The sequence below is a fragment of the Brevundimonas sp. GN22 genome (genome assembly GCF_054824005.1).
The window spans coordinates 1-45777 of record NZ_JSYD01000043.1 but is presented as its reverse complement, the minus strand read 5'-3'; the positions used below and the strand labels follow the sequence as shown (position 1 = coordinate 45777).

At 61.3% G+C, this 45777-nt stretch carries 51 protein-coding genes and 1 pseudogene; 19 read left to right on the top strand and 33 right to left on the bottom strand.

Translation table 11 applies throughout. The features are described from left to right. On the bottom strand, positions 1 to 1540 hold a 1540-nt coding region (locus OB03_RS06900), incomplete at its 3' end, for a M3 family oligoendopeptidase (protein ID WP_461343638.1). A 79-nt stretch (positions 1541 to 1619) separates the two neighbouring features. Here OB03_RS06900 and OB03_RS06895 point away from each other — a divergent pair. Next, complete coding sequence (locus tag OB03_RS06895) at positions 1620 to 3383, top strand: DUF4153 domain-containing protein (protein ID WP_461343637.1); 1764 nt, start codon at positions 1620 to 1622, stop codon at positions 3381 to 3383. Between the two features lie 130 nt (positions 3384 to 3513). Beyond that, a complete protein-coding gene (locus OB03_RS06890; RefSeq protein WP_461343636.1) occupies positions 3514 to 4989 on the top strand; it encodes a sigma-54-dependent transcriptional regulator in 1476 nt (491 codons plus the stop codon). 20 nt (positions 4990 to 5009) lie between these two features. Here OB03_RS06890 and OB03_RS06885 read toward each other — a convergent pair whose 3' ends face one another. Further along, positions 5010 to 5606 carry a DUF805 domain-containing protein gene (locus OB03_RS06885; protein ID WP_461343635.1) on the bottom strand — a complete coding sequence of 199 codons (597 nt, stop codon included), beginning with the start codon at positions 5604 to 5606 and terminating at the stop codon, positions 5010 to 5012. Positions 5607 to 5697: 91 nt separating this feature from the next. Here OB03_RS06885 and OB03_RS06880 point away from each other — a divergent pair, with 91 nt between their 5' ends. Beyond that, positions 5698 to 6342 carry a hypothetical protein gene (locus OB03_RS06880; RefSeq protein ID WP_461343634.1) on the top strand — a complete coding sequence of 215 codons (645 nt, stop codon included), beginning with the start codon at positions 5698 to 5700 and terminating at the stop codon, positions 6340 to 6342. 2 nt (positions 6343 to 6344) lie between these two features. On the opposite strand, the gene OB03_RS06875 is transcribed toward OB03_RS06880, so the two are convergent. The 3 genes from OB03_RS06875 to ykgO all read right to left on the bottom strand — a co-directional run bounded on the left by OB03_RS06875 (position 6345) and on the right by ykgO (position 7332). Then, the gene (locus tag OB03_RS06875) at positions 6345 to 6689 is read right to left on the bottom strand and encodes a hypothetical protein (RefSeq protein WP_242913901.1); all 345 of its coding nucleotides are present in this window, start codon (positions 6687 to 6689) and stop codon (positions 6345 to 6347) included. Between the two features lie 24 nt (positions 6690 to 6713). Continuing rightward, a complete protein-coding gene (gene gapR / locus OB03_RS06870) occupies positions 6714 to 6983 on the bottom strand; it encodes a nucleoid-associated protein GapR (RefSeq protein ID WP_461343633.1) in 270 nt (89 codons plus the stop codon). Positions 6984 to 7206: 223 nt separating this feature from the next. Then, complete coding sequence (gene ykgO, locus OB03_RS06865) at positions 7207 to 7332, bottom strand: type B 50S ribosomal protein L36 (protein WP_003165750.1); 126 nt, start codon at positions 7330 to 7332, stop codon at positions 7207 to 7209. 271 nt (positions 7333 to 7603) lie between these two features. Here ykgO and OB03_RS06860 point away from each other — a divergent pair, with 271 nt between their 5' ends. From OB03_RS06860 to OB03_RS06845, 4 genes are all read left to right on the top strand, one after another. Next, a complete protein-coding gene (locus OB03_RS06860; protein ID WP_461343632.1) occupies positions 7604 to 8896 on the top strand; it encodes a lytic murein transglycosylase in 1293 nt (430 codons plus the stop codon). A 206-nt stretch (positions 8897 to 9102) separates the two neighbouring features. After that, entirely contained in the window at positions 9103 to 9282 is a 180-nt protein-coding gene (locus tag OB03_RS06855) for a hypothetical protein (RefSeq protein WP_461343631.1), read from the top strand. A 74-nt stretch (positions 9283 to 9356) separates the two neighbouring features. Further along, positions 9357 to 9605 (top strand): type 1 glutamine amidotransferase family protein, encoded by a 249-nt coding sequence (locus OB03_RS06850; protein ID WP_461343630.1) that lies wholly within the window; start codon positions 9357 to 9359, stop codon positions 9603 to 9605. A 56-nt stretch (positions 9606 to 9661) separates the two neighbouring features. Continuing rightward, positions 9662 to 9829 carry a hypothetical protein gene (locus OB03_RS06845; protein WP_461343629.1) on the top strand — a complete coding sequence of 56 codons (168 nt, stop codon included), beginning with the start codon at positions 9662 to 9664 and terminating at the stop codon, positions 9827 to 9829. An 81-nt stretch (positions 9830 to 9910) separates the two neighbouring features. Here OB03_RS06845 and OB03_RS06840 read toward each other — a convergent pair whose 3' ends face one another. Together OB03_RS06840 and cysS are read right to left on the bottom strand one after the other, a co-directional pair. After that, entirely contained in the window at positions 9911 to 10120 is a 210-nt protein-coding gene (locus OB03_RS06840) for a cold-shock protein (protein ID WP_242913898.1), read from the bottom strand. Positions 10121 to 10437: 317 nt separating this feature from the next. Further along, a complete protein-coding gene (gene cysS / locus OB03_RS06835) occupies positions 10438 to 11889 on the bottom strand; it encodes a cysteine--tRNA ligase (protein WP_242913897.1) in 1452 nt (483 codons plus the stop codon). Positions 11890 to 12045: 156 nt separating this feature from the next. Here cysS and folE point away from each other — a divergent pair, with 156 nt between their 5' ends. The 5 genes from folE to OB03_RS06810 all read left to right on the top strand — a co-directional run bounded on the left by folE (position 12046) and on the right by OB03_RS06810 (position 15811). Then, complete coding sequence (gene folE / locus OB03_RS06830; RefSeq protein WP_461343628.1) at positions 12046 to 12660, top strand: GTP cyclohydrolase I FolE; 615 nt, start codon at positions 12046 to 12048, stop codon at positions 12658 to 12660. 223 nt (positions 12661 to 12883) lie between these two features. Next, positions 12884 to 13312, top strand: a complete 429-nt coding sequence (locus OB03_RS06825) for a biopolymer transporter ExbD (RefSeq protein ID WP_242913895.1) — start codon at positions 12884 to 12886, stop codon at positions 13310 to 13312. A 142-nt stretch (positions 13313 to 13454) separates the two neighbouring features. After that, entirely contained in the window at positions 13455 to 15287 is a 1833-nt protein-coding gene (locus OB03_RS06820; RefSeq protein ID WP_461343627.1) for a gamma-glutamyltransferase family protein, read from the top strand. 63 nt (positions 15288 to 15350) lie between these two features. Then, positions 15351 to 15557 carry a YodC family protein gene (locus OB03_RS06815; RefSeq protein WP_461343626.1) on the top strand — a complete coding sequence of 69 codons (207 nt, stop codon included), beginning with the start codon at positions 15351 to 15353 and terminating at the stop codon, positions 15555 to 15557. Beyond that, a complete protein-coding gene (locus tag OB03_RS06810; RefSeq protein ID WP_461343625.1) occupies positions 15554 to 15811 on the top strand; it encodes a DUF6953 family protein in 258 nt (85 codons plus the stop codon). The genes OB03_RS06815 and OB03_RS06810 overlap by 4 nt, the downstream gene beginning before the upstream one ends. A 35-nt stretch (positions 15812 to 15846) precedes the next feature. Here the strand turns inward: OB03_RS06810 and dxs are convergent, their stop codons facing one another. The 4 genes from dxs to OB03_RS06790 form a co-directional block, all read right to left on the bottom strand. Next, the gene (gene dxs / locus OB03_RS06805) at positions 15847 to 17730 is read right to left on the bottom strand and encodes a 1-deoxy-D-xylulose-5-phosphate synthase (protein WP_461343624.1); all 1884 of its coding nucleotides are present in this window, start codon (positions 17728 to 17730) and stop codon (positions 15847 to 15849) included. Between the two features lie 105 nt (positions 17731 to 17835). Continuing rightward, positions 17836 to 18681: a polyprenyl synthetase family protein gene (locus OB03_RS06800; protein ID WP_461343639.1), complete on the bottom strand. Its 846-nt coding sequence runs from the start codon at positions 18679 to 18681 to the stop codon at positions 17836 to 17838. Positions 18682 to 18754: 73 nt separating this feature from the next. Then, complete coding sequence (locus tag OB03_RS06795) at positions 18755 to 19009, bottom strand: exodeoxyribonuclease VII small subunit (RefSeq protein WP_461343623.1); 255 nt, start codon at positions 19007 to 19009, stop codon at positions 18755 to 18757. 67 nt (positions 19010 to 19076) lie between these two features. Continuing rightward, the gene (locus OB03_RS06790; protein ID WP_242913889.1) at positions 19077 to 19673 is read right to left on the bottom strand and encodes a histidine phosphatase family protein; all 597 of its coding nucleotides are present in this window, start codon (positions 19671 to 19673) and stop codon (positions 19077 to 19079) included. Between the two features lie 120 nt (positions 19674 to 19793). Between OB03_RS06790 and OB03_RS06785 the strand changes: the two genes are divergently transcribed. Beyond that, the gene (locus OB03_RS06785) at positions 19794 to 20321 is read left to right on the top strand and encodes a GNAT family N-acetyltransferase (RefSeq protein ID WP_242913888.1); all 528 of its coding nucleotides are present in this window, start codon (positions 19794 to 19796) and stop codon (positions 20319 to 20321) included. A gap of 40 nt (positions 20322 to 20361) precedes the next feature. Continuing rightward, positions 20362 to 21540 carry a vWA domain-containing protein gene (locus OB03_RS06780; protein WP_461343622.1) on the top strand — a complete coding sequence of 393 codons (1179 nt, stop codon included), beginning with the start codon at positions 20362 to 20364 and terminating at the stop codon, positions 21538 to 21540. A 51-nt stretch (positions 21541 to 21591) separates the two neighbouring features. On the opposite strand, the gene OB03_RS06775 is transcribed toward OB03_RS06780, so the two are convergent. The 19 genes from OB03_RS06775 to OB03_RS06685 form a co-directional block, all read right to left on the bottom strand. Further along, positions 21592 to 21768 (bottom strand): CsbD family protein, encoded by a 177-nt coding sequence (locus OB03_RS06775; protein WP_242913886.1) that lies wholly within the window; start codon positions 21766 to 21768, stop codon positions 21592 to 21594. Positions 21769 to 21867: 99 nt separating this feature from the next. After that, complete coding sequence (locus tag OB03_RS06770; RefSeq protein WP_461343621.1) at positions 21868 to 22323, bottom strand: NUDIX domain-containing protein; 456 nt, start codon at positions 22321 to 22323, stop codon at positions 21868 to 21870. 10 nt (positions 22324 to 22333) lie between these two features. Further along, complete coding sequence (locus tag OB03_RS06765) at positions 22334 to 23392, bottom strand: sensor histidine kinase (protein WP_242913884.1); 1059 nt, start codon at positions 23390 to 23392, stop codon at positions 22334 to 22336. Next, the gene (locus OB03_RS06760; RefSeq protein WP_461343620.1) at positions 23389 to 23820 is read right to left on the bottom strand and encodes a response regulator; all 432 of its coding nucleotides are present in this window, start codon (positions 23818 to 23820) and stop codon (positions 23389 to 23391) included. Before OB03_RS06760 ends, OB03_RS06765 begins: the two co-directional genes overlap by 4 nt. A gap of 8 nt (positions 23821 to 23828) precedes the next feature. Continuing rightward, a complete protein-coding gene (locus OB03_RS06755) occupies positions 23829 to 25349 on the bottom strand; it encodes a sensor histidine kinase (protein ID WP_242913882.1) in 1521 nt (506 codons plus the stop codon). Positions 25350 to 25399: 50 nt separating this feature from the next. After that, positions 25400 to 27499, bottom strand: a complete 2100-nt coding sequence (gene flhA / locus OB03_RS06750) for a flagellar biosynthesis protein FlhA (protein ID WP_242913881.1) — start codon at positions 27497 to 27499, stop codon at positions 25400 to 25402. Between the two features lie 59 nt (positions 27500 to 27558). Beyond that, a complete protein-coding gene (gene bla, locus OB03_RS06745) occupies positions 27559 to 28431 on the bottom strand; it encodes a class A beta-lactamase (protein ID WP_461343619.1) in 873 nt (290 codons plus the stop codon). Positions 28432 to 28435: 4 nt separating this feature from the next. Next, a complete protein-coding gene (flbD, locus tag OB03_RS06740) occupies positions 28436 to 29845 on the bottom strand; it encodes a sigma-54-dependent transcriptional regulator FlbD (RefSeq protein ID WP_461343618.1) in 1410 nt (469 codons plus the stop codon). A 35-nt stretch (positions 29846 to 29880) separates the two neighbouring features. Then, complete coding sequence (gene fliN / locus OB03_RS06735; protein ID WP_242913879.1) at positions 29881 to 30213, bottom strand: flagellar motor switch protein FliN; 333 nt, start codon at positions 30211 to 30213, stop codon at positions 29881 to 29883. After that, positions 30213 to 30872, bottom strand: coding sequence for a FliH/SctL family protein (locus tag OB03_RS06730; RefSeq protein WP_242913878.1), 660 nt, complete (start codon positions 30870 to 30872; stop codon positions 30213 to 30215). The genes fliN and OB03_RS06730 overlap by 1 nt, the downstream gene beginning before the upstream one ends. Continuing rightward, positions 30872 to 31909: a flagellar motor switch protein FliG gene (fliG, locus tag OB03_RS06725; protein WP_248286912.1), complete on the bottom strand. Its 1038-nt coding sequence runs from the start codon at positions 31907 to 31909 to the stop codon at positions 30872 to 30874. The genes OB03_RS06730 and fliG overlap by 1 nt, the downstream gene beginning before the upstream one ends. After that, positions 31909 to 33555 (bottom strand): flagellar basal-body MS-ring/collar protein FliF, encoded by a 1647-nt coding sequence (gene fliF / locus OB03_RS06720; RefSeq protein ID WP_461343617.1) that lies wholly within the window; start codon positions 33553 to 33555, stop codon positions 31909 to 31911. Before fliF ends, fliG begins: the two co-directional genes overlap by 1 nt. Positions 33556 to 33730: 175 nt before the next feature. Next, on the bottom strand, positions 33731 to 34819 hold the full coding sequence (locus tag OB03_RS06715) for a Glu/Leu/Phe/Val family dehydrogenase (protein ID WP_461343616.1): 1089 nt from the start codon (positions 34817 to 34819) through the stop codon (positions 33731 to 33733). A 105-nt stretch (positions 34820 to 34924) separates the two neighbouring features. Next, a complete protein-coding gene (locus tag OB03_RS06710; RefSeq protein WP_461343615.1) occupies positions 34925 to 35935 on the bottom strand; it encodes an alpha/beta fold hydrolase in 1011 nt (336 codons plus the stop codon). Next, positions 35932 to 36573, bottom strand: a complete 642-nt coding sequence (locus OB03_RS06705; protein ID WP_461343614.1) for a uracil-DNA glycosylase family protein — start codon at positions 36571 to 36573, stop codon at positions 35932 to 35934. The genes OB03_RS06710 and OB03_RS06705 overlap by 4 nt, the downstream gene beginning before the upstream one ends. Then, positions 36557 to 36868, bottom strand: a complete 312-nt coding sequence (locus OB03_RS06700) for a DUF3253 domain-containing protein (protein WP_461343613.1) — start codon at positions 36866 to 36868, stop codon at positions 36557 to 36559. Before OB03_RS06700 ends, OB03_RS06705 begins: the two co-directional genes overlap by 17 nt. A gap of 100 nt (positions 36869 to 36968) precedes the next feature. Then, entirely contained in the window at positions 36969 to 37586 is a 618-nt protein-coding gene (locus OB03_RS06695; RefSeq protein WP_242913872.1) for a glutathione S-transferase family protein, read from the bottom strand. Between the two features lie 33 nt (positions 37587 to 37619). After that, positions 37620 to 38894, bottom strand: coding sequence for a NupC/NupG family nucleoside CNT transporter (locus tag OB03_RS06690; RefSeq protein WP_461343612.1), 1275 nt, complete (start codon positions 38892 to 38894; stop codon positions 37620 to 37622). Positions 38895 to 39086: 192 nt separating this feature from the next. Then, complete coding sequence (locus OB03_RS06685; RefSeq protein ID WP_242913870.1) at positions 39087 to 39965, bottom strand: branched-chain amino acid aminotransferase; 879 nt, start codon at positions 39963 to 39965, stop codon at positions 39087 to 39089. 96 nt (positions 39966 to 40061) lie between these two features. On the opposite strand from OB03_RS06685, the gene OB03_RS06680 reads away from it, so the two are divergent. From OB03_RS06680 to OB03_RS06670, 3 genes are all read left to right on the top strand, one after another. Then, a complete protein-coding gene (locus OB03_RS06680) occupies positions 40062 to 40799 on the top strand; it encodes a response regulator (RefSeq protein WP_242913869.1) in 738 nt (245 codons plus the stop codon). A 19-nt stretch (positions 40800 to 40818) separates the two neighbouring features. Then, the gene (locus OB03_RS06675; protein WP_461343611.1) at positions 40819 to 42171 is read left to right on the top strand and encodes an ATP-binding protein; all 1353 of its coding nucleotides are present in this window, start codon (positions 40819 to 40821) and stop codon (positions 42169 to 42171) included. Positions 42172 to 42253: 82 nt separating this feature from the next. Then, the gene (locus OB03_RS06670) at positions 42254 to 42751 is read left to right on the top strand and encodes a hypothetical protein (protein WP_461343610.1); all 498 of its coding nucleotides are present in this window, start codon (positions 42254 to 42256) and stop codon (positions 42749 to 42751) included. Here OB03_RS06670 and OB03_RS06665 read toward each other — a convergent pair. The 3 genes from OB03_RS06665 to OB03_RS06655 form a co-directional block, all read right to left on the bottom strand. After that, entirely contained in the window at positions 42741 to 43535 is a 795-nt protein-coding gene (locus OB03_RS06665) for a pyrroline-5-carboxylate reductase family protein (RefSeq protein ID WP_461343609.1), read from the bottom strand. The two genes, OB03_RS06670 and OB03_RS06665, sit on opposite strands and share 11 nt — an antisense overlap. Before the next feature lies 1 nt (position 43536). After that, the gene (locus tag OB03_RS06660; protein ID WP_242913865.1) at positions 43537 to 44040 is read right to left on the bottom strand and encodes a type III secretion system chaperone family protein; all 504 of its coding nucleotides are present in this window, start codon (positions 44038 to 44040) and stop codon (positions 43537 to 43539) included. Positions 44041 to 44131: 91 nt separating this feature from the next. Then, positions 44132 to 44374, bottom strand: a complete 243-nt coding sequence (locus tag OB03_RS06655; protein ID WP_242913864.1) for an accessory factor UbiK family protein — start codon at positions 44372 to 44374, stop codon at positions 44132 to 44134. A 257-nt stretch (positions 44375 to 44631) separates the two neighbouring features. On the opposite strand from OB03_RS06655, the gene lgt reads away from it, so the two are divergent. After that, positions 44632 to 45501 (top strand): prolipoprotein diacylglyceryl transferase, encoded by an 870-nt coding sequence (gene lgt / locus OB03_RS06650; RefSeq protein ID WP_461343608.1) that lies wholly within the window; start codon positions 44632 to 44634, stop codon positions 45499 to 45501. A gap of 85 nt (positions 45502 to 45586) precedes the next feature. Further along, positions 45587 to 45777, top strand: a pseudogene (locus OB03_RS06645) (class I SAM-dependent methyltransferase); the annotation flags it as partial.

Genomic DNA, 45777 nt, shown 5'->3' with positions numbered 1-45777 from the left:
AGTGGCTGACATAGGCCCACCAGTTCTCGTAGCCTTCAAGGTCAACCGCCGGACCAAGGCTGGCCGTCAGTTCCTCGGTCCAAATCTGGTTGATGCGTTCGACGGAGACTTCGCCCTTGGCGCGTTCATCGTGGAATCGGGTCTCGAAGCGGTGGAAGGCGATCTGGCGCACCACCGTGTTCAAACCATCCTCGATACGGCCCGCCAGCAGGGCGCGGCGGTCCTCGTCCGTCGCCTCGGCCAGCAGACGGTCGAACGTCAGACCCTCGGCAAAGATCGAAGCCGTCTCGGCCAGCGTCAGCGGCGTGTCGGCCAGCAGGCCACCCTGCCCCGCCGCCAGCGTCTGGTGAACGCCATGGCCCAGTTCGTGCGCCAGCGTCAGCACATCGCGGCGCTCACCCATCCAGTTCAGGAAAACATAGGGGTGGGCGCTCGCCGTCACAGGGTGCGAATAGGCCCCTGACTGCTTGCCCGCACGCGGACGCGCATCGATCCACGGACGATCAAAGAACCAGTTGGCGCGTTCGGCAAAATCACCGCCCAGATCGGCAAAGCTGCTGAGCACCAGTTCCTTGCCGCCCTGCCAGTCATAGGTCTTCGATCCAGCCTGACCGATGGGCGCGTTGCGGTCCCAGTGGTTCAGCTTGTCCTTGCCCATCAGCTTGGCCTTCAGGGCGTAATAGCGGTGAGCGATGCGCGGATAGGCTTCGGCCACGGCCTCGGCCATCGCATCCACCGACTCGCCGTGCACTTCATTGGCCAGATGGCGGCTGTCGGCGGGGCGTTTGAAGCCGCGCTTGCGATCCTCCAGCGCCTTTTCGGCGGCGATGGTGTTCAGCACCATACCCATCGTGCGGGTGATGCCGTTGAACGCCTCGGTCATAGCCTTGCCCGCAGCGGCACGCTTGGCCTCGTCCTTATCGGTCAGGCGGTTCAACCCTTCGGACAGGGTCAGCTTCTCGCCGTCCACATCCGCCCGCAGCGCCGCCAGCGTCTCGTCGAACAGGCGCGACCACTGGGCCTGTAGCGGCCCGCGCTCGGCGATGAAGGTTTCCAGCTCTTCGGACAGTTCATGCGGCTTCATCGCCCGCAGGCGGCGCAGCCACGGTGCCCAGCGGCGGGCAGGTTCATGCGCTTCGAGAGCGGCCTTCACGGCCTCGTCGTCGAGTTGGTTGATTTCCAGCGTCACCCACACGGTCGGCGTGGCGATGGCAGTGATCTTTTCGCGCACATCGGCTTCAAAGCTCTGGGCCTGCGCATTTTCGCGGTCGGTCGAAGCGCCGAGGAAGGCAAATGCGCCCAGCGCCCCGAGGATCTCGCTGGCCTCTTCATAGGTGCGGATCACCTCGTCCAGCGCCAGACCCAACTCGGCACCCGACAGTGCGGTCAACTTGCCTTGATAGGTATTGAGCTGGTCCACCAGTGCACGGGCGCGATCCAGATCGGTCTGGATGCGGGCATCCTCACGCGAGGCATAGAGGTCAGACAGGTCCCATAGGGGGGCGTCGGCGAATTCGGTCGGCTTGACGGGCGCGTTCATAACTATGTTTGTGGGGTCTGGATGCTGCGCTGACAAGGGTTTCAGGGCTTCATCCCTTGTTAGACTGCTGTTCTGTGTCATGCTCCGCGCAAATATCGACCGGGGCACCACCATGGACCACCTGTTTTCACCGAATGCCAGACCGCGACTGGGGCGGCAGCGCGACGACGACGGGACAGGGCGGCTGATCTTCCGGTTGGCGGTAGGCCTGCTTCAGGGCGCATTGCTCTTCGGCCTTTATCGCGCGACCGAGTTTCGGGACATCAACACAGGCCCCCTAGCAGCGTGGGCGCTTGTCGCTTCATTCGCTCCGCCTGTCTGGCTTGCGGCAGTCGGTCAGATGCCCGTTCGGGCGACGGTCATCTGGGGCGTCATCGCTACGGCTATACTGGGCGGTTTGGGATTGGCCAGCGGGTTGATCGATAACGCCTACAGCTTCCCTGTCATGATGGTGTGCCTGCCCGCAGCCTTGTTCTGTGCGCATCACCTGATCGTGCCGGCTGTCCAGTCGGGCCAGATCGTCGCCCCCTATGCGAACTATTACGAGACGGCCTGGAAGGCAGGCATCCAGCTTGTGTTGGCGCTGATGTTCCTCGGCGTCTTCTGGCTCATCCTCTGGCTGGGTGCGGCCCTGTTCAACGCCATTGGCATAGGCGTCGTAGAAGACATTATAGAGAACAAGGCATTCGTATTCTTTGCCTCGTCTCTGGTGTTCGCGCTGGGCGTGGAACTCACCGATGTGCGCGAAGGCCTGACGCAGGGTATCCGCACGGTCGCGCTGACCTTGCTTTCGTGGCTGCTGCCCGTCGCCGTGCTTTTGGCCGGTGCCTTCCTGATCGCCCTGCCTATCGCAGGCTTTTCCAAGCTCAATACCTCGCTCAGCCCCGCAGGGCTGATGCTGGCTTCGTCTGCGGGCCTGATTATCCTGATCAACACTGTCTATCAGGACGGGACCGAACACCTGTCCGGATCTGGCATGCTGCGCATCATTATGCGCGTGGGCTGTGTGTTGCTGCTGCCGATGACCCTGTTCGCGCTATGGGCCGTTGGGGTGCGCATCGGCCAATATGGTCTGACGGTCGAGCGCGTAATCGCCATTACCGGCGCGATGATCGGGCTGATGTACGCCTTGGGGTATGTCGCCGCACAGTTCGTGGGCGCGGGACGCAGTGAAGGCTGGCTGCCGCTATTGGAGCGCACCAATGTGGCTGTGGGAGCGGTAACTGCCGCGACCTTGCTGGCCTATTCGACGCCTTGGCTGAACCCGATGCAGCTATCGATCAACAGCCAGCTTTCGCGCTTGAAGTCGCCGACCCTTGATGCGGACGACATTCCCTATCGCTGGCTTGGCTGGCAGTCCGGCGCGCGAGGCCGTGCGGCGCTCGAGGAACTGGCCAAGTCCGAGGATGCGGAGATCGCCAAACGTGCCAAGGCGGCGCTAGACAATCGCTATACGCAGGTCAACCAGCCCGACCAGCCCTCTCGCATCGTGTTCTATCCCGAGGGCACCAAAGCCCCGGAAGGCTTCCCGCCACCCAATATCTGCACGGCACAAGAGTGCGCGGCGCGCCTTCTGGATGTGGACAGCGATGGCACACCGGAGGTCGTCGTGAACTATAATGGCTCAAGCTTTGGCGTGTACAAACGGGACAGCGAAGCTAACTGGAAGCGCGTTGGCATGTACCAACCCCGCGATGCATGCCGGTCGATCCCCGGAGACGGCGAAAAAATAAAATTGACCGAGCCGAAACTGTTACCGCCCTTTGGCCCCGTTCCGATGGAGCTGGACGGTAAGGTGTTTGATTTCGCGGTAGAACACGATTGCAGCGCAACCTCTCGTTAAGCTTAGCCATTAACTTAGCTAGTGTTTTTGGGAAACCCGTTCTTCATTAGTGCCGTTTAGAGACAGGAACATCAGTGACCGTTCCTCGTCAAAATAAGACGGCACTAAGTGATGTGAGGGGTGTCTACCCATGGCCAAGACCGTTCTGGTTGTCGACGATGATCCGACCCAGCGCCGCCTGATTCAGGCGGTTCTGGAGCGTGAAGGTTATGCCGTCGTCCACGCCGAAAATGGTGGCGAAGCCATCGACCGCCTGACCAAGGGCGGTGGTGCCGATGTGGTGCTGCTTGACCTTGTCATGCCGGGTGGTCCGTCGGGCCTCGAGACGCTGGCCGAACTGCGCACGGCGGGGGTGAACATCCCTGTCATCGTGCTGACGGCCAATGGCGGTATCGAAACCGTCGTCCGCGCCATGCAGGCCGGTGCGCAGGACTTCTTCATCAAGCCCGTCGGTCCCGAGCGCCTTCTGGTTGGCGTGCGCAACGCCCTGCAGATGACGCAGCTCACCGCCGAGATCGGTCGCCTGAAGAAGCGCACCACCGGCCGCACCAGCTTTGACGACATCGTCGGCGACAGCCCGCCGATGCGCATGGTCAAGGCCCTAGGATCCCGCGCCGCCAAGTCGTCCATTCCCGTTCTGATCACCGGGGAAAGCGGCGTCGGTAAGGAAGTCATCGCCCGTGCCCTGCACGGTGCTAGCCCCCGCGCGGGCAAGCCGTTCATCGCGGTCAACTGCGGTGCGCTGCCGGCGAACCTCGTTGAGTCCATCCTGTTCGGCCACGAAAAGGGTGCCTTCACCGGAGCCCATGAAAAGCACGCCGGCAAGTTCGTAGAGGCCAATGGCGGCACGTTGTTCCTCGATGAAATCGGCGAACTGCCGCTGGATATCCAGGTCAAACTGCTGCGCGCCCTACAGGAAGGCGAAGTCGATCCGGTGGGCGGCAAGCGTCCCGTGAAGGTCGACGTGCGTATCGTCTCGGCGACCAACCGCGATCCGGCCCAGCAGGTAAAGGAAGGGGCATTCCGCGAAGACCTTTTCTATCGCCTGAACGTCTTCCCGATCGAGGCCCCTGCCCTTCGCGAGCGCCGCGAGGACATTCCCGCCCTGATCGACCACTTCATCACCCGCTTCAATATCGAAGAGAGCAAGCGCATCGTCGGCTGTTCGCCGGAGACGATGGCCCTGCTGCAGGCCTATGACTGGCCGGGCAACGTGCGCCAGTTGGAGAACACCATCTATCGCGCGCTGGTGTTGGCCGATTCTCCGATGTTGCAGCCGCACGACTTCCCGGCAATCTCGGGCGTTGCGGCTCCGTTGGATGCTCCGGTCGCGGTCATGGAAGGCCCCGACGGCGAAGCCCTCTCAACCTCGACCGAAACGGCTCAAAGCTCATCTCCCGCGCCCGATAGCCCGATCCGCATTACCGACGAGCGCGGCCACGTCCGCACGCTGGAAGAGATCGAGCGCGATCTAATCCAGCATGCCATCGAAGTCTATTCCGGCCATATGTCGGAAATCGCCCGCCGTCTCGGCATTGGTCGCTCGACCCTGTACCGCAAGGTTCGCGAACAGGGCCTTGAGGACCACATTAAGGAAGCGGGCTAACCGCTAACCTCCCCGAACCTTCAAACCGGTTCCGGCCCGTAGCGGTTGGGACCGGTTTTTCCTTTGAGGGCCAGTACGATCACCAGCGCAATCAAGGACAGCTGACCCAGCATTAGAACAAGAAAGTTCAGCATGAAGGTGATCATGAATGACGGGTCGCCGGTTGCGTCGGTCAACATCGAGGCCAACATGCGCATCCAGAACACGATGCCCACGCCATAAAGCGCCAAGGGAATTAGGGCCCAGCGCCCCGACAAGCCCCGGTCATGAAGCCTACGCGTCACCGCCGCAGACAGCAACAGCGCAACGACAACCAGCATGATGGCCAAAGGCACCAGCATCCCGCTGTAATCCATCGGCGGCATCCCCGCCGGATCATGGATGACGACATGGACGTTGGTGGCAGAACGGTAGACGCTCGCTTGGTCAGGGTTCGCTTCTGCAAAGGCTAGCGTCTGGTCGAACTGCTGGAGCATGGCCGGAACAATGGCGACAGTCATTAGAACCATGCTGACCGCCATGATCACCCCTGCATAGGGCCAAAACTCGGATCGACGATCACGACCCTGAAAATCCCGCAGCTTTTTGAAGCCCCTAGCAATACTGTTCATCAACATTCCCCCTTCGCGACATGTGACATTGTTCTGATTTGGAGCAAGCAGCGAAGCATGCTGAAACCTTTGCCATTGTTGAGATGAGGAGGGGTTTTTGAAACAATCAGCCTACACCGTCATGGCCGCCGCGTTGGTGCTCTGCGCCTGTGGCCAGTCACCGCAATCCGCAACCAGCGAGACCGCTGCACAGCCCGCTTTGGCTCTTCCTGCTAGTTGCGAGGGACACCCCCTTCTGCCCGCAATGCCCGACGCCGTAGCCATCGGCGGCAAGCCGGTCACGGCGATCAACTGCGAAGCCTATTCCGTGGAGATGGTGTGGGGCGAAGCCGGTAGCAGCACCTCAATCATCCTCGTCGATTCCCAAGGCCCCCTCGGAGACGTGCCCGCAGGCATGGCGCAGATGGCCGAGATGGGACGCACCCTGCCGCTGCAAGCCGCCAAGACGGCGCTACAGATGACCGCAGGTATCGAGGAGATGGCCAAGGCTGCCCCCGCCGCACTGGCGGAAATGGGCGGTCCCGATTTCCTGTCCTCCGTAAAGGAAGGCAACGGCCTGCGTTACGCTATCGAGGTCGAAGCCAAGGACACTGGCGGCAAGGTCGGCACCCTGATCGGCACGGTCAAAGACCGCTACGCCCTGACGATGAATATTGAGCAGGACAACCTTGTGGGTCTGGCTGCGGGGGAAGCGGCCTATGCGCCGTTCCTGAACGCCATGAGCGTTGGGAAGCTGCCGTAAGACTATTCGTCGTTGATATCGCGCGAGGGGTACGGTTTGCGTGCCCCTCGTTTTCGTTGTGGCGGGCCGTTGTCCTCGCCAATAGCCTTTTTGGCAATCTCTTTAAGCTTACGCCCCTGCATCGCCGACAGAGCCTGACCGGGGCCACCCAGTTCGGGATCGCCAAAGGCTCGGCCGTGTTCTTTCACCCGCTCGCTGACCGAGGTGAGGAACTCGTCCTCCCATTCGGACAGCGAAACGCCCGCCTTCTCAGCAGAGCGGCGGGCGCGTTTCAGAGCGTTCAAGGCCGCCCGCTGGGCAGCCTTGCGCTGTAACTCATAGGGACTGGGTGGCGGCTTTCGTTTCAAGCGCGTCGCCAAGGCCCAAGGGGCTTAAACTTCGCCCAGAGCCGACAGGTACAGGTCGAGGATTGCTTCCTCTTCCTGACGCTTGGCGCGGTCCTGCTTACGGATGCGGATGACCTTGCGCAGGACTTTCACGTCATAGCCCTCGCCCTTGGCCTCGGCGAAGACCTCCTTCATGTCTTCCATGACGGCTTTCTTGTCTTCTTCGAGGCGCTCGATGCGCTCGATGATGGTGCGCAGACGGCCTTGGGCCGCGGCGGTCATGACGTCTGGGTTTTCGAAGGATGCATCGTCCAAGGTGGACCTCCGGCGATCTCGGGAAAGGAAAGATTGGCTGGCGACTAATCACGCCCGCGCCGTCGGCTCAACCCACAGATTCGAAAAACACCGTAGCGGATTCGCTGTGACCTGATTCCACGCACGAAAAAGGCCATGGACCGGAGCCCATGGCCTTGTGGAACTGTGTGTCCACCAACTAGACATCCGCAGCTTCGTAAGAAGCGGCGGCGTCACGCGTTCCTTAGCCTTGCTTGGCTTTGAAGCGCGGATCGGTCTTGTTGATCACGTACAGAACGCCCTTGCGGCGAACGATTTTGCAGTCGCGGTGGCGACCCTTGAGCGACTTCAGCGAGCTACGGACCTTCATGGTCGGACGTCCCGTATGATTGGAGGCCCGTGAGGGCGGAAAAATAACGAAGCCGCGAGCAAACCCGCGGCGGAGCGGTGCCTATAGAGAGCTATGGCCGCGACGTCAACACCGGACGCCTTTTTACAAAGTCCCCGAAGGCGGTGAAATCACCATATCTGCGGGAATTGCGCCGGAAGTTTAACGCGCATTAAGTCTTTTCACGGAAACCCCTTTTCCTTTCGCGCACTTGTGAGTGGTCGAGAATTTTGAGGACGTTACCCTAGTGTTCATGCGTATTACCCTCCGCCTGATGTTGGTGGCATCGGTTGCAGCCTGCACACCTATCGTGCCCGTGACCGCTCCCGCCCCCACTGCCCCCCCGCAGTCCGGAACGCCCGTCGCCCCGCCGGCAGAGCCCACGAACACGACACCAGCGGCCCAAACGGACCTCAGCGGTGCTTATGACGCCGTCAGCTTTGACCAGTGGCGCAATGGCTTTCTTGATCGCCACGGCGGGAACCGTCGCTGGGAGTACGCCCGAGAGTTGGAGGGTCTTACCCCCAATGCCAGCGTGATCCGACTGGATCGCAACCAACCCGAATTCTCGCGTCCGGCCGGCACCTATATCCAGAACGCCACCGCGCCCTCACGAATCGCCATGGCTCGCCAGCGGGTAGACCGCGTGCCGTGGTCTGTGCCGCAACGATTCGGCGTGCCTACCGAGATCCTGCTCGGCATCTGGGCGCAGGAGAGCGCCTTCGGTGCCGTTCAGGGCGACTTTGACGTCATTCGCTCTCTGGCCACCCTTGCCTATGATGGCCGCCGCCGCGCCTGGGCCGAGGAGCAACTGAAATACGCGCTTGATATCGTTGTGGACGGCAAGCGAGACCGCGCCGGCCTGAAGGGCAGCTGGGCCGGAGCCATGGGCCAGACCCAGTTCATGCCGGACAACTATCTGAAGCTGGGCGTCGACCAGAACGAAGACGGAAAGGTCGACATCTGGGGTTCGGACGCAGACGCTCTGGCTTCCGCAGCCAACCTGCTGGCGCAAGCGGGCTGGAAGCGTGGTCAGGGCTGGGCCTATGAAGTCATCCTGCCGTCCAACTTCGACTACACCGAAGCCGAAGGTCCCAAGCATCCGTGGTCGTATTGGCAATCGCGTGGCGTTCGTCTGGCCAACAACCAGCAACTCAACGAAGCCGAAATGGCCGAGGGCGCGACCATCCTGCTGCCACAGGGCGCACGCGGTCCGGTATTTCTGGCCCTGCCCAACCACTATGTCATCCGCCGCTATAACAACTCGGTCAGCTATGCGCTGGCCATCGGCATGATTGCCGACGGCGTGACCGGCAAGCCGGGCCTGACGGCGACTTGGCCCAACGACGGTCCCTTGACCCGCGAACAGCGCGTCGGTGCCCAAACGGCCCTGACCAGGATGGGATACGACACCCAAGGCGTCGACGGTGTAATCGGTGCCAACACCCGCGCTGCCCTGCGCCGCTGGCAGGCTGCTAACGGCCGTGTCGCTGATGGCTATTTGACTGATACGCTGGCCGAAGAACTCATTCGCCGCGCACGCTGATCGGCATAGAGGCCCGCTCCCACCGGAGCGGGTCTTTTGGTTGCTGCGGGCATCGGATGATCGGCCTTGCTCGCCGGACTTGCCGCCTCATTCCTTTTGGTGGGTGGCAACAGCACAGGTCCGCGATGTACAGCTGAGCATTCCTGCGGGTGGTGCTGTGCTGGCCGACACCCTCACCCTGCCCGAAGGTTGCCCCAAGGCCGCTGGTGCACGTGCAGGGCAACGGGCCGCATACCCGCGACCAGAGGATCTCGGGTGCACGCAGCATGGGCCTGCTGGCAGAAGCACTGGCCGCAAAAGGCATTGCGACGGTACAGGTGGACAACTCGGGCGTGGGCCAGTCCACCGGCGAACGCATCCAGCATTTCAAACAGCGCAACGAATAGCTGGATAATGAATTCGCCGCGCGGAAGGTGAACTACCCCATAGACGGACGGCGTTTTTAACTGAGCTTCAGCTTATGAAAATCGCCGTTCTCACCCTCGATGGCTTCAACGAGCTGGATTCCTTTATCGCAGCCGGAATCCTCAACCGCATGCGCGCAAAGGGGTGGGAGGCACTGATTACCACCCCGACCCCGCAGGTCACCTCCATGAACGGGGTCACCATTACCGGTCAGAGGGGTCTGGAGTTTCTGCCCGAGGCCGATGCCGTGCTGGTGGGGAGCGGTATCAAGCGACCAAGCCATGGGTCGTCGAGGCTGGCGTGAATGTAATCGAGGCCCCCTTAGTCGCTCACGGACGCGTGGCAACGGCAGGCGGCTGTATGGCGTCGCAATATCTTGCGGCCTGGATGATCGCATCCATGGCAACGATGAAGGACGCCGAGGAAGCCATCTTCTATGTGGCCCCCGTGGGCGAGAAGCAGATTCATGTGGATTTGGCGATGAACGCCATCTCCCCCTTCATCCTGCCATCCTCACAGGCGGCCTGAAATAAAAAAACCCCGCTGTTGCCAGCGGGGTTTTTCAAATCTGCATTCCAGCAGGCCTAAGGCCTTTCCGGAGAAGCGGGCTTAGGCCGCTTGCAGTTGACCGGCCGAGGTCTTGCCCGAGCGCTGGTCGCGCTCCAGCTCGTACGACACGGCTTGACCTTCATTCAGGCCATTCATGCCTGCACGCTCAACTGCCGAGACGTGAACGAACACGTCGCCGCCGCCTTGGTCAGGAGCGATGAAACCAAAACCTTTAGTCGGGTTGTACCACTTGACGATACCAGTAGCCATTTGAATGACCTCCGTAGAAAGAAATCGTCAGAAAACATTTCTGAGGACTGTCGGGGTCTAGGGGAACGGTAGATCTCAATGCGAACAAAGAAGATAGAGCGTTGCGCAGAGATTTTCGACAAAACCAAGATGCGCCTTTTTGATTTTTATTCAAGTGCCAAATCGAAAATAAATAAGTCGCGACAAGAAATACATTTCGTCATTCCGCCAAAATCCCCAGCATTTCTAGGAAATCAGCCCTCAAAAACTTGAGCACAAAAAAGATAAAGCCCCGCGGTTTTCACCACGGGGCTTCAACTTTTCTTGGGGCAACAAGCTTAGCCCTTCACGCGCCACGTCGCGCCGGTGGGGCCATCCATGACCACGACGTCGAGCTCGTTGAGACGATCCCGAATGCGGTCCGCCTCGGCCCAGTTCTTTTCAGCACGGGCGGCAGCGCGTTGCTCCAGCAGGGCTTCGACCTCAACCTTCAGGGCATCGTCACCACCGGTGAACCACTGCTCGGGCGTCATGGACAACACACCGAGCAGATCAGCACCTTCGCGCAGGCTCCAGCGGGCCATGGCCAAATCATTGATGTCGGCCTCGGCATCGTTCAGCAGGTCGCGTAGGGCATTACCCAGAGCGAACAACTGGGCAATGGCACCGGGCGTGTTCAGGTCGTCGTCCAGCGCATCGAGCAACGGATTCAACTCCTGCTCGGCCAACTCCATTTCCGGCTCTTCGAGCGTGTCGTAGTCGAAGTCGCTCAGCTTGGCGTCGGCATCGCGCAGCACGCCGTACAGACGGTCTAGGTTCTTGCGCGACTGTTCCAGCAGGTTCTGGTTCCAGTCCAGCGGTTGGCGATAGTGGGCACTCAGCAGGGCCCAACGCACAACCTCGCCCGGCATGGCCTTCACAAGGTTGTTCAGCAGCAGGACGTTGCCGATCGACTTGGACATCTTCTCGGCGTCCACCGTCAGGAAGCCGTTGTGCATCCAGTAGCGGGCGTATTCATCGTGCGCGTGGTCGGCATGTGCATGACCGTGGGCGCAGACGCCCTGCGCGATTTCGTTCTCGTGGTGCGGGAAGGCCAGATCGATACCGCCGCCGTGGATGTCGATCGGTAGGCCGAGGTTCTTCTCGATCATAGCCGAGCATTCGATGTGCCAGCCCGGACGTCCCTCGCCCCACGGAGATGCCCAAGACGGCTCGTCCTTCTTGGACGGCTTCCACAGCACGAAGTCGTGCGGGTTCTTCTTATAGGGAGCCACTTCCACGCGGGCACCGGCGATCATGTCATCCAGATTGCGGCCCGACAGAGCGCCATAGGAGGGATAGGACGACACATCAAACAGCACATGTCCCTCGGCAGCATAGGCGCAGCCGCTGTCGATGATGGCCTGAATCTGCTGGATGATCGCATCCATATGGTCGGTCACGTGCGGGGCCATGTCCGGCGGCGATACGTTCAGCAGCGCCATGTCCGACAAATAGGCTGCTTCATAGCGCGAGGTGACTTCGCCGATAGCGACGCCTTCCTTGGCGGCCTTGGCGTTGATCTTGTCGTCCACGTCGGTGACGTTGCGCGCATAGATCACCTTGTCCTCGCCATAGGTCTTGCGCAGCAGACGGACCAGCACGTCGAACACCACCGGCGGGCGCGCATTGCCGATGTGGGCATAGTCGTAAACGGTCGGACCACACACATAGAGTGTCACCCGGTTCGGATCGCGCGGCTCGAACAGGCGCTTTTCACGGCGCAGGGTGTCATAGATATGCAGGGCCATTGTATAAAAGTCTTTGTGCGAGTTTTCTTGCAGGACGTACCAAACGTCCCATATAGCGGCCTGATAAACAGTCCGCGCGTCCTGATAAACCATTAGGGGTGCGGTAGTCGCCTATATTCACGGGACGCAAACGCGTCCCCCTCGGAAACGATCTTCATGACCACGCCCGCCAAGCCCGTTCTCGCCGCCAATGAAGGCGCTATCGTGCGCCCCAGCCGCGAACAGGCGCTGGAGGCCGTGCGCACCCTGATCGCGTGGGCTGGCGACAACCCTGATCGTCCGGGCCTGATCGACACGCCAAAGCGCGTGGTTGATGCCTATAGCGAATGGTTCGACGGTTACGACGCCGACGCCTCCAAGGAACTGTCGCGCACGTTCGAGGACGTGACCGGCTATGACGACATGGTCATCCTCAAGGAGATCGAGGTCGAGAGCCACTGCGAGCACCACCTTGCCCCGTTCCTCGGCAAGGCGTGGGTCGCCTATATTCCGGGCGAAAAGGTTGTCGGCATCTCCAAGCTGGCCCGAGTGGTCGAGATCTTCGCCCGCCGCCTCCAAAATCAGGAAACCCTGACCAACGACATCATCGAGGCGATTGAACAGCACCTGCAGCCCAAGGGCGTGGCGGTCATGGTCGATGCGGCCCACCAGTGCATGACCACCCGTGGCGTGCATCACCGCCACGTCACAACCGTAACGACGCGTTTCACCGGCGTATTCAAACAGGACAACGCTCTGGTCGAGCGATTCCTGAAGCTGGCCAAAGGCTGATTCACGCCTCCATTTCGCAGACCAACGGTTTGCGTATCGCGTTCAAGGGGATGAATTCATTCGCTGTGCGAAGTTTCACCCCCTAATTTCGCAAGCTTATTTCGTCCTGTGACGTTTTGGGCCGAAAGACGGGTTTACAAGCCGTCAATCCGACGCCAAGAACTAATCCAGACTTTCAGTGCAGCCCGCCGTATCGGTTGGGCCATGATGAGGACGAGATCGCATGGGTGCGAAGCTTGGTGGCGGTAAGGGTGGTGCTTCTCAGAACTCTGAGATCAACGTCACTCCGTTCGTAGATATTATGCTGGTTCTGCTGATCATCTTCATGGTCGCGGCACCGATGGCAACCGTTTCGATCAAGCTGGACCTGCCGCCGGCAGTGCCTTCGGCTTCGAACGAAAAGCCGAAAGAACCGGTTTACGTCTCCATCCAGAACGGTGGTGACCTGTACATCGCAGACAAGAAGACGGCTCTGCCGACTCTGGCTGCTGACGTCTGCGCCGCTCAAGGCGCTGTCGCTGACTGCCGCGAAGAACGCGTCTTCGTCCGCGCTCAGGCTGACGTGACCTACAACGAGTTCATGGAAGTGATGAACACCCTGCAGGAAAACGGCATGTTCAAGGTCGGCCTGCTGAACGAAGACATCGAATAGTCTTCGGCTTCATCGCCTACGGATTTAAGGGCTGCATCTTCGGATGCAGCCCTTTTTCTTTGCCTGAACGTCAGCTTGGCCCTTGCGCGACTGCCAAGTTCATCCCCCAATGCAGGCTCAGTATCCTGAGGGGGATCATCCCATGCGTCGTCGCACCTTCCTGACCGCCCTGCCCGCCGGAGCCGCTCTGGCCGGAGCCCTGCCCGCCAATGCAAGCGCCACGCAGGCGACACCGCCCGCACCGCGCAGCCGCCCTGCCCCCACGCCGCCTGACCAGGTGGTCGGCATGGGCGACCGGATCACGGGGGCGAAGTATGTTGGACGCTCGACCGTTTGGGGCCAGCATGGCGCGGCGGCGACCGCGCACCCCATCGCCACCCTTATGGGCATAGAGACGCTGAAACGCGGCGGATCGGCGATCGACGCTGCCATCGCCATTAACGCGGCGCTTGGCTTCCTCGAACCCACCGGCAATGGCATTGGCGGCGATGCCTTCTGCATGCTGTGGGACCCGAAACAGGGCAAGGTCGTGGGCTTTAACGGCTCCGGCCCCTCGCCTCGCCTGCTGGGGCTGGAGACCGTTCGCAGCCGCGCCAAGGATGGCCTCTTGCCCCGTTATGGGGCGGTGACGGTCAATGTGCCCGGTACGGTCGATGCATGGTGGAGCGCCCACCAGAAATACGGAAAGCTGCCGTGGAAGGATGTGCTGCTGCCCGTCGCCGAGCTGTGCGAACAGGGCGTTCCGGTGCCGCAGGTCATCGCCTTCTATCTCGAGCGCAACATGGCTGTGTTCGAGCGCAACCGCGATGTGATCGAAGAACACGACAACCGCCGCAAGGTCTATGCCCCCAATGGCGAGACCGCCAAGACGGGCCAGATATTCGCCAACCCCGATCTAGGCCGCACCCTGCGCCTGATCGCCGAGGGCGGGCGCGACGCCTTCTATAACGGCCCCATTGCCGATGCCATCGAGGGCTATTTCAGCCGCATCGGCGGCTGGATGACCAAGGCAGACCTGAATGCCCACCAGACCGAGTGGGTCGAGCCGATCCGAACCAACTATCGCGGCGTGGATGTCTATGGTCTTGGCCCGAACACTCAGGGGCTGTCGACCAACCAACTCCTCAACATCTGCGAACAGTTTGACCTGAGGGCCATGGGCTTCCAGTCGGCGGCCTCGATCCACCATCAGGCCGAGGCCAAGCGTCTGGCGTTCGAGGACCGTGCCAAATGGTTCGCCGACGCCCGTTTCAGCGAAACGCCCGTCGAATGGCTGAACTCCAAGGCCTATGCCGCCGAGCGCGCCCGCCTGATCAACCCCAACCGCGTGATGGACCGCGTCTTCCCCGGCGATGCGCCGACGCAGGGCGACACCACCTATTTCAGCGTCGCCGACAGCGACGGCATGATGGTCAGCTGGATCCAGTCCAACTATCGCGGCATGGGCTGCGGTCTGGTGGCCGATGACGGCGCAGGCCGCACTCTGGGTTTCATGTTCCAGAACCGTGGCGAGATGTTCGCCACCACCGACGGCCACCCCAACATCTACGCCCCCGGCAAACGCCCCTTCCACACCATCATTCCGGGCTTTGCCTGCAAGGATGGCAAGCCGTGGATGGCCTACGGCGTCATGGGCGGCGGCATGCAGCCGCAGGGACAGGCCCAGATCATCATCAACATGGTCGATTATGGCCTCGACCCGCAGGAAGCGGGCGATGCACCGCGCTGGCAGCACTATGGCACCACCGAGCCGACCGGAGAGCCCGCCGCCGCTGGCTCGGGCAAGCTGCATCTGGAAAGCGGCGTCCCCGCCGCCACCAAGGCCCGCCTGACCGAAATGGGCTGGAGCCTAGGCGAGCCCGACGGCGGCTTCGGCGGCTATCAGAATGTCATGATGCAGCAAAACTCCGACGGGCGCTGGACGTATGGCGCGGCATCAGAGATGCGTAAGGACGGGTTGGCGCTGGCTTATTAAATTTAAAAATAACCTTGATACCCCTAAAAGCGTAGCCATATCTAACTTCAAACGGAGAACCATATGGCTAACAAATTTCAAAAAGGTGACGTTGTCAGACTCAAGTCTGGAGGCCCTGCAATGACGATTGCACACGTACCAGGGGAACCTATGAACTCGTTCAGTGCCAGTAAGTATGAAGAATATACTTGCCAATGGTTCAAGGGCGCTAACGCCGAACGCGGAAAATACGTCGAAGAAGTACTAGAACTTTACGTCACACCCCAATGACCATAGATGAAGCCGCTGAATGGATGCTTCAGCAGTTTAAAAATTGTGGATTTCTTTATCAGGAAACTGCTGCAAGCTACCTCTTACAATATAATAAAGAGCAGCTCGCGTATTACGACGCAAATAGCAATGCTTGCGTCGGAAAGGACGTTCTCAAAGCTTTTAACAAGCTAACGCCGCAGGCAGTATACGAGAGAAGCGATAAATTCTGGCGGATGCGCCTTACTACGGACCAACCCGGTCGACAGCAGTAGATGAACGCCCTGCTTTATCGGCAGGGCCTTTAACATTACCCCAGCGCCTCAATGGCCTTGGCGGCGATGTGCTTCGCGTTGAGGCCAGCCTCGTCGTACATGGCGGCGGGGCTGTTGTGGTCCTGGAAGATGTCCGGCAGGTGCATGGTGCGGATCTTGAGGCCGCGATCCAGAGCGCCCTTTTCGGCCAGCATCTGCAGCACAAAGGCACCGAAGCCGCCCATAGCCCCCTCTTCCACCGTGATCAGCACTTCATGCTCGCGTGCCAGACGCAGGATCAGCTCCTCGTCCAGCGGCTTGGCGAAGCGGGCGTCGGCGACCGTGGTCGAGATACCGGCCTGTTCCAGCGTTTCGGCGGCCTTCAGGCTTTCCTGCAGGCGGGTGCCCAGCGACAGGATGGCGACCTTGGTGCCTTCCTTGACGATGCGGCCCTTACCGATTTCCAGCGGCTTGGCCAGTTCGGGGATTTCCACGCCTACGCCGTCACCGCGCGGATAGCGGAAGGCCGACGGGCGGTCGTCGATTTCCAGCGAGGTAGAGATCATGGCGGCCAGCTCGGCCTCGTCGGCGGCGGCCATCAGCACCATGCCCGGCAGAGCGCCCATGAAGCCGATATCGAACGATCCGGCGTGGGTGGCCCCATCAGCCCCTACCAGACCCGCACGGTCCATGGCAAAGCGCACCGGCAGCGACTGAATGGCCACATCGTGGACGACCTGATCGTAACCGCGCTGCAGGAAGGTCGAATAGATGGCGCAGAACGGCTTCATGCCGTCGGCAGCCATACCGGCTGCGAACGTCACGGCATGCTGTTCGGCAATGCCCACATCGTACACACGATCCGGGAAGGCCTGACCGAACAGGTCAATGCCCGTGCCCGACGGCATGGCGGCGGTGATGCCGACAATGCTCGGATCGGTTGCTGCGTGCTTGATCAACTCGGTGCCGAACACCTTGGTGTAGCTGGGCGCGTTCGAGATGGCCTTGGCCTGCTTGCCGGACTCCACGTCGAACTTGACCACGCCGTGATATTTGTCGGCGCTGTTCTCGGCAGGGGCATAGCCCTTGCCCTTTTGGGTCACGACGTGGACCAGCACCGGCTTGTCGGTGATGGCCAGCGCGTTCTTCAGGATCGGCACCAGATGGTTCATGTCATGACCATCAATCGGACCGATGTAGTAGAAGCCCAGTTCCTCGAAGAAGGTGCCGCCGGCAACCATGCCGCGGGCGTATTCCTCGGCCTTGCGCGCGGTCTCGCGGATGGGGCGCGGCATGTGGTCGACGAACTTCTTACCGAAGTTGCGAACGCGCTGATAGGCGTCGCCCGAAACCTGTTTGGCCAAATAGGCGCTCATGGCGCCGACCGGCGGGGCGATCGACATGTCGTTGTCGTTCAGGATGACCATGAACTGGCCGTCCGTCGCCTCGATGGCGTTGTTCATCGCCTCATAGGCCATGCCCGCCGTGATCGAGCCGTCACCGATGACGGCCACGACCTTGTTGTTCTCGCCCTGCTGATCGCGGGCAGCGGCAAAGCCCAGACCCGCCGAGATCGAGGTAGAGGCGTGGGCGGCACCGAACGGGTCGTATTCGCTCTCCGAGCGCTTGGTGAAGCCCGACAGTCCACCACCCTGACGCAGCGTGCGGATACGGTCGCGACGGCCCGTCAGAATCTTGTGCGGATAGCATTGGTGACCGACATCCCAGATCAGGATGTCCTTGGGCGTATCCAGCAAGTGATGCAGCGCGACCGTCAGTTCGACCACACCTAGGCCCGCGCCCAGATGCCCGCCCGTCACCGAGACAGCATCGATGGTTTCGGCGCGCACCTCGTCCGCCAACTGTTTCAGTTGCGGGATATCAAACCCGCTCATGTCGGACGGGAAGCTTACGGTGTCGAGCAAAGGGGTATTCGGCATAGGGGCTTAATAGCCTTCAAAGGCTGGGACGCGAAGGTCGATAATAGCCATAACCCGCGAAGGGTCATGGCGGTTCGTATCAAAGTCTTGTGCAGAAACGATGGATTATGAGCGGCGCTTGAGCACCAGATCCACGCTGGCCTTGAGGATGTCGCCATCGTGGCCGAACAGATCAAGGTGGGCGCGGGCCTGATCGGCCAGATGCGCGACCCGTTGTCGCGCAGCATCCACGCCCAGCAGAGTAACGAAATTGATCTTGCCCAGAGCAGCATCCTTGCCGCCCGCAGCTTTGCCCATTTCCTCGGCCGAGCCTTCGGCATCCAGCACATCGTCAACGATCTGGTAGGCCAGACCGATGTCGTGCGCGAAACCAAGAAGCGCCTGGCGCTGGGCATCGCTGGCGTCGGCCATGATAAGCGGGATTTCAAAGGCGTTGGCGAACAGGGCACCGGTCTTGAGGCGCTGCATACGCGCAACCCCGCCCAAATCGTCGCGTACACCCAGCAGATCGATCATCTGGCCGCCGGCCATGCCTTCCGCACCGGCGTTTACGGCCAGCCGGCGAACCAGCTCACAGCGCACAGCGGGGTCCGCGTGGGTAGATTCGTCAGCCATGATCTCGAAAGCGACCGTCTGTAGGGCATCGCCTGCGAGGATGGCGGTCATCTCGTCATATTCGATGTGCACGGTCGGACGCCCGCGACGCATGTCGTCGTCGTCCATCGCCGGAAGGTCGTCGTGCACCAGCGAATAGGCGTGGATGCACTCCAGCGCACAGGCGGCGCGCAGCAGCTCACCCTCATCGAGGTCGAACAGACGGCCTGCTTCCATGGTGAAGAACGGACGCAAACGTTTGCCCGGACCCAGCGCCGCATAGCGCATGGCTTCGGTCAGTCGAGCCTCGGGGCCAGAGCCGCGCGGAAGAAGTTTGTCGAGCGCCACGGTGACCATGTCAGCCACATCGGCGACACGATCAATCACGGCTTGTTCGGGCGAATTCGCCGCAAGGATGGTCACGACGAGATCAACCGAAGTCGGCAGCTTGGGTGCCGGTAGCCTGTTGATCGGGGCCGACCACAATCTTCTCGACCCGCAGTTGGGCGGCCTTCAGGCGAGCCTCGCAATGCGCTTTGAGTTGGGCACCCTGCTCATAGAGCGTGATGGATTCTTCCAGACCGGCCTGACCGGATTCCAGTCGCGAGACGATACCCTCCAGCTTTTGCAGGGCATCTTCAAAGCTGAGATCAGCAGGAACGGTGTTTAAGGTCGCTTCGGTCATGGCGGCAAACTAGAGCCGTGTGGCAGGCGGTTCAATCCTCATGCCGCCATGCCAACAGGAAATGCGCTCAGGAACGGCGATAACGCCGCTGGCACCAGTATTTGAAACCTTGGTTCTCGATCAGCTTCCATCCCTCGGCCTGCAGCTTCTGGCCGATCATGTGGTTAAAATAGCCGTGTGCGAGCACCAGCACATCGCGACCGTCAAAAGACCGTTGGATCAGGATTTGTGCCGCCCTTGCCGCCCGAAGTTCGGCCTCTGCGCGACTTTCCTGACCGTCGTGGTGATCAAAGACGTGCCACCAGAATCGGGCCACCACGCCCCACAATCGCGGCGGCAGTTTGAACCAGTCGGGTAAATGCGGCGGAGGCAGCGGGGCTTCGACAAAGACGCTGTCCGTTAGAAACTGGCGATCACCCGCGACGGCGCGCGCGGTTTCCTGTGCTCGGCGAAGCGTCGAGGCATAGAGCGTCCCTGCAACTGCCGCCGTTCGAACGAGACTGTCCGGCGGCGTCTGCCCGGCGGACAGGCCTCCCGCATCGTACCTCGCCCACCAGTCGCGATATTCCTCGGCACTCAGCCAGCATTTACGCGACAGAGCGGGTTTGCCGTGGCGTGCCAATATGATGTCGCCGTATCGCGAAGGCGATCCCTCCTTGGTCACGGTGAACTCCGTTCGACTGAACCTCGATGGTTAGACAGCGATTGCGACACTCGCAACCCGTGCATGGTCGAACAAAGCACAGGATGGCGTCCCGATTTCGGGGGCGCTAAGGATGCGGGCATGAGCGAATACCTGATCCGTCCCGCCGAAGACCGCGACCTCGAAGCCCTGTCCGCCTTCAGCCGCCGCACCTTCGTGGAAACCTTCGTGGACGGCTTCGGCATCCCCTACCCTGCCGACGATCTGGAGGCGTTTTTCCAAAAGAGCTTTAGCCCCGAGGCGCTTCGTCCGCGCATCCACGACGACGAGTGCGTCTTTTGGATTGCCGAACGCGACGGCCAGATCCTCGCCCTGTGCCACGCCGGTCCCAACGACCTGCCGCACGAAGACGCCAAGGCGGGCGAGATGGAGTTGCGCCGCCTGTATGTCGGCAAGGAAGCGCAAGGTTTGGGCCTCGGCACTGAACTGCTGAAACGCGCCTTGGCCTGGATGGAAGAACGCACCACCGGAGCCCTATGGATCGGCGTCTGGAGCGGCAATCTGAAGGCTCAGAAACTGTATGCAGCCTATGGGTTCGAGAAGGTCGGCGGCTATGGCTATCCGGTCGGGGAATGGATCGATCAGGAGTTCATCCTGCGCCGCGCCTGATCGCGCTCGCCAACGTCAGATAATCCGGTAATCTAGCCCGATGCTCCTGCCCTTCTTTACCGCGCTTCGCGACCACAAGGTTCCTGTGTCCATGAAGGAATGGCTCCATCTGATGGAGGCCATGGACAAGGGCGTGTCGGGCCTGCAGGTCGATGACTTCTATCACTTGTCGCGGGCGGTGCTGGTCAAGGACGAGAAACACTACGACCGCTTCGATCAGGCGTTCGACAAGGCCTTCAAGGGGCTGGAGACGATGGGCGCGGGCGAGGACCTGACCACCGACATTCCCGAGGACTGGCTGAAACTCATCAACGAGAAATACCTGACCGACGAGCAAAAGGCCGAGATCGAGGCCCTGGGCGGTTGGGACAAGCTGATGGAGACGCTGAAACAGCGCCTCGAGGAGCAAAAGGAACGCCACGAGGGCGGCAATAAATGGATCGGCACCGGCGGCACCAGCCCGTTCGGCCACGGCGGCTATAACCCCGAGGGCGTCCGCATCGGCGGGCCGGGCCGTCATGGCCGTGCGGTAAAGGTCTGGGAAAAGCGCGAGTACAAGAACCTCGACGACAGCGTTGAACTGGGCACCCGCAACATCAAGGTGGCGCTGCGCCGTCTGCGTCGCTTTGCCCGCACGGGCGCGCCGGATGAGCTGGACATCGACGGCACCATCGATGGCACCGCCCGTCAGGGCTGGCTGGATATCCAGATGCGGCCCGAGCGCCGCAACACGGTCAAGGTGCTGATTTTCTTCGACATCGGCGGCTCGATGGATGGTCACATCAAGATGTGCGAGGAGCTGTTCTCGGCCGCCAAGACCGAGTTCAAGAACCTCGAGTTCTACTACTTCCACAACTGCCTGTACGAAGGTGTGTGGAAGGACAACCGCCGTCGCCACGCAGAGCGCATTCCGACCTGGGACCTGATCCACAAATACGATAGCGACTGGCGCGCCATCTTCGTCGGCGACGCCAGCATGAGCCCCTACGAGATCACTATCCCCGGCGGCTCGGTCGAGCACTTCAACGAGGAGGCTGGCGCGGTGTGGATGAAGCGCGCTCGCGAACAGTGGCCCAAGTCGGTCTGGCTCAATCCCCTCCCCGAGCGCCACTGGCGCTACACCCAGTCGGTCGCTCTGCTGCGCGAGTTGATGGAAGAGAAGATGTATCCCCTGACCCTCGAAGGGTTGGACGGGGCGATGCGCACGCTGACGAAATAGCATAAAGGCCGCCCCTTACGGAGCGGCCTTTTCTAATCTCGGGTTAGGCGATTACTTGCCGCGAAGGGCGTCTTTGGCCCCGCCGACAGCGTTCTGGACCTTGCCTTCGACCTGATCGGCCTTGCCCTCGGCTTTCAGCTTTTCATCGCCGGTCAGGTTGCCGATACCCTCTTTGACTTTGCCACCGATATTCTTGGCAGCACCTTCAATGCGATCTCTATCAGCCATGGGTTAGCTCCATTTCCGGGACAGCACGGAACGCGCTGCCTACAGTAAAAGAACGTATGACCCGACGAGCCGTTCCGGTATTAAGCAGTCCGATCTTGTCTAGACCTGACGCGCTCGCCACCGCATCCAGCAGGTAATTGCCCACGCATGGGCTTCATGCCTGACGGACGCGAGCGCATTATCGGGCGTAAGCCAGACCAGTTGATGATCTGCCTCCTGCTTGTTTGCAGGGGTCGATCCGGCGATCTGCATGGTCCAGAAAGCGCTCACATTATTCAGCGCCTCACCGTCCGTGCGCACAAAGTATTGCGAGGCCTCGGTCAGGCGATCTATGGGCGTGACATCTAGCCCTGTCTCTTCGCGAAACTCGCGTGTCAGAGCCTCGGCTTCGGTCTCTTCACCCTCGACCGCGCCGCCAGGGAGATCGAAATAGGGTCCCTTGTCACGCGTAATGCGCACGCAGGCGATAAGACCGTCGCGCTCGGCAATCCCGAACACGGCGGCGCGGTGGCGGTACTCAACACCCGCCTGCGCATGGCCAAACTGCAGTTTCATCTAACGGCTTCTACAGGCCGTCGTGCGATTTGCGAACAGGCGCGGCCTTAAACAAAAGTTGCGCCCGCGTGCCGGGATTCAAGGACTGATAGGTTATCTTCGTCCCCAGGTCGGTCGCCATGGCGTCCATTATCTGGCTGCCCAATCCCGTCCCCTGCGCCGCATCGCCCGACAGGCCAGCACCGTCGTCTTCGACCGCCAGCAGGACGGTATCCGCATCCGGTTGATTGGCGAGCACGCGAATCTCGCCGCCCTTGCCTGCCGGATAGGCGTATTTGACCGCATTGGTGACCAGTTCGGCCACGACAACGCCGAGCGCTACGGCCTGATCGGTGGAGACCCAGACAGGGTCCGCCTTCAGGGCCAGTTTCGGGCCCTTGTCCGAAGACATGGACGAGGCCAACTCCTCGACAAGGCCGCATAGATACCCGTCCAGAGCGACACCCGACACATCACCCGAGGTGTAGAGGCGGCGGTGGACCTGGGCCACGGCTTCGATACGTGCCTGCACCTTGGACAGCGCATCGTGAGCGATCTCGTCAGTCACCTGACGGCGCTGGAGGTGGATGAAGCTGGTCACAAGTTGCAGCGAGTTACCGACGCGGTGGTTCACTTCGCGCAGCAGGGCCTCTGCCCTGTCGCGTTCGCGCAGGATTTCGATCTGGGATTCCTGCGACTTCTGCTCGAGACGCCGGCGTTCCAAAGCGTCCTCGACGGCACGGATCAGCAGGTGCGTAAAGTCGTCGGACGCTTCCTTGATGACATAGTCTGCGGCACCCGCACGCAGGGCCGAAACGGCAATCCGGCCATCCTGCGCCCCGGTCACATAAACAACCGGCGGCGCATTCTCGAGCAGCAGGATTTCGGGCAGAATTTCCAGACCGTCGCGGCCAGGCATGTGATGGTCCAAGGCGCAAACGTCGTAGGTTTCGCTGCCCAACATGGTTAATCCGACGTCGCCGTCGGAGGCCAGATCCACCTTGTGCCCTTCGCGCTCGAACTGCTTCTGGATCAGTCGCCCAAGCGCGGGATCATCATCAATGTAAAGCAGCCTGAACAGGTTAATCACTCTGCACTAATGGTGGGGGCCTGAATGACAGATAGGAACAAACCAAGCTGGCGAATGGCCGAGGCAAAAGCATCGTAATCCACCGGCTTGGTAATGTAGACATTACAGCCGAGGTCATAGCAATGTTGTATCTCTGTCCGGTCATCCGTGGTGGTCAGGATAACGACCGGTGCGCGCCGCAGGACCTCGTCCCCCTTCACCTTGGTCAGGATATCCACGCCCGACATGTCGGGCAGGTTCAGGTCCAGCAGGATCAGGATGGATGAGTCGTGGCTGGCGTCATCACTCAACAGATAGTTCAGCCCGTCCTCACCATTATCGAAGTGAAGAATATCATTCGAGATATTGGCGCGACGAATGTTCTTTTCGATCAGCTTTGCATGCCCGTGATCATCTTCGATCATCACGATTTTTACAGAGTTACTCATATCCATCCTTACAGTGCGCGGGGCGCGAACGTTCGGGGCAGACGGATACGGAATGTCGTGCCTTCGCCCACGTCCGACTCCACCGTGATTGAGCCGCCGAGGCGGCGCACAGTGTTGCGTACGAATGCAAGCCCCAGTCCCTCGCCGGGCTGGTCCTGACGTCCTGAACGGCGGAACAGTTCGAACACGCGTTCATGGTCCTTGGGCGCAATACCACGTCCGTTGTCTGTGACCTCGAATTCCACCTCCTGCCCGCTCAAATCCTTACCCTTAATCGCTAACAGCAAAGATTGTTCCGGTTTCCGGTATTTGATGGCGTTGTCGATCAGGTTGCCGAAAATCTGCTCGATAGCCATGCGGTCGTTAACGATGCTCGGCAAGTCCCCGACCTCCACACGGCCATCGCCCGCCGACAGGGGGTGGGCCACAGCATCCACCAACCCCTTCACAAGCTGGTTCATATCCAGCTCATTCGGCGTCAGCTCGCGTCGACCGTCACGCGAAAGCTGAAGGATGGCTTTGATCAGCCCATCCATCTTGCTGGTCGAGGCGCGGATGAAGCCGATGGCCTCCGGTGCGTCTTCGCGGATTGCCAGCGCGGTATCCTCGGACACAGTGTCTGGATGCTCGACTTCCAGCTTGGCGATCAGGGCATCGACCTTGCCGGAGATACGCTCCAGTTCCGAGGTATAGCCCATGACGTTGACGAGAGGCGCGCGCAGATCGTGGCTGACGATATAGGCGAACCTCTGGATTTCCTCGTTGGCCCGTACCAGTTCCGAAGTACGTTCGCGGACCTCGGCCTCAAGGCCAGAGTTCGCTCGGTCCAGCTCCCGCTGGGCCTTGAGCAGGTCGCCAATCTGGCGGCGTACAAGCCCCGCACCGATGATCCCCAGAACCACAATGAGCAGTCCCGCAAACACACTGAAGGCCGTGGTGTACTGGCGCGAGCTGGTCGCCGCGCTGGTGGCCGCCTCCGTCCTGCGGTCAATGGCATTGGAGATCTCGGCGACTTCCAGTCGCATGGCGTCCATCAGGGCCTTGCCGTGACCGCTGCGAACCGCGCCAACGGCTTCGCCAATCCGGCCCTGACGGGTCATATTGACCGTATCAATCATCAGTGTGCGCCGAGCTTCGTACAGGCTGCGGACCCGCTCCAGACGCGGCGAAAGCTCGGGGTCGTCGGCGATCAATTCATCCATCGTCTCTACGACCGAGGGGATCTGGGTGAGCGCATTGTTATAGACTTGCAGATAGGCGGGATTAGCCGTCAGCATGAAGCCACGCTGTCCCGTCTCGGCATCTGTCAACAGGCTGACCAATTGCCAGCCCGCAATCTGGGTGCGGTGGCCGTGGTTCTCGATCGCCGTATAAGCCGCTGTCTGACGCAGCATGTAGAAGGTGGCGATATTGGTCACCAACAACAGCACAAAGGCCGCGCCCAGCAGCAGCAAGAGCCGCCTGTACAACGGCTGGGACTGACGAATAAAATTTAGAGAAGCGATTTCGAGGCGGGGGCGAGATTTCATAAACGCACTTTTTCGCGTGAATCCGCGCCTGTCCAGCTTCGTTACGGAGGCTAGACGGTTCCCACCGTGCGCAAGCGGGCCTTGGGATGCACTTCGTTCTGGCTCATCACCACGGTTTGGCCGCGGAACCGCTCGATGATGGATCGCACATAGGGGCGCACTTGCGGTCCCGTCAACAGCACCGGATTTTCGCCGGTCATAGCCGCGCGTTCGAACACTTCACGAACCACACGGATAAAGTCCTGAAGCTGGCTGGGGGCCATGGCCAATTGCTTGTCTTCGCCTGGCCCGATCAAGGCATCACCGAACGCCTGTTCCCAGTCCGGCGACAATGTAATGATCGGCAGGGCACCGTCCTCGCCGCGATGCTGCCAGCACAGTTGACGAGCAAGGCGGGTGCGGACGTGCTCGACCAGCGTGGTGACGCTGGTGCTGTGCGGCGCGGCCTCGGCCAGTCCCTCGAGGATCGCCGGAAGGTCGCGGATCGACACACGCTCGCGCAGCAAGGTCTGTAGAACGCGTTGGAGCGTTGTCACTGTCACGACCGAGGGGATGAGTTCCTCGACCAGCTTTTGCGTCTCTGACGGCAGTTCCTTCAGCAACTTCTGCACCTCGGTATAGGACAGAAGCTCGGCCATGTTCTCCTTGAGGATTTCCGTCAGGTGCGTGGTCAGCACTGTGGACGGGTCCACAATCGTATAGCCGCGGAAGGTGGCCTCTTCGCGTAGGGACTCGTCGATCCACGTTGCGGGCAGACCAAAGGCGGGCTCACGCGTGTGCTCGCCCGGCAGTTCGACCTGACGCCCCGACGGGTCCATGGCCATCAGCATGCCAAGGCGCACCTCGCCATTGCCGGCGTCCATTTCCTTGATGCGGATGCCATAGCCCTGATTGGGCAGGCGCATATTGTCCAAGATGCGCACGCTGGGCATGACGAAGCCGTATTCCTGAGCCAGCGAGCGGCGCAGGGCGCGGATTTGATCGGTTAGGCGACGACCTTCGAGGTCGTTGATCAGGGCCAGCAGCGAATAGCCCAGTTCGATCTTCACATCATCAATGGTCAGAGCGGTCGAGATAGGCTCTTCGACGTCCGACTTGGGCGTGGTCTCCACCACTTCGACAGGCGGCGGCTTAAGGCGGTTACGCCCCAGGCGCCACGCCATAAACCCCGCGCCTAGCGCCAGCGCCGCGAACGGCAGGATAGGCATGCCCGGGATAAGTGCGATCAGACCGGAGGTGCCCGACACCACGCCCAGCGAAACTGGGTTGGTCGCCATCTGCGCAACCAGTGCCTTGTCAGCGGCACCCTCAACACCCGCCTTGGTGACGAGGAAGCCCGCGGCGACCGAGATGATGATCGCCGGAATCTGTGTGACCAGACCGTCACCGACCGAGAGTTGCACATAGGTATTGGCGGCATCACCTGCCGGCATACCGTGCTGGATCACACCGATCAGCATACCGCCGATGATGTTAATGAAGGTGATGATCAGGCCGGCGATAGCATCGCCGCGAACGAACTTCGAGGCACCGTCCATGGCACCGAAGAAGGTCGATTCCTGCTCCAGTTCCTTACGGCGAATCTTGGCCTGGTCCTCGCTGATGATGCCAGCCGAGAGATCGGCGTCGATGGCCATCTGCTTGCCCGGCATGGAGTCCAGGGTGAAGCGGGCCGACACTTCGGCGATACGGGTCGCACCCTTCGTGATGACCACGAAGTTCACCACCAGCAGGATGGCAAAGATAATCAGACCGATGACGAAGCTGCCGCTCATCATCAGTTCGCCGAAGGCCGCGATGATGGCACCCGCAGCCGCGTGACCGCTGTCGCCGCCGGACAGGATCAGTCGCGTGGACGCGATATTCAGGCCAAGTCGATAAAGCGTAGAGACCAGCAGAACCGTCGGAAAGATGGCGAAGTCCAGCGGCCGCTTCATCATCACAGCGGTCATCAGGATCAGCACGCTGGAAACCAGCGAGATGGCCAGCAACAGGTCCAGCATGAAGGCCGGAACCGGCAGGATCAGCAGCAGGATGATGCCGATCACACCGGCTGCCATGCCCACTTCGCCGCGCAACAGCCAGCCTAAAGCGTCCCGCCCTGTGGGGCGAGCCATGCCGTCCTTCATGAAGGATGGGGCATCAGCCATGGCGGATGTTCACGACGCAGCTTTGCATTATCGCCACTGATGACAGGATTCGGTCATGGTCAGACAGGGCCCGACGCAATCACAACGGCGCGTGTGGCCTCGGCGATAGCCTGCTCGCGTCCTTCGGGGGTGGATTCGGGCGAACCGTGGAAATAGATCGCGATCACCACGGGATGGCCGGTCGCGGTGGTGATCACCCCGATGTCGTTCGTGGGGCCATAACCGCCCGTTCCGGTCTTGTGCGCCACCGTCCATCCGTCCGGTAGACCCGCCTTGATCCGGTCCTTTCCGGTGGGCGTGTCGCGCATCCATTTCAACAGTTCAGCCTTCGACGCCGCATTCAGAGGCGTGTCATCGGAAATCAACAATCGCTTGATGTTGGACATGCTCTGCAGCGGTTGGATCGTGTCCTTGTCGCCGTCCAGACGGTTCATCTCGGGCTCGAAGCGGTCCACCTTCGTGGTGGTATCACCGATGTCGCGATAGAACTGGCGCATGGCGTCCAGTCCGCCCATCTCGCGCAACAGGATGTTGGCCGCAGGGTTATCGCTTTCCTCGACCGTACCCTTCATCAGGGCGCGAATGGACAGGGTACCGCCCACGGCTTTCCCGGTGATCGGGGCGTGCGAAATCATATCCGACTGAGTGATCGGAACCTGACGTTCGAGGTCTTCCAGACCCTGTTGGGCACGCACGAACATGGCGGCGGCAAGGTACATCTTGAAGGTCGAGCAATAGACAAACCGCTCGTCGAAACGCCATCCGTTGGTCGTATCGCCAGCCCAGTAAGCGAGTCCCAAACGGCCCTTAAAGCGTTGTTCAAGCTCGGTAAAATCTAAGCGAGGTATGGGCACCTGCTGGCTTACGGCAGGCTTGCAACCGACCAGCGGCAACGCACCGGCTCCGATGAGAATGGTGCGTCGGTGCATCATGCCACTATCCCGCCGATCCATAGGCATTGGCCACGCCCGATTGCGGAGCCGGAATAGTTGTGCCCTGCTCGGCATACTCGTTCAACTTGTTCCGCAGGGTGCGGATCGAGATGCCGAGAATGTTGGCCGCATGGGTGCGGTTGCCAAGGCAGTGGCTCAAGGTGTCGAGGATCAGGGTCTTTTCCATCTCCGCAACGGTCTGGCCCACGAAGCTGCGATTGAGCGCATCGGCGACCTGAGCGGCCTGACCGGCAACGCCTGGATCATAGGCGGCAGCCGCAGGCGCACCCGCCATCGCACCACCCAGCAGAGGGCGACCGTCCGGCAGACGGATGGCATCGACGTCGATCTCAGGTCCGACCGACAGCAGCACCGCGCGGTGCATGGCGTTTTCCAGCTCGCGGACGTTACCGTGCCACGGATGGGCCGTGACAGCGCGAATGGCCGCAGGAGCCATAGGCTTAACCGGCACCCCGTTGGCAGCGGCGTATTTCTTGACGAAATGCTCGGCCAGAACGGCAATGTCGCCCGGACGCTCACGCAGCGAAGGGATACGCAGATTGACGACGTTCAGGCGGTACAGAAGGTCTTCGCGGAAGCTGCCCTCGGCCACCGACTTGGCCAGATCGCGGTTTGACGTGGCGATGATGCGGATATTGACCGGCACGGGCTTGCTGCCGCCTACGCGGTCAATGACGCGTTCCTGAATGGCGCGCAGCAGCTTGGCTTGCAGTCGCACATCCATTTCGGAGATTTCGTCCAGCAGCAGGGTGCCGCCGTCGGCTTCCTCGAACTTACCTATGCGGCGCGCAACAGCGCCGGTGAACGCGCCCTTCTCGTGACCGAACAGCTCGGATTCCAGCAGGTTATCCGGAATAGCGGCGCAGTTGACGCTGATGAACGGCTTGTCGGCGCGGCGCGAACGGGTGTGCAGGTGACGGGCCATCACCTCCTTACCGACGCCGCTCTCACCGGTGATCAGGATGGAGGCCTCGGAGCCTGCGACCTGATCGGCCAGTTGCACAACGGCCCTCATCGCCGGATCGGCAAGGATCATCGGCTTGGCATCGTCGGCCACCGCCGACAGCACCGCTGCGATCAGTTCGGCATCGGGCGGCAGAGGGATGAACTCTTTCGCGCCCGCACGGATGGCGTCTGCGGCCTCCCGCGCGTCGGCGTCCACGCCACAGGCGACGACCGGAACGTGGATGCGCTCGGCTTCGTTGGCGGCGATCAGCGAGGCAATGTCGATGCGGTAATCGACCATCAGCAGGTCGGCACCCTGCCCGCGACGCAGTTGCTCGGTCGCCTGATCGGCGCGCTCGACGTGGTTGACCTTGGCCCCGTGGGCCATGGCCATCTTCACTGCCGTTGCCAGCTGACCGCTCAGGCGGCCCACTACCAGTAGACGCATCATCGGGCTCCTCTAATCCTTCATTCGGTCGCTGATCAGGCGCCCTTGTCGTCCGTCTTGATGATTTCGGTCATGGTCACGCCGAGGCGGTCCTCGACCAGAACCACCTCGCCGCGTGCGACCAGACGGTTGTTCACGAAGATATCGATGGCCTCGCCGACCTTGCGGTCCAGCTCCAGCACCGACCCCTTGTTCAGTTTCAGCAGTTGCGAGACAGACATGTTCGCCTTGCCCAGCACAGCCGAGATGTTGACCGGCACGTCGAACACAGTGGCCAGATCAACGGCGGTCTTTTCGCCGACGTCGTCCGGCAAGGCCATGGCGGTGGAAGCACCGAACTCTTCCAGAGGCAGATCATCGGTAGCCATCAGAAGGCACTCCCGTCAGAGAAGGTGGGGGATTGGGCTGGTTCGCCGCCCGACAGGACAGCGGCAATACGTTGGCGCAGACGCTCTTCGACCTCGGCCGGATCAAAGCCTGCGCGACCATCGGTCCATTCTAGCGAGAAGGCTGCGGCACGGGGCGCGTCATCGCGGAACACCACCAGGCCCGAGAAGCCGGCCTGCTGGCACAGTTGCTCGATCTGGTGACGCCCCTCGGCATCGAGGTCGCGAGCGCGGATGACCAATCGCGGCGACGCGTCGATCTCCTCGGCCAGTTGTTCGATGGCGGCTTCGAGCGGGCGGCGCGGATAAAGCTCCATAGCCGAAGACGCCAGAGCGCGTGCGCAGGTCAGGCTCAGTTCAGCCGACTGACGACGGTGATCGTCGACAATCGCGCCAATGTGTCCCGCGGCTTCCACTACCGTCTGGGCTACAGCGGACAGGGCATTGGCCCGCAAGGCTTCGACTTCGGTCAGGGCCTGTTGGCGGCCTTCCAGACGAGCCTGAGCGACCATAGCCTCGACCTCTGCGGGCAGATAGCTGCGCTTGGGCGGCGTCCAGTGGGACGGCTGCACCACGCGACCGTCGGCATCGAACTCGGTGTCGAAGATAAATGGGCGGGCGTTGGTGGGGATGGTGTTCATCAGTAGATCAACTCGTCATCGCCGCCTTGACCGGCCAACATGATCTCCCCGCGCGCGGCCAGATCCTTGGCGACCTGCACCATTGCCATCTGCGCGGCGTCGACGTCCTTGAGGCGCACAGGGCCCATCGACTCCATGTCCTCGCGCATGATCTTGGATGCGCGTTCGGACATGTTGGAGAAGAACATTTCGCGCAGGGCGTCGGAGGCCCCCTTCAGGGCCATACCCAGCTGGTCCTTCTCGACGGCGCGCAACAGGGTCTGCACACCACCGGGATCCAGCTTGGAAAGGTCCTCGAACACGAACATCAGCGAGCGGATACGCTCGGCAGCATCGCGGTTGCGCTCTTCCAGCGCACCGATGAAGCGCGCCTCGGTCTGGCGGTCGAAGCTGTTGAAGATTTCGGCCATCAGTTCGTGGCTGTCGCGCTTGGACGTGCGGGCGAGGTTTGACATGAACTCGGTGCGCAGCGTCTGCTCGATCTTGTCGAGAATGTCGCGCTGTACCGGCTCCATACGAAGCATGCGCTGGACGCACTCGAGAGCGAAGTCTTCCGGCAGGGCCGTCAGCACGCGCGAGGCGTGTTCCGGTTTCACCTTGGACAGGACCACAGCAACGGTCTGCGGGTATTCGTTCTTGAGGTAGTTCGCCAGAACCGCCTCGTTCACATTGCCCAGCTTGTCCCACATGGTGCGACCGGCAGGACCGCGGATTTCCTCCATGAGGGCATCCACGCGGTCGGCAGGCATAAAGGACGCCAGCAGACGCTGGGTCTGCTCGTAGGAACCCATCAGGGCTCCGTTACCGCCCAGACCCGAGACGAACTCGACAAGGATTTCCTCGACCACCGCAGCGGTGACGGTGCCTAGGCCAGCCATGGCCTGGGACACTTCCTTGATCTCGTCGTCTTCCAGACGCTCCCACAGCGCAGTGTGTTCTTCGCCAAGGGACAGCAGGACGACCGCCGCCTTTTCAGGTCCCGTCAGCTTACGGGCATCCTCTATGGACGGCGCTTTTGCGATCAGACGGGCGGCCATCAGGCTTCATTCATCCACGCGCGAAGGATCGCGGTGGATTCCTCTGGGTGGGCTTCGACGAAGTCCGCCACCTTCTTGATCGACGAGGCTTTCACCTGGCCTTCGATGCGGGCGATGTCGATGCGCTGCTCGACTTCGCTCGGCGCAGCGAGCAGTGCTGCTCCTTCACCGGCTGGCAGAGTACCGCCAACAAGTTGTTCTTCCACCGGCGTCACACCCGCCACGGCCAAGGCCTTGGACGGCTTGTCAGAGGCGCTCTTGAGCAAGGGACGCAGGACGAAGAAGATCAGCAACAGGGCGGTAATCGCCAGCACCGCCAGTTCGATGCCGCGCATGATGTCGTTCTTGTCGAAAGCCAGCTTCGACATCAGGCCCTCGGCCTCGCCACCCGCGCCATTACCAACACCTTCGGCGTCGCGGTTGAAGCGGACATTGATGACTTCGATCTTATCGCCGCGCTCGGCGTCGATGCCGACAGCAGCCGCGACCAGTGCCTTAATCTGCTCGACTTCCTCGGCGGTGCGAGGGGCATAGGCGGGCGCACCTTTGCCGTCCGCAGCGGGGGTATATTTGCCGTCAACAGCCACCGACACCGACAGGCGCTTTACCTCGCCCGGCTCGCGCACGGTTGTGGTGGTGGTGTTGGAGATTTCGTAGTTGGTGGTTTCGGTGTTCTCGGCCGTGGTCGACGCATTGTCGGCCTGCGCCGGATCTTCGCCACCCGGGATGTTGTTGGTTGCCGTCACACCGCCCAGGGGGACGCCGGTGGTGTCGCGTGATTGCGAACCGTTGGTCGAGGACGAACGAACGACTTGGCCATCCGGATCGAACTTCTGTTCCTGAATGGTCGCGCGGGTGTGGTCGATGTCGGCGGTGACTTGCACACGGGCAGCGCCTGCGCCGACGACACCTTCAACGATGTCCTTGATGCGGGCCTGCATCTGGGCTTCGGTCGTGGCCTTGGCTTGCTCTGCCGTGGCCGAAGTGAAGCCTTGGTCTTCCGACCCAGCCGCCAACGTGCGGTTGGCCTGATCGGTGACGGTAACTTTGTCGGGCTTCAGGTTCGGCACCGAGGAGGCCACGACATTGCGGATGGCGCGGATTTGGTCCGGCGTCAGGTCGCGGCCCGACAGACCCACAACCACCGCTGCGGTCGGATCAATAGCCGCGGACTGGAACAGTTCACGGCGCGGCATGGTGATGTGGACGCGTGCGGAGTTGATGCCGCGCATCGACATGATGGTGCGCGACAGCTCGCCCTGGAGCGCGCGTTGCTCGTTCAGGTTTTGCTGGAACTCGGTCTGGCCCAGTACCGACTGGTTGTCGAAGATTTCGTAGCCAACCGAACCGGACGTCACCAGCCCCTGCCCTGCCAGCATCAGGCGGGCCGCGCCCACGTCATCACGGCTGACGAAGATGGTCGAGCCATCCCCTTTGGCGGAGTATTTGATGCCGGCCGTGTCCAGCGCCGCGCTGATTTCCGCCGCTTCACGCAGGTCGAGATTGGAATAGAGCAGCGCGTCGGGCGACTGGCCCACACGCAGCATAATGGCGACCAGCACCGCAGCCACACCGGCGGAAACGCCCAGCACGGCGGCCAGACGACCGATCCCGAACTTTTGTATTGCCGCCGTAAAGCCGCCCACGCGCCCCGCCCATCAGACACATTCGAAGCTTTACTGCTCCGCTAGGCAGAAAGTGCCGCGTGTTTGGTAAACGCCACGTTAAGATGGGTTAAGAAGCTTTGCGTAAACGGCGTTCGAGGAATCAAAAAAGGGCGACCCGAAAGCCGCCCTTTCAATGCATTGCTGCCGTAACGTCTTAGCCAGCCAGTGCGGCGGCCTTTTGCTCGGCCGCAGCCTTGATACGCTCTTCGGCGATAGCGTCGGCGATCTGGTAGGTCGGCTTTTGCTCGGCCTCGGCGCGCACGAGGATTTCCTCGAACGTTTCGATCAGGCGAGCCAGCTTGGTCTCAACCCATGCCGGATCGAATGCCGTGCCGTTCTGGCGCGCATTCATTTCTGCGGCCACGTTGATGATGCCGCCGCCGTTGACGACATAGTCCGGCGAATACAGGACGCCGCGACGGTGCAGTTCGTCACCGATGTCTGGCGTGGCCAGTTGGTTGTTGGCGGCACCGCAGATGGCCTTGACCTTAAGCTGATCGATGGTCGTCGGGTTCAGCGTCGCACCCAATGCGCACGGCGCATAGATGTCAGCCTCTACCGAGTAAATCTCGTCCGGCGAGACCACGGTGGCACCGGTCTTTTCAGCGACAGCCTTCAGGTTGTCCTGGTTGACGTCGGTGATGATCAGCCTTGCACCGGCAGCATGCAGCTTCTCGCACAGGTAAGCACCGACGTGGCCGACACCCTGAACGGCAACCGTCAGGCCCGTCATGTCCGACTTACCGAACAGGCGGCGAGCCACGACAAGGTTGGAGCGGAACACGCCCTCGGCAGTCACCGGGCTCGGGTCTCCCGATGCTTCCGGACCGTCCTTCAGGCCCAGAACGTACGGCGTGACCTTGCGGGCTTCGGCGATGTCCTCGACCGAGGTGCCGACGTCTTCAGCCGCGAAGTAGTTGCCACCCAGACCGTTCAGGAAGCGGCCAAAGGCCTTGAACAGTTCAGGGGATTTCTGCGTGCGGCTGTCACCGATGATGACGGACTTGCCGCCGCCCATCTCCAGATCGGCGATGGCGTTCTTGTAGCTCATGCCCTTCGACAGGCGCAGCACGTCTTCCAGAGCTTCGGCGGCGGTGGCGTAGTTCCACATGCGGGTACCGCCAACAGCCGGACCGCGAGCGGTCGAGTGGACTGCGACGATAGCTTTCAGCCCGGTTTTCTCGTCATAGAACGAGTGTACGCCTTCGTGCTGCGCGAAACTGGGAGAATCAAAAAGGGTCATGCCGTACTGGCCTTTCCTGGGGGTATTTTTATTCTTCGCGCATACGCTCAAGGTCGAACGACCGCAAGTCGCAGAGCGACGTATTCCCCAAGGTAAAGATCAGGATCAGGGTCGTTCGATGGCAGAACGCACCGGAAGTGCCCCTGAAGGCAGGGATTTACCCTCCAGCCAGGCCTCGACATCGGCATAGACCGTCTGGGCATCCATATCGCGGTTCAGCAAATGCCAGCCATTCGGATAATAGGCTGTCGTCAGGTTCGGGTTGCTCCGCGCCCTGTCCAGCGCCAGCCGCGTCGCCCCTTTGTTGACGATCTGGTCGGAAGCTCCATAGGCCAAGAGGGTCGGCACCCGCACATGAGCCAGATTGACGCTGGCCTCCTCCATTAGATCGACCAATCCGTACAAGGCGTCAAAACGCGACGACAGAAGGAAGCGGGGATCGCGCCCGTTACGCAAAAGCTCGACCACATTATCGGTGGCTCGAATGCGTCGCGTGGCGAATGACGGCGGCTCGACCAGACGCGAAGGCGCAATATGGGCGGCCGTCCACAGACCGATACGGTTGAACGGGTTCTGGCTGGACCAGCCCCACACGGCGGGAGCCAACAGGATCAGGCGGTCAGCTTGCGGGGGTCTAGCCGATGCAAAGGCCGTGATGCCTATCGCGCCGCCCATACTCTCGCCCGCAACGGCGATGGGCGTATCAGGATATCGGGCGCGCACCAGAGCGACCACAGTGCGCAGATCTTCGCGGCTGAGTTCCGGGTCGGTCCACACGCCCTTGTTCGGAGCGCCGCCAAAGCCCCGCTGGTCATAGGCCCAGACCTCTATGCCCTGCTCTGCCCACCACGGTCCGGCCAACCGGAACGATGCAGCATGGTCATTGAACCCGTGCAAGGCAATGACGACCGCCTTGGGTGGCCCCTGCGTCTTCCAGCGCAAGAACGGCAGACTTGCCCCGTCCTGAACCACGAACTCGCCTATGCCCAGTGGCCGCTCCCCAATGCGGGGACCGGCGAATCCAGCGGGGGCTGGCACGGCCTGCTGAACCACCGGCGCGCAGGCGGCCAACCCCGCCAGGGCCATCGAGAACAAAAGGGCGCGCATGGCACTCATAGGGTCATCGTTCCTTGTGGCAGGTCCGAGCGAACAGAAAGCGGCGGGCTTAGAATATCACTCACGCGCTGGCGTAGATGCGGCACCACATCCTCCTCGAACCACGCATTGCGCTTAAGCCATGCCGTATTGCGCCATGAAGGATGGGGCAGCGGCAATAGTTGTGGCCCGTATTCGCGCCACGCCCGCACAGTCTCGGTCATGTTGGATTTGGCACGATCTCCAAGGAACCAGTCGATCGAATACGAGCCCACCAAGAGGATCAAATCCATCTGCGGCAAGGTCTCGAACAACCGCTCACGCCACAGGGCCGCGCAGCGCGGCGGGGGCGGATAGTCGCCGCCCTTTGGATTGGTGCCGGGGAAACAAAAGGCCTGTGCCGCCACGCCGATGCGGTGATCGGCATAGAAGGTGTCGTAATCAACCCCCATCCATTGGCGCAGGCGATCGCCGGAGGGGTCTGTAAAGGGACGTCCGCTCTCGTGAACGCGGCGGCCCGGTGCCTGACCACAGATCAGCAGCTTGGTTTCGGGAAAGACCCAAATGACCGGACGGGGCGTATGCGGCAGGTATGGCGCACACGCCCGACAGGCGCGGATCTCTCCCAGAAGCTGGTCCAGATCAGAAGTCGTCTTCATCCTCGACTTCAGGCTTGGGCGGCAATTTGGACACGGCCAGCGCCGTTTCGTCTGCCGTCGGCAGACGCAGGCGGGTCACGCCACGGAAGGCGTCCGGATCAACCGGCTTGCCCTTTTTGGTGATGGTCAGCTTGCCCTGACGCATCAGGCCCAGCGCCGTGGCGCGGACTTTCGGCAGCATGCGCTGCCATTGCTCGGGCTGCAGGATCTTGGCAATTTCAGCCGGCTCGACGCTCTTGCCTTCACCCAGTTGGTTCAGGCGGTCGAGGATTGCGGATTCGATGGGGTCGCTCATAGCCGCCCTTATGCGTCAGGTCCGCGCCGGAAGTAAGGCCCGACGTTGATCGGTGACGGTCCCAAATATGAAAAAGGCGGCCCGCAGACCGCCCTTTTCGCTATTTCAGCCCTGCCGATGCCGCAGGTCGCGCATTGCACGCGGCCAACCAGCGATTGAGGTTCTGGTATTCCTCGGGCGGACGGTATTTGACCAGACGGCCAAAATCGATGCCGCAGGCGGCGACAATATCCGCCAGCGAGAAACGGCCCGACAGGTATTCGTTATCGGCAAGATGGCGATCCAGCGACTTCATGAACCGCTCGGCACTGGCCTTGTTATAGGCCCCCACTTCGGGGACCGGTGCTTCCAGCGCGGAAAGCGCCGGATGGGTCATGCGCACAAACATCATCATCGGATTGGCCAGATAAAGCTCGGCCCGACGGGTCCACATCTCGATGATCGCCGCTTCCTTGGCATCGGTGCCCAAGAGGTTCGGCTCGGGATAGACGGTTTCGAGATAGCGAGCGATGGCAACCGTTTCGGTGAAACAGGTGCCATCATCCAGTTCGAGCCCCGGCAAATGACCGAAGCCGAACTTGTCGCGATAGGCGGGCTGCCTGTGCTCTCCGGCCAGAAGATTGACCTCGACGATCTCGATATCGTCGATGTTCTTCTCGGCCAGAACCCACGCCACGCGGCGCGGGTTCGGAGCCATACGTGTCGTATAGAGCTTCACTCGCCTTCCCTCCGTTTCTTTTAGAAACGAAGGTTAAGCTCCAAACAGTGCCGACGGCAAGGCACCGACGATACAGGCGGTCATCAGGGTGGCAAGGAAGCCGCCCAGCAGTGCCTTCCAGACCAGACCCAGAACCTCTGGACGACGCTCCGGCAGGAGCACGGATAAACCGGTCACAGTGATGCCGACCGAGCCGATGTTGGCAAAGCCGCACAGCGCATAGGTCATCAGCATGCGGGTACGCTCGCTCATCGCTTCAGGGGCGATCTTGCCCAGTTCAATGAAGGCCACGAACTCGGTCAGGGTCAGTTTGACGCCCAGCAGCCAGCCGGCCTTGGACGCCTCGGCCCACTCGACCCCGGTCAGCCATGCGATCGGGGCGAACAGGACACCCAGAATGCGCTCGACCGAAAGAGCTTCCCCGCCCAGCCAGAAGTTGCCCAGGATCACGTTCACCAGCGCGACGAATGCGACGAAGGTAATCAGAACCGCCGAAATGTTCAGCACGACCATCAGGCCGTCAGCCGTGCCTTTAACGATGGCGTCGATGGCACTGTCGTATTTCAGGGCCGAGTTGTAGTCGGCCTTCTCGCCGCCCTCGCCCGGCTTTTCCGGAATGATGATACGCGCCAGCAGCACTGCGGCCGGAGCCGAAACGATAGAGGCGACCAGCACGTGACCGGCGGCGTTCTTCAGGACCGGAGCCAGAATGGTCGCATAGGCCACCATGGTCGAGCCCGCGACAGTGCCGAGGCCCACCACCATCATCAGGAAGATTTCAGAACGCGACAGCTTGTCCAGATAGGCGCGGATAACCAGCGGTGTCTCTACCATGCCCAGGAAGATGTTTGCCGCCACTGCCAGCGCCGATGCACCGCCAAGGCCCATGGTGCGCTGGAACACAAAGCCGAAGCCGAGCGTGAGCCACTTGAGGATGCGCCAATGCCACAGCAGCGCCGACAGCGCCGAGATCACGATCACCAGCGGCAGGACGTTGAAGGCGAAGGTGAACAGCGCACCCTGATTTTCAACGACATAAGGCTGGTCGCCACCTGCCAGATAGCCGAACACGAACTGTGTGCCCTTGGCCGTGGCCTGTTCCAGACCCTTCACCGAGTTGTTGATGGCATCCAGCACCACCTGCGATCCGGGGATAGCGAAGGTGGCAAGGATCAGCGCGGCCTGCAGCAGGATGGCACCGATCGCCAGACGCCATGGAAAGCGTTTTCGGTTTTCGGAAATCGCCCAGCAGCCGCCGACGATAACGGCAAGACCCAGAAGGCTCTGGAGGTTGAGTAGGTTGAACATTGGCCCGGCACATCTACGCCGGACAGTCCGGCCTGATCCAAACTCCGCTTGAACGACAGGCTCGCCCGTAAGGCAATAGGTCGCACCACCCTAATCGACCGAAAACTGCTGCTTCTTTGGTCTGAATCGCAAAGGGCAGAGCGTCTATGACGCCCTGCCCCTTTAAATGCGGTATCGCCTAATGTTCGGCGATTACAGTTCGCCGCGCACCAGCTTGCCGTAGTCTTCCATTAGGCCCAGGCTGATTTCACCCGGCGTGAAGGTGTATTCGCCGACCAGACCCACTGGCGTCACTTCCGCCGCAGAGCCCGTCAGGAAGCATTCGCTGAAGTCGGCCAGCTCTTCCGGCAGGATGTTGCGGACCACAACCTCGATGCCCTTGGCCTTGGCCAGATCGATCACAGTCTGACGGGTGATGCCGTTCAGGATGTTTGACACGTCCGGCGTGTGGATCACGCCATCCTTGACGAAGAAGACGTTGGCACCGGTCGCCTCGGCGACATAACCGCGCCAGTCCAGCATAAGTGCGTCGGCATAGCCGCGCTGCTCGGCGGCGTTCTTGGACATGGTGCAGATCATGTACAGGCCCGCAGCCTTGGCGGTCGACGGAGCCGTTGCCGGATCCGGACGGCGCCATTTGGCCCACTCCAGACGAATGCCCTTCTTCTTCACTTCAGGGTCGAAGTAGGACGGCCAGTCCCAGACGGCGATGGCCAGATGGACCTTGTTGCCGATCGACGAGACCGAAAGCTTGTCGGCACCCAGATACGCCACTGGGCGAATATAGCAGTCTGTCAGACCGTTACGGGCACAGGTGTCCTTGCAGGCCTGATCAATCTCGGCCACGCTGTAGGGAATCTCGAAGTCGAGCAATTCGGCCGAGCGCTTCAGGCGTTCACTGTGTTCAGTGAGCTTGAAAATCTCGCCATTGTACATGCGCTCGCCTTCGAAAACTGACGAGCCGTAATGGAGGCCATGGGTCAAAACGTGCGTTTTTGCTTCGCGCCAGGGAACGAATTCCCCGTCGAACCAAATCCAACCGTCGCGATCATCGAAAGGAACTATGGCCATTTGCAATACATCTCCCTGCACCTGCGGCCGTTTTAGACCCCTATCGGTGCCCTACGTCAACGCCGATAACCACGAGATTTCTACCGGAGCGCCCCGTTGAGCCTTCACGATCCCCGCAGCAGCAGCCGTTCCGGCCCTGTCGCCTCCGCTGGCAGCGGTCGCCATCTTCTCATTGTCGATGACGATGATCGTATCCGCGAACTGCTCAAAGAATTTCTGGCGCGCGAAGGCTACCGCGTTACCGGTGCGGCTCACGCCGGCGCGGCCCGCCGTCTGGTGGAGTTGATTGAGTTCGACCTGATCGTGCTGGACGTGATGATGCCAGGCGAAAGCGGTTTCGACCTGACCACTTGGATCCGCTCGCAAGCGGCTCTGTCAAAGACGCCTGTGCTTCTGCTGACGGCCAAGGGCGACCCGAACGACCGCATCGAGGGCCTGTCACGCGGTGCCGACGACTATATGTCCAAGCCGTTTGATCCGCGCGAGCTGTCGCTGCGCATCGAAGCCATCCTGCGCCGCACCGGGGGCAAGCCTCTTACGGCCAAGGAAATCAAGATGGGCCCCGCCGTCTTCAATATGGAGCGGCTGGAGCTGACCGTGAACGGCCAGCCTCAGCGCCTGACCGAGGCCGAAGCCCAACTGCTCAAGACTTTGGCCATCAGCGCCCATGCGCCGGTAGAACGTATGGCCCTGTCGCCCGACACCGCCGACATCACCGGTCGGGCCGTCGATGTTCAGGTCACACGCCTGCGCCGCAAACTTGAAGTCGATCCCAAGAACCCGCGCTACCTGCAAACCGTGCGCGGTATAGGCTATATGCTGGCTCCCGACTGATCGGCGGAGCGTAACTGTCATGCGGCTGATGCCGTTCAACGTCTGGACACGGTGGATCAAGCGCCGACTTCCGACCTCCCTGTGGGGCCGGTCGCTGCTGATCATCATCATTCCCGTGCTGATCATGCAAGGTGCGGTGACCTTCGCCTTCTTCGATGCACATTGGCAGACCGTGACCTCGCGCCTGTCGGAAAGTTTGGCGGGCGACATCGCTTGGGCGGCAGAGAGCTATCGCGACGATCCTTCGCCGGAAAATCTGGCGGTCATTATTGATCGCGCCGAACGCAACATGCAGTTGTCGATCGCCTTTCAGGAAGACGCCAAACTTCCTGAAGAAGAGCGCCGCGGTGCGATAGGGGTCGTTGACCGGACGCTGGAAGCCGCCTTGCAGATGCGCGTGAGGGAGCCGTTCTGGTTCGATACGACCCGCTATCCGGCCTATGTCGACATCCGCGTTCAGGAAGAGGGCGGCGTGTTGCGCATCATCGCCCCGCGCGAGCGTGCCGTTGCCACACAGGCCCACATCTTCGTCCTGTGGCTAATGGGGGCGACGGGCCTTCTCTTGGCTGTGGCGGTGATCTTCATCCGCAATCAGGTCCGGACCATCGAACGCCTCGCGGCTGCCGCAGAGGCGTTCGGGCGCGGCGAGTCCGTCCCCCGCTTCAAACCGCACGGTGCACGTGAAGTCCGCGCCGCCGCCAGCGCGTTTCTGGAAATGCGCTCGCGCATACAGCGGCACATCGACCAGCGCACCGCTATGCTGGCATCCGTCAGCCACGACCTTCGCACGCCACTGACTCGTCTGAGGCTCGAACTGGCTCTGGCCCCTCCATTCAAGCGTGCCGACGCCATGCGTGGCGATCTGGACGAGATGGAGCATATGATCGACGAATACCTCGCCTTTGCACGCGGCGAGGCTGGCGAAGCAGCCCAACCGGTCAATGTGCGCGAGGCACTGGAACGTGCTGCGGCCGACGCACGCGGCATCGGTGCCGAAGTCGAGGTCGATGCGCCAGAAGGACTGTCCGTTCCTTTGCGCCCCCTCGCCTTCCGGCGCGCTCTTAGCAACCTGACCGGCAATGCAGCCAGCCATGGTGAGCATGTGCGCCTGTCCGCGCGTGCCCTCGCTTCGGGCGGCGTGGAGTTTGTGGTCGAAGATGATGGCCCCGGCATTCCCGAAGACATGCACGACGAAGCCTTCCGCCCCTTCTCTCGCCTCGATCCGTCGCGCAGCCAGAACCGGAAGGGCGTCGGGCTGGGCATGGCTATCGCGCGCGATGTCGCCCGCGGCCATGGCGGCGATATCGTTCTGGGCCGCAGTGAGCTTGGCGGCTTGAAGGCTTCAATCCGCCTGCCCGCCCCCAAGGAATAGTTGAGCTACCCCCTAGATTTTACACACGGAAACAACCATGTTCGTGGAGTTCCAGGGGGGCCTGGAAATAGGAGTGTTCAACATGCGCTCATTCGCGAAAATGGCCGTCGTCGCCGCTGCTTTGACGGTCGCAACATCTGGAACCGCTCTGGCTCAGCCGGAAGCGATCAACATCACCATCTCGCCAAAGTTCGCTCATCAGGTCGAGAAACTGGGCGAGCGTGAAGTGGACGATCAGATCGCCGATCTGACCCGTGAACTTAACCGCACGCTGGAACGCCGTGGCGCACTTCAAGGCGCGACGCTTGATCTGGTCATCACCGACCTCAAGCCGAACCGCCCGACCATGCAACAGATGGTGGATCGTCCCGGTCTGGACCCGATCCGCAGCCTGTCGGTTGGCGGTGCAGCGTTCGAAGGCACGGTCACCACGGCCGATGGCGTGAAGCACGACGTCAAATACGACTACTATTCCCCGACGATCTATGACTCGCTGGGTTCTGCAACGTGGGCCGATGCCAATCGCGCCTATCTGCGCTTCGCCACCAATCTGGCGAACGGTCGCTTCGTTACGCGCTAAGCTCGGTCGATTTATCGACAGCCGCTTTAACGGCGCCTTTGACCGGACGGTCGAGGGCGCCGTTTTCGTTTAGCACCACCAGACCAGCCTGCGTGACACCGCCCGGCGAGGCCACGCGGTCGATCAGGGCATCGAGGCTCTCGTCACCCACAACGCCCGCAGCAGCCGAACGCAAGGTCGCACGAGCCAGTTTGACAGCGACATCTTCCGGCAGACCTTCCGCGACGCCGGCCTGAGCCAACGCGCGGGTAAAGGCAAAATAATAGGCCGGACCACAGCCCGACACAGCCGTCGCAGCATGCATCAGGTCTTCGCTGGTCAGGACAGCCGTCTCGGCAATCGGCTCAAACAGCGACAGGCCGATATTCATAGCCGCCTGATCGGACGAGCACAGGCTGGCCACGCCCTTGCCTTGCGCCACGCCCGTCGTCGGCATGACGCGCACCACGCGGCGACCGCCAAAGCCCGCCGAAATAGTGACTTCGGGAACGCCCGCCATAACCGATACGATCACGGCTTCGGGGTTCAAATGTTGAAGGATGGGTTGGGCCGCTTCGACCCATTTTGCGGGCTTCACACCGATCACGAAGGCCTTGGCGTGGGCCAGTGCATCCAACGCCGGATTAATCTGTGCACCCAGCGCCCTCGCCTTTTCGGCAACAGGCTTTTCGCTGGGGGTCAGGATGATCAGGTCTTTGGGATCAACCGCGCCTGTCAGCAGCCACCCTTCAAGAATGGCTGACCCCAGACGACCAACCCCTTGAAGAACAACTGCATTAGACATTTTAGGCGTTACCTACGGTTTCAAACAGACAGGCGTCGATGGCTTCCTGCGGCTTCTTCGAGCCGCGGCTCATAAAATCGAACGCTGGGTAATAACGGTCCGCAGCCTCGACGGCTGCATCGATCATGGATGCGGCCTGTGCCAGGGTCGGGCGCTCGCCGTGCGGCAGGGCAAGTGCGTGGCGGAAGACGATCTCGCCCTCGTCCGGCCAGATCTCGAAATGGCCCAGCCAGGTGCGCTGGTTGATCATCGAAGCCAGCTCATAGGCTGCGGTGCGGCGGCTCTTGCTGACGCGAAGGTCCAGAGCGAGGCACAGTTGCAGGCAGTCCCCTTCGGGGCGCCACGCAAACCACAGTTCGTAGTCTTTCCAGCTGCCCGCGAGGGCAAAGGCCAGGTCACCATCATCCGTACGGTCGAACGGCAGGTTCTCCGCAACAAGAACGTGTTCGACCACGTCCAGCGGATCAAAAGGCAGTTCGACCTCGTCGGGTCTAGCGGCGTCCATCAGGGCTTCAACTTCTCAAACTGGGGCGACTCAACTGCACCGCCACAAGGACGGTAGGCGTGTTCGGAGATTCGGCTCAACCGACCGAATCTTACGATTCTGTGGAGGGCTTGTTGTTGTCGCCCTTGAGTGCCGCAATCTCGGCACGCAGGGCGGCGATTTCCGCCTTCAGCACGTCGAACTCGTCGCGACGGACCAGATCCAGTTCGGCCACCAGACGATCGGCCTGAGCCCGCCACGCGGTTTTGGCTTCTTCACCTGCAGCCTGGGCCAAGCCCATAGCGCCAGTGGTCATCTTGGCGATTTCATCGAGAATTGGATTGCGGGTCTGCATGAGAGCCTCCCATCCGGTCCGGTTAACAAAAGCTCACCCGAATTGGTGAACGAAACCTTTCAATCAGGTGCTTCGCCGGTTTGTTCAAGCGTATTGCCAAATTTCGAAGTTTTCCGACGTGATTATTCGCCAAGTCACGGGATTCGAACGCATTCGGGCAGGTTCATGCCGTCTGCCCGCTAGACATCATCGCGGGGCGACGGGACTCTCCCAACTTGCTATATCCTTGGCGAACTGATCGCGCAGGAGCCTCCCCTTTGCCCTTCCCAGAGTTTGATCCGGTCCTGATCCACCTCGGCCCCTTGCCGATCCGCTGGTATGCGCTGGCCTATATCGCCGGCATCGTTCTGGGCTGGATGTATGCGGCGCGTTTGGTGAAGACCCCGCGCCTTTGGGCGGGCGGCAAGCCGCCGATCACCGGACCGCAACTGGACGATCTGGTATTCTATCTGGTGCTGGGCGTTATTCTGGGCGGCCGTCTCGGCTATGCGCTGTTCTACAATCCGGCTCTGTACGCCCAGATTTTCACCGGTAATACGTGGGGCGAGCGTCTGGAACTGCTCCAGATGTGGACCGGCGGCATGAGCTTCCACGGCGGCTTCCTCGGCGTGGTGATCGCCGCGACCCTTTTCGCCGTCGTCAAGAAAATCCCCGCGCTCAGCCTTGGGGACGTGATCGCACCTGTTGCTCCTATCGGCCTGTTCTTTGGCCGGATCGCCAACTTCATCAATGGTGAACTGTGGGGCAGAGAGACGACCGTTCCTTGGGCTATCCGCTTCTGCAACCAGAAGATTCTGGACATCTATGGCCAGTGCCCCGCAGGCAATGCGCCGCGCCACCCCAGCCAGCTTTATGAAGCGGGTCTGGAAGGTCTGGCGCTGTTCATCATCATGTCTCTGGCCATCTGGAAGTGGAAGGCGTTCAAGCGTCCGGGTCTCGTGATGGGCATCTTCCTCGCCGGTTACGGCGTCTCTCGCGCGGCGCTGGAGAATGTGCGTCAGCCCGACGCCCACCTGTCGAACCTGCCTTTTGGCCTGACGATGGGGATGATGCTGTCTACGCCGATGATTATCGTCGGCTTGATCCTGATCGCCCGCGCCCTGAAGCGCCCCGCCCTACAGGACTGATCACGTGACCGTCTCCTCCCCCTCCGACGGCGCAACACAGAGCCTTAAAGACCGCCTTATCCGCGAAATCATCCTGACCGGACCGATGACGGTTGCGGACTATGTCACCCGCTGCCTGCACGACCCCAAGGACGGATATTACGCGACGCGTCCTGCTCTGGGTGAGCGTGGTGACTTCATCACCGCTCCGATGGTCAGCCAGATGTTTGGCGAACTCATCGGACTTTGGGCGGTCGAGGCATGGCAGCGTCTGGGCGCACCGGAGAAGGTGCGTCT

Coding starts and splice junctions, on each gene's coding strand:
- OB03_RS06885 (WP_461343635.1), bottom strand. CDS start 5,606: ATGTTGATGAACAGTATTGCTAGGGGCTTCAAAAAGCTGCGGGATTTT.
- OB03_RS06850 (WP_461343630.1), top strand. CDS start 9,357: ATGAAAATCGCCGTTCTCACCCTCGATGGCTTCAACGAGCTGGATTCC.
- OB03_RS06710 (WP_461343615.1), bottom strand. CDS start 35,935: ATGAGTGCCATGCGCGCCCTTTTGTTCTCGATGGCCCTGGCGGGGTTG.
- OB03_RS06705 (WP_461343614.1), bottom strand. CDS start 36,573: ATGAAGACGACTTCTGATCTGGACCAGCTTCTGGGAGAGATCCGCGCC.
- OB03_RS06670 (WP_461343610.1), top strand. CDS start 42,254: ATGCGCTCATTCGCGAAAATGGCCGTCGTCGCCGCTGCTTTGACGGTC.
- OB03_RS06775 (WP_242913886.1), bottom strand. CDS start 21,768: ATGGCTGATAGAGATCGCATTGAAGGTGCTGCCAAGAATATCGGTGGC.
- OB03_RS06800 (WP_461343639.1), bottom strand. CDS start 18,681: ATGGTCACCGTGGCGCTCGACAAACTTCTTCCGCGCGGCTCTGGCCCC.
- OB03_RS06890 (WP_461343636.1), top strand. CDS start 3,514: ATGGCCAAGACCGTTCTGGTTGTCGACGATGATCCGACCCAGCGCCGC.
- OB03_RS06770 (WP_461343621.1), bottom strand. CDS start 22,323: ATGAAACTGCAGTTTGGCCATGCGCAGGCGGGTGTTGAGTACCGCCAC.
- OB03_RS06820 (WP_461343627.1), top strand. CDS start 13,455: ATGCGTCGTCGCACCTTCCTGACCGCCCTGCCCGCCGGAGCCGCTCTG.
- OB03_RS06730 (WP_242913878.1), bottom strand. CDS start 30,872: ATGAACACCATCCCCACCAACGCCCGCCCATTTATCTTCGACACCGAG.
- OB03_RS06685 (WP_242913870.1), bottom strand. CDS start 39,965: ATGGCCATAGTTCCTTTCGATGATCGCGACGGTTGGATTTGGTTCGAC.
- OB03_RS06780 (WP_461343622.1), top strand. CDS start 20,362: ATGCTCCTGCCCTTCTTTACCGCGCTTCGCGACCACAAGGTTCCTGTG.
- cysS (WP_242913897.1), bottom strand. CDS start 11,889: ATGGCCCTGCATATCTATGACACCCTGCGCCGTGAAAAGCGCCTGTTC.
- OB03_RS06760 (WP_461343620.1), bottom strand. CDS start 23,820: ATGAGTAACTCTGTAAAAATCGTGATGATCGAAGATGATCACGGGCAT.
- dxs (WP_461343624.1), bottom strand. CDS start 17,730: ATGCCGAATACCCCTTTGCTCGACACCGTAAGCTTCCCGTCCGACATG.
- OB03_RS06840 (WP_242913898.1), bottom strand. CDS start 10,120: ATGGCTACTGGTATCGTCAAGTGGTACAACCCGACTAAAGGTTTTGGT.
- ykgO (WP_003165750.1), bottom strand. CDS start 7,332: ATGAAGGTCCGTAGCTCGCTGAAGTCGCTCAAGGGTCGCCACCGCGAC.
- folE (WP_461343628.1), top strand. CDS start 12,046: ATGACCACGCCCGCCAAGCCCGTTCTCGCCGCCAATGAAGGCGCTATC.
- OB03_RS06895 (WP_461343637.1), top strand. CDS start 1,620: ATGCTCCGCGCAAATATCGACCGGGGCACCACCATGGACCACCTGTTT.
- bla (WP_461343619.1), bottom strand. CDS start 28,431: ATGATGCACCGACGCACCATTCTCATCGGAGCCGGTGCGTTGCCGCTG.
- OB03_RS06815 (WP_461343626.1), top strand. CDS start 15,351: ATGGCTAACAAATTTCAAAAAGGTGACGTTGTCAGACTCAAGTCTGGA.
- OB03_RS06660 (WP_242913865.1), bottom strand. CDS start 44,040: ATGGACGCCGCTAGACCCGACGAGGTCGAACTGCCTTTTGATCCGCTG.
- OB03_RS06690 (WP_461343612.1), bottom strand. CDS start 38,894: ATGTTCAACCTACTCAACCTCCAGAGCCTTCTGGGTCTTGCCGTTATC.
- OB03_RS06675 (WP_461343611.1), top strand. CDS start 40,819: ATGCGGCTGATGCCGTTCAACGTCTGGACACGGTGGATCAAGCGCCGA.
- OB03_RS06785 (WP_242913888.1), top strand. CDS start 19,794: ATGAGCGAATACCTGATCCGTCCCGCCGAAGACCGCGACCTCGAAGCC.
- fliN (WP_242913879.1), bottom strand. CDS start 30,213: ATGGCTACCGATGATCTGCCTCTGGAAGAGTTCGGTGCTTCCACCGCC.
- OB03_RS06715 (WP_461343616.1), bottom strand. CDS start 34,819: ATGACCCTTTTTGATTCTCCCAGTTTCGCGCAGCACGAAGGCGTACAC.
- flbD (WP_461343618.1), bottom strand. CDS start 29,845: ATGCGTCTACTGGTAGTGGGCCGCCTGAGCGGTCAGCTGGCAACGGCA.
- fliG (WP_248286912.1), bottom strand. CDS start 31,909: ATGGCCGCCCGTCTGATCGCAAAAGCGCCGTCCATAGAGGATGCCCGT.
- flhA (WP_242913881.1), bottom strand. CDS start 27,499: ATGGCTGATGCCCCATCCTTCATGAAGGACGGCATGGCTCGCCCCACA.
- OB03_RS06755 (WP_242913882.1), bottom strand. CDS start 25,349: ATGAAATCTCGCCCCCGCCTCGAAATCGCTTCTCTAAATTTTATTCGT.
- OB03_RS06845 (WP_461343629.1), top strand. CDS start 9,662: ATGGCGTCGCAATATCTTGCGGCCTGGATGATCGCATCCATGGCAACG.
- OB03_RS06825 (WP_242913895.1), top strand. CDS start 12,884: ATGGGTGCGAAGCTTGGTGGCGGTAAGGGTGGTGCTTCTCAGAACTCT.
- OB03_RS06860 (WP_461343632.1), top strand. CDS start 7,604: ATGCGTATTACCCTCCGCCTGATGTTGGTGGCATCGGTTGCAGCCTGC.
- OB03_RS06700 (WP_461343613.1), bottom strand. CDS start 36,868: ATGAGCGACCCCATCGAATCCGCAATCCTCGACCGCCTGAACCAACTG.
- OB03_RS06810 (WP_461343625.1), top strand. CDS start 15,554: ATGACCATAGATGAAGCCGCTGAATGGATGCTTCAGCAGTTTAAAAAT.
- OB03_RS06655 (WP_242913864.1), bottom strand. CDS start 44,374: ATGCAGACCCGCAATCCAATTCTCGATGAAATCGCCAAGATGACCACT.
- OB03_RS06795 (WP_461343623.1), bottom strand. CDS start 19,009: ATGACCGAAGCGACCTTAAACACCGTTCCTGCTGATCTCAGCTTTGAA.
- OB03_RS06665 (WP_461343609.1), bottom strand. CDS start 43,535: ATGTCTAATGCAGTTGTTCTTCAAGGGGTTGGTCGTCTGGGGTCAGCC.